55 protein-coding genes (1 of these 55 running past the window's edge) are annotated in these 55,964 nt (G+C 64.4%); 25 read left to right on the top strand and 30 right to left on the bottom strand.

Annotated elements, in window-relative coordinates; all coding sequences use genetic code 11:
- Window positions 1-643, bottom strand: partial view of an Hsp70 family protein gene (locus CAF70_RS23740; RefSeq protein WP_085625801.1) — the 5' portion only. 629 nt of this gene lie to the left of the window's left edge; only the first 643 of its 1,272 coding nucleotides appear in the window; its start codon is at window positions 641-643; the stop codon falls past the left edge of the window.
- 164 nt (window positions 644-807) lie between these two features.
- On the opposite strand from CAF70_RS23740, the gene cbpA reads away from it, so the two are divergent.
- Window positions 808-1,761 (top strand): curved DNA-binding protein, encoded by a 954-nt coding sequence (gene cbpA, locus CAF70_RS23735; protein ID WP_085625800.1) that lies wholly within the window; start codon window positions 808-810, stop codon window positions 1,759-1,761.
- Window positions 1,762-1,763: 2 nt separating this feature from the next.
- On the top strand, window positions 1,764-2,069 hold the full coding sequence (locus CAF70_RS23730) for a chaperone modulator CbpM (RefSeq protein WP_063911891.1): 306 nt from the start codon (window positions 1,764-1,766) through the stop codon (window positions 2,067-2,069).
- A 117-nt stretch (window positions 2,070-2,186) separates the two neighbouring features.
- On the opposite strand, the gene CAF70_RS23725 is transcribed toward CAF70_RS23730, so the two are convergent.
- The 17 genes from CAF70_RS23725 to cbiE all read right to left on the bottom strand — a co-directional run bounded on the left by CAF70_RS23725 (window position 2,187) and on the right by cbiE (window position 19,866).
- Complete coding sequence (locus tag CAF70_RS23725; protein ID WP_085625799.1) at window positions 2,187-2,702, bottom strand: GNAT family N-acetyltransferase; 516 nt, start codon at window positions 2,700-2,702, stop codon at window positions 2,187-2,189.
- A 31-nt stretch (window positions 2,703-2,733) separates the two neighbouring features.
- Window positions 2,734-3,432: an urea ABC transporter ATP-binding subunit UrtE gene (gene urtE, locus CAF70_RS23720; protein ID WP_085625798.1), complete on the bottom strand. Its 699-nt coding sequence runs from the start codon at window positions 3,430-3,432 to the stop codon at window positions 2,734-2,736.
- A gap of 158 nt (window positions 3,433-3,590) precedes the next feature.
- On the bottom strand, window positions 3,591-4,448 hold the full coding sequence (gene urtD, locus CAF70_RS23715) for an urea ABC transporter ATP-binding protein UrtD (RefSeq protein WP_178076425.1): 858 nt from the start codon (window positions 4,446-4,448) through the stop codon (window positions 3,591-3,593).
- Window positions 4,445-5,524 (bottom strand): urea ABC transporter permease subunit UrtC, encoded by a 1,080-nt coding sequence (gene urtC / locus CAF70_RS23710; RefSeq protein ID WP_085625797.1) that lies wholly within the window; start codon window positions 5,522-5,524, stop codon window positions 4,445-4,447. Before urtC ends, urtD begins: the two co-directional genes overlap by 4 nt.
- Complete coding sequence (urtB, locus tag CAF70_RS23705; RefSeq protein WP_085625796.1) at window positions 5,524-7,011, bottom strand: urea ABC transporter permease subunit UrtB; 1,488 nt, start codon at window positions 7,009-7,011, stop codon at window positions 5,524-5,526. Before urtB ends, urtC begins: the two co-directional genes overlap by 1 nt.
- 77 nt (window positions 7,012-7,088) lie before the next feature.
- Window positions 7,089-8,354, bottom strand: coding sequence for an urea ABC transporter substrate-binding protein (gene urtA, locus CAF70_RS23700; RefSeq protein ID WP_085625795.1), 1,266 nt, complete (start codon window positions 8,352-8,354; stop codon window positions 7,089-7,091).
- A 186-nt stretch (window positions 8,355-8,540) separates the two neighbouring features.
- Window positions 8,541-9,947, bottom strand: a complete 1,407-nt coding sequence (cycA, locus tag CAF70_RS23695; RefSeq protein WP_085625794.1) for a D-serine/D-alanine/glycine transporter — start codon at window positions 9,945-9,947, stop codon at window positions 8,541-8,543.
- 236 nt (window positions 9,948-10,183) lie between these two features.
- Entirely contained in the window at window positions 10,184-11,551 is a 1,368-nt protein-coding gene (locus CAF70_RS23690) for a PepSY domain-containing protein (RefSeq protein ID WP_085625793.1), read from the bottom strand.
- Between the two features lie 58 nt (window positions 11,552-11,609).
- Complete coding sequence (locus CAF70_RS23685; RefSeq protein ID WP_085625792.1) at window positions 11,610-13,661, bottom strand: TonB-dependent copper receptor; 2,052 nt, start codon at window positions 13,659-13,661, stop codon at window positions 11,610-11,612.
- 66 nt (window positions 13,662-13,727) lie between these two features.
- Window positions 13,728-14,159 (bottom strand): DUF2946 domain-containing protein, encoded by a 432-nt coding sequence (locus CAF70_RS23680; protein ID WP_025340795.1) that lies wholly within the window; start codon window positions 14,157-14,159, stop codon window positions 13,728-13,730.
- Window positions 14,160-14,181: 22 nt separating this feature from the next.
- Window positions 14,182-14,667 (bottom strand): copper chaperone PCu(A)C, encoded by a 486-nt coding sequence (locus CAF70_RS23675; protein ID WP_085625791.1) that lies wholly within the window; start codon window positions 14,665-14,667, stop codon window positions 14,182-14,184.
- Between the two features lie 47 nt (window positions 14,668-14,714).
- The gene (locus tag CAF70_RS23670; protein WP_085625790.1) at window positions 14,715-15,104 is read right to left on the bottom strand and encodes a DUF2946 domain-containing protein; all 390 of its coding nucleotides are present in this window, start codon (window positions 15,102-15,104) and stop codon (window positions 14,715-14,717) included.
- Between the two features lie 207 nt (window positions 15,105-15,311).
- Window positions 15,312-16,166 (bottom strand): SPFH domain-containing protein, encoded by an 855-nt coding sequence (locus CAF70_RS23665; RefSeq protein ID WP_085625789.1) that lies wholly within the window; start codon window positions 16,164-16,166, stop codon window positions 15,312-15,314.
- Window positions 16,167-16,192: 26 nt separating this feature from the next.
- Window positions 16,193-16,630 (bottom strand): NfeD family protein, encoded by a 438-nt coding sequence (locus tag CAF70_RS23660; RefSeq protein WP_085625788.1) that lies wholly within the window; start codon window positions 16,628-16,630, stop codon window positions 16,193-16,195.
- 218 nt (window positions 16,631-16,848) lie between these two features.
- Window positions 16,849-17,571 (bottom strand): cobalt-precorrin-6A reductase, encoded by a 723-nt coding sequence (locus CAF70_RS23650; protein ID WP_085625786.1) that lies wholly within the window; start codon window positions 17,569-17,571, stop codon window positions 16,849-16,851.
- On the bottom strand, window positions 17,568-18,662 hold the full coding sequence (locus CAF70_RS23645) for a cobalt-precorrin-5B (C(1))-methyltransferase (RefSeq protein ID WP_085625785.1): 1,095 nt from the start codon (window positions 18,660-18,662) through the stop codon (window positions 17,568-17,570). The genes CAF70_RS23650 and CAF70_RS23645 overlap by 4 nt, the downstream gene beginning before the upstream one ends.
- Window positions 18,655-19,866 (bottom strand): precorrin-6y C5,15-methyltransferase (decarboxylating) subunit CbiE, encoded by a 1,212-nt coding sequence (gene cbiE / locus CAF70_RS23640; RefSeq protein WP_085625784.1) that lies wholly within the window; start codon window positions 19,864-19,866, stop codon window positions 18,655-18,657. The genes CAF70_RS23645 and cbiE overlap by 8 nt, the downstream gene beginning before the upstream one ends.
- Before the next feature lie 242 nt (window positions 19,867-20,108).
- On the opposite strand from cbiE, the gene cobG reads away from it, so the two are divergent.
- The 7 genes from cobG (at window position 20,109) to CAF70_RS23605 (ending at window position 26,620) form a co-directional block, all read left to right on the top strand.
- Window positions 20,109-21,440 carry a precorrin-3B synthase gene (cobG, locus tag CAF70_RS23635; RefSeq protein ID WP_178076424.1) on the top strand — a complete coding sequence of 444 codons (1,332 nt, stop codon included), beginning with the start codon at window positions 20,109-20,111 and terminating at the stop codon, window positions 21,438-21,440.
- Window positions 21,433-22,059, top strand: a complete 627-nt coding sequence (locus CAF70_RS23630) for a precorrin-8X methylmutase (RefSeq protein ID WP_039613543.1) — start codon at window positions 21,433-21,435, stop codon at window positions 22,057-22,059. The genes cobG and CAF70_RS23630 overlap by 8 nt, the downstream gene beginning before the upstream one ends.
- Entirely contained in the window at window positions 22,056-22,790 is a 735-nt protein-coding gene (locus tag CAF70_RS23625) for a precorrin-2 C(20)-methyltransferase (protein ID WP_178076423.1), read from the top strand. Before CAF70_RS23630 ends, CAF70_RS23625 begins: the two co-directional genes overlap by 4 nt.
- A complete protein-coding gene (gene cobJ / locus CAF70_RS23620) occupies window positions 22,778-24,475 on the top strand; it encodes a precorrin-3B C(17)-methyltransferase (protein WP_085625781.1) in 1,698 nt (565 codons plus the stop codon). The genes CAF70_RS23625 and cobJ overlap by 13 nt, the downstream gene beginning before the upstream one ends.
- 93 nt (window positions 24,476-24,568) lie before the next feature.
- On the top strand, window positions 24,569-25,252 hold the full coding sequence (locus CAF70_RS23615; protein WP_085625780.1) for a hypothetical protein: 684 nt from the start codon (window positions 24,569-24,571) through the stop codon (window positions 25,250-25,252).
- 59 nt (window positions 25,253-25,311) lie between these two features.
- Window positions 25,312-26,004, top strand: coding sequence for a hypothetical protein (locus CAF70_RS23610; RefSeq protein ID WP_178076422.1), 693 nt, complete (start codon window positions 25,312-25,314; stop codon window positions 26,002-26,004).
- Entirely contained in the window at window positions 25,997-26,620 is a 624-nt protein-coding gene (locus CAF70_RS23605) for a hypothetical protein (protein ID WP_085625778.1), read from the top strand. Before CAF70_RS23610 ends, CAF70_RS23605 begins: the two co-directional genes overlap by 8 nt.
- Here the strand turns inward: CAF70_RS23605 and CAF70_RS23600 are convergent.
- The 9 genes from CAF70_RS23600 to CAF70_RS23560 all read right to left on the bottom strand — a co-directional run bounded on the left by CAF70_RS23600 (window position 26,617) and on the right by CAF70_RS23560 (window position 37,964).
- The gene (locus CAF70_RS23600; RefSeq protein WP_085625777.1) at window positions 26,617-27,213 is read right to left on the bottom strand and encodes a MarC family protein; all 597 of its coding nucleotides are present in this window, start codon (window positions 27,211-27,213) and stop codon (window positions 26,617-26,619) included. The genes CAF70_RS23605 and CAF70_RS23600 overlap by 4 nt on opposite strands.
- Before the next feature lie 206 nt (window positions 27,214-27,419).
- Entirely contained in the window at window positions 27,420-30,191 is a 2,772-nt protein-coding gene (locus CAF70_RS23595; RefSeq protein ID WP_085625776.1) for a hybrid sensor histidine kinase/response regulator, read from the bottom strand.
- Window positions 30,192-30,335: 144 nt separating this feature from the next.
- On the bottom strand, window positions 30,336-31,631 hold the full coding sequence (gene purD, locus CAF70_RS23590; protein ID WP_085625775.1) for a phosphoribosylamine--glycine ligase: 1,296 nt from the start codon (window positions 31,629-31,631) through the stop codon (window positions 30,336-30,338).
- A gap of 135 nt (window positions 31,632-31,766) precedes the next feature.
- Window positions 31,767-33,374, bottom strand: coding sequence for a bifunctional phosphoribosylaminoimidazolecarboxamide formyltransferase/IMP cyclohydrolase (purH, locus tag CAF70_RS23585; protein ID WP_085625774.1), 1,608 nt, complete (start codon window positions 33,372-33,374; stop codon window positions 31,767-31,769).
- Window positions 33,375-33,455: 81 nt separating this feature from the next.
- On the bottom strand, window positions 33,456-33,776 hold the full coding sequence (gene fis, locus CAF70_RS23580) for a DNA-binding transcriptional regulator Fis (protein ID WP_012274390.1): 321 nt from the start codon (window positions 33,774-33,776) through the stop codon (window positions 33,456-33,458).
- The gene (dusB, locus tag CAF70_RS23575; RefSeq protein WP_085625773.1) at window positions 33,773-34,786 is read right to left on the bottom strand and encodes a tRNA dihydrouridine synthase DusB; all 1,014 of its coding nucleotides are present in this window, start codon (window positions 34,784-34,786) and stop codon (window positions 33,773-33,775) included. The genes fis and dusB overlap by 4 nt, the downstream gene beginning before the upstream one ends.
- 260 nt (window positions 34,787-35,046) lie before the next feature.
- Window positions 35,047-36,405, bottom strand: coding sequence for a DUF3426 domain-containing protein (locus CAF70_RS23570; RefSeq protein ID WP_085625772.1), 1,359 nt, complete (start codon window positions 36,403-36,405; stop codon window positions 35,047-35,049).
- 42 nt (window positions 36,406-36,447) lie between these two features.
- Window positions 36,448-37,326 (bottom strand): 50S ribosomal protein L11 methyltransferase, encoded by an 879-nt coding sequence (prmA, locus tag CAF70_RS23565; protein ID WP_085625771.1) that lies wholly within the window; start codon window positions 37,324-37,326, stop codon window positions 36,448-36,450.
- Window positions 37,327-37,508: 182 nt separating this feature from the next.
- Window positions 37,509-37,964 (bottom strand): MaoC family dehydratase, encoded by a 456-nt coding sequence (locus tag CAF70_RS23560; RefSeq protein ID WP_085625770.1) that lies wholly within the window; start codon window positions 37,962-37,964, stop codon window positions 37,509-37,511.
- A gap of 143 nt (window positions 37,965-38,107) precedes the next feature.
- Between CAF70_RS23560 and CAF70_RS23555 the strand changes: the two genes are divergently transcribed.
- The 3 genes from CAF70_RS23555 to CAF70_RS23545 are packed head-to-tail and all read left to right on the top strand — an operon-like array spanning window position 38,108 to window position 39,783.
- Complete coding sequence (locus CAF70_RS23555) at window positions 38,108-38,470, top strand: CidA/LrgA family protein (RefSeq protein ID WP_085625769.1); 363 nt, start codon at window positions 38,108-38,110, stop codon at window positions 38,468-38,470.
- Window positions 38,467-39,183, top strand: a complete 717-nt coding sequence (locus CAF70_RS23550; RefSeq protein ID WP_085625768.1) for an LrgB family protein — start codon at window positions 38,467-38,469, stop codon at window positions 39,181-39,183. Before CAF70_RS23555 ends, CAF70_RS23550 begins: the two co-directional genes overlap by 4 nt.
- A 9-nt stretch (window positions 39,184-39,192) precedes the next feature.
- Entirely contained in the window at window positions 39,193-39,783 is a 591-nt protein-coding gene (locus CAF70_RS23545) for an LON peptidase substrate-binding domain-containing protein (protein ID WP_085625767.1), read from the top strand.
- A 128-nt stretch (window positions 39,784-39,911) separates the two neighbouring features.
- On the opposite strand, the gene CAF70_RS23540 is transcribed toward CAF70_RS23545, so the two are convergent.
- Window positions 39,912-41,228 carry a bifunctional DedA family/phosphatase PAP2 family protein gene (locus CAF70_RS23540; RefSeq protein WP_085625766.1) on the bottom strand — a complete coding sequence of 439 codons (1,317 nt, stop codon included), beginning with the start codon at window positions 41,226-41,228 and terminating at the stop codon, window positions 39,912-39,914.
- A gap of 3 nt (window positions 41,229-41,231) precedes the next feature.
- Complete coding sequence (locus CAF70_RS23535; protein WP_085625765.1) at window positions 41,232-41,900, bottom strand: DNA-3-methyladenine glycosylase; 669 nt, start codon at window positions 41,898-41,900, stop codon at window positions 41,232-41,234.
- Window positions 41,901-42,229: 329 nt separating this feature from the next.
- On the opposite strand from CAF70_RS23535, the gene CAF70_RS23530 reads away from it, so the two are divergent.
- From CAF70_RS23530 to CAF70_RS23470, 13 genes are all read left to right on the top strand, one after another.
- Window positions 42,230-43,501, top strand: a complete 1,272-nt coding sequence (locus CAF70_RS23530; protein ID WP_085625764.1) for a glutamate-5-semialdehyde dehydrogenase — start codon at window positions 42,230-42,232, stop codon at window positions 43,499-43,501.
- Between the two features lies 1 nt (window position 43,502).
- Complete coding sequence (nadD, locus tag CAF70_RS23525) at window positions 43,503-44,162, top strand: nicotinate-nucleotide adenylyltransferase (protein ID WP_085625763.1); 660 nt, start codon at window positions 43,503-43,505, stop codon at window positions 44,160-44,162.
- Between the two features lie 43 nt (window positions 44,163-44,205).
- The gene (gene rsfS, locus CAF70_RS23520) at window positions 44,206-44,625 is read left to right on the top strand and encodes a ribosome silencing factor (RefSeq protein WP_013974359.1); all 420 of its coding nucleotides are present in this window, start codon (window positions 44,206-44,208) and stop codon (window positions 44,623-44,625) included.
- A gap of 10 nt (window positions 44,626-44,635) precedes the next feature.
- Complete coding sequence (rlmH, locus tag CAF70_RS23515; RefSeq protein WP_085625762.1) at window positions 44,636-45,103, top strand: 23S rRNA (pseudouridine(1915)-N(3))-methyltransferase RlmH; 468 nt, start codon at window positions 44,636-44,638, stop codon at window positions 45,101-45,103.
- Between the two features lie 16 nt (window positions 45,104-45,119).
- Window positions 45,120-47,009 (top strand): penicillin-binding protein 2, encoded by a 1,890-nt coding sequence (gene mrdA / locus CAF70_RS23510; RefSeq protein ID WP_085625761.1) that lies wholly within the window; start codon window positions 45,120-45,122, stop codon window positions 47,007-47,009.
- Window positions 47,010-47,047: 38 nt separating this feature from the next.
- Window positions 47,048-48,151: a rod shape-determining protein RodA gene (gene rodA, locus CAF70_RS23505; protein WP_015271941.1), complete on the top strand. Its 1,104-nt coding sequence runs from the start codon at window positions 47,048-47,050 to the stop codon at window positions 48,149-48,151.
- Window positions 48,152-48,168: 17 nt separating this feature from the next.
- The gene (mltB, locus tag CAF70_RS23500; RefSeq protein ID WP_085625816.1) at window positions 48,169-49,179 is read left to right on the top strand and encodes a lytic murein transglycosylase B; all 1,011 of its coding nucleotides are present in this window, start codon (window positions 48,169-48,171) and stop codon (window positions 49,177-49,179) included.
- Window positions 49,179-50,180, top strand: coding sequence for a septal ring lytic transglycosylase RlpA family protein (locus CAF70_RS23495; protein ID WP_085625760.1), 1,002 nt, complete (start codon window positions 49,179-49,181; stop codon window positions 50,178-50,180). The genes mltB and CAF70_RS23495 overlap by 1 nt, the downstream gene beginning before the upstream one ends.
- Before the next feature lie 269 nt (window positions 50,181-50,449).
- On the top strand, window positions 50,450-51,610 hold the full coding sequence (locus CAF70_RS23490; protein WP_085625759.1) for a D-alanyl-D-alanine carboxypeptidase family protein: 1,161 nt from the start codon (window positions 50,450-50,452) through the stop codon (window positions 51,608-51,610).
- Between the two features lie 73 nt (window positions 51,611-51,683).
- A complete protein-coding gene (locus CAF70_RS23485) occupies window positions 51,684-51,959 on the top strand; it encodes a DUF493 domain-containing protein (protein WP_085625758.1) in 276 nt (91 codons plus the stop codon).
- A complete protein-coding gene (gene lipB, locus CAF70_RS23480; protein ID WP_085625757.1) occupies window positions 51,959-52,606 on the top strand; it encodes a lipoyl(octanoyl) transferase LipB in 648 nt (215 codons plus the stop codon). Before CAF70_RS23485 ends, lipB begins: the two co-directional genes overlap by 1 nt.
- A 2-nt stretch (window positions 52,607-52,608) precedes the next feature.
- Window positions 52,609-53,625, top strand: coding sequence for a lipoyl synthase (gene lipA / locus CAF70_RS23475; RefSeq protein ID WP_085625756.1), 1,017 nt, complete (start codon window positions 52,609-52,611; stop codon window positions 53,623-53,625).
- Between the two features lie 87 nt (window positions 53,626-53,712).
- Window positions 53,713-54,651 (top strand): LD-carboxypeptidase, encoded by a 939-nt coding sequence (locus CAF70_RS23470; protein WP_085625755.1) that lies wholly within the window; start codon window positions 53,713-53,715, stop codon window positions 54,649-54,651.
- Window positions 54,652-54,765: 114 nt separating this feature from the next.
- Here the strand turns inward: CAF70_RS23470 and CAF70_RS23465 are convergent.
- Window positions 54,766-55,964, bottom strand: a 1,199-nt coding sequence (locus CAF70_RS23465; protein ID WP_085701485.1) for a lytic murein transglycosylase, incomplete at its 5' end; no start/stop codon positions are given.

Here is a 55,964-nt window from a genome sequence, read left to right as displayed (position 1 = left end):
CGAGGATGTCGCTCTGGCGCTCGGCGACCAGATGGCGCTCGGGTGACAGACGGATCAGGGTGAAGTCCGAGGTACCACCGCCGATGTCGACGATCAGCACCAGTTCTTCGCCGCTGATGCTCGACTCGTAGTCGAAGGCTGCGGCAATCGGCTCGTACTGGAACGACACATCCTTGAAGCCGATCTTGCGCGCCACTTCGGCCAGAGTGTCCTCGGCCTCCTGGTCGGCGGCCGGGTCTTCGTCGACGAAGAACACCGGGCGGCCCAGCACCACTTGCTCGAACTCACGTCCGGCAGCCGCTTCGGCACGCTTTTTCAGCTCGCCGATGAACATGCCCAACAGGTCCTTGAACGGCAGGGCGCTGCCCAGCACGCTGGTGTCGTGCTTGATCAGCTTTGAACCCAGCAGACTTTTCAGCGAGCGCATCAGGCGGCCTTCGTAGCCTTCCAGGTACTCGTGCAGCGCCAGGCGGCCATATACCGGGCGACGCTCCTCGATGTTGAAGAACACCACCGAGGGCAAGGTGATCTTGCCGTCTTCCAGGGCAATCAGCGACTCCACGCCGGGGCGGTGCCAGCCGACCGTGGAATTTGAGGTGCCAAAGTCGATGCCCAGGGCGCGGGCCGGGGATACGTCAGACATGGGAAATGAGCTTCCGGAGGCAAAACGGCCGCGCAGTGTATGCCAGTTGGCTACAGAATCAAGACCGGTCGTCTGCCATGGCGCAAACCCAAGGCGGTCTTGAAAGGCTATGCTTGAGCCCTATCTTCTATTGCAACACGCACATTCACATTGGTGATCCATAGATGGACTTCAAAGACTATTACAAGATACTCGGCGTAGAGCCCACGGCGGACGACAAGGCAATCAAGGCCGCGTACCGCAAGCTGGCGCGCAAGTATCACCCCGACGTCAGCAAGGAGCGCGACGCCGAGGAAAAATTCAAGGAGGCCAACGAGGCCTACGAAGTGCTGGGCGACGCGCAGAAACGTGCCGAGTTCGACGAAATCCGCAAGTACGGCGGCCAACATGGCCGGCCGTTCCAGGCACCTCCGGGTTGGGAAAGCCGCGGCGGTGGCGGTGGCTTCGAAGGCGGTGATTTTTCCGACTTCTTCAGCTCGATCTTTGGTAGCCGCGGTGGCAACCCGTTCGGTGGTGCCCGGCAGCAGCAACGCAGCGCCGGCAGGCGGGGGCAGGACGTGGAGCTAGAACTGGCGGTATTCCTTGAAGAGACCCTGAGCAAGGAGTCCAAGCAGATCAGCTTCCAGGTGCCACAGACCAATGCCATGGGCCAGCGCACCGGCTTCACTACAAAGACCTTGAACGTGAAGATCCCGGCCGGGGTGACCGACGGCGAGCGCATCCGCCTCAAGGGCCAGGGCGCGCCGGGCAGTGGTGGCGGGGCCAATGGCGACCTGTTCCTGACCATTCGCATGGCACCGCACCCGCTGTTCGATGTCGAAGGTCATGACCTGATCATCACCGTGCCGCTGGCACCGTGGGAGGCCGCACTGGGCGCCAAGGTGGCCGTGCCGACCCTGGACGGCAAGATCAACCTCACCATCCGCCCCGACAGCCAGAGTGGCCAGCGCCTGCGCGTACCGGGCAAGGGCCTGGCCAACAAGCGTGGCGAGCGCGGCAACCTTTACGCGCAACTGAAAGTGGTCATGCCACCCGCATCCGACGAGTCTGCCCGCGAACTGTGGACCCAGCTTTCCGAGAAGGCTGCGTTCAACCCGAGGACACAATGGAGTAAGTGATCATGAGCAGCACCCTGATCGTTCAACTGGACATGCGTACCCTGTGTCAGGAGGCCGATATCACGGCTGACTGCGTGATCGAAATCGTCGAGCACGGCATTGTCGAACCTTCCGGGCGAACGCCGGAGGACTGGTTGTTCGACGATCAGGCGCCGTTGCTGGCCAAACGCGCGGCGAAGCTGCATCAGGAGCTGGAACTGGAGTGGGAAGGGGTGGCGCTGGCGCTGGAGCTGTTGCAGGAAGTGCAGCAGTTGCGCAGTGAGAACAGCATGCTGAGACAGCGGTTGGGCAGGTTTATCCAGATGTGAGGTTTGCAGGCCCGGCCTATTCGCGGGCTTGCCCGCTCCCACAGGTACTGCACAGGTCTGGGGAAATGTGCGATCCCTGTGGGAGCGGGCAAGCCCGCGAAGAATTTCACACAAAACCTAGCTTGGCTCCGCTCCCGGATCCAACACCAGCTGCATGAAGGTCAGATCCAGCCACCGGCCAAACTTCACCCCCACCTGCGGCATCTGCCCGGTCACCACGAAGCCCAGCCGCTCATGCAGGCGCACCGACGCTGCATTGCCGCTCTCGATGGCCGCCACCATCACATGCTTGCCACACGCGCGCGCCCGCTCGACCAGTGCCGCCATCAGCACCGGGCCCAATCCCCTGCCGCGCTGATCGCCACGGATATACACCGAATGTTCCACGGTGTTGCGAAAGCCCTCGAACGGCCGCCAGTCGCCAAACGATGCATAGCCCAGCACACCGCTCCCATCCACCGCCACCAGGATCGGGTAGCCCTGCTGTGCCCTTGCATCGAACCAGGCCAGGCGGTTAGCCAGGTCCACCGGGGTTTCGTTCCAGATCGCCGTGGTGTTGCGCACCGCGTCGTTGTAGATGTCGAGGATGCCCGGCACATCGTCAGGCAGGGCGTCGCGGATTTCATGACTCATGACAGCGTCTCGCAGGGTCGTTGCACGCAGATTAAATGGTTACCAGCCCACGCACACCCTCGGCTTGCATGTTTTCGCCACGGCCCCGCTGGATGATCTCGCCACGGGCCATCACCAGGTACTGGTCGGCCAGCTCCTCGGCGAAGTCGTAGAACTGTTCCACCAGCAGGATTGCCATGTCGCCGCGCTCGGCCAGGCGACGGATGACTGCGCCGATCTCCTTGATCACCGAAGGCTGGATACCCTCGGTGGGCTCGTCGAGGATCAGCAGGCGCGGGCGGCTGGCCAGTGCGCGGCCGATGGCCAGCTGTTGCTGCTGGCCGCCGGACAAGTCACCGCCACGGCGTTGTTTCATCTGTTCCAGCACAGGGAACAGTTCGTAGATGGAGGCCGGCACCTCCCGAGCTTCACGGGCGGGGAAGCGTGAAAGCCCCATCAGCAGGTTTTCCTCGACAGTGAGGCGCGGGAAAATCTCACGACCCTGGGGTACGTAGGCGATGCCGGCGTGGACCCGTTGCTGGGGCTTGAGGCTTGTGATCGGCTTGCCCTCCCATTCGATGTTGCCGTCGCGCGCCGGGACCAGGCCCATCAGGCAGCGCAGCAGGGTGGTCTTGCCCACGCCGTTGCGGCCCAGCAGGCAGGTGACTTCGCCGACTTTGGCTTCGAAGGACAGGCCCCGGAGGATGTGGCTGCCGCCGTAGTACTGGTGCAGGGTGTCGATCTTGAGCATGTGTGTGTTCCTGAAATTGATGCAGTGCCTGTGCCGGCCCTTTCGCGGGCTCGCCCGCTCCCACAGGTACTACACAAGGCTCGACAACCGAGGGTTTCCTGTGGGAGCGGGCAAGCCCGCGAAGAGGCCGGTACAGGCTTCAAAAATTCAAATGTCGGTCACCGGCCCAGATAGACCTCGACCACCCGCTCATCCGCCTGCACCTGCTCCAGCGAGCCTTCCGCCAGCACGCTGCCCTGGTGCAGCACGGTCACATGGTCGGCAATGCTGCCGACAAAACCCATGTCATGCTCCACCACCATCAGTGAATGCTTGCCAGCCAGCCCCTTGAACAGCTCGGCGGTGAACTCGGTCTCGGCATCGGTCATGCCCGCCACCGGCTCGTCCAGCAACAGCAATTGCGGCTCCTGCACCAGCAGCATGCCGATCTCCAGAAACTGCTTCTGCCCATGCGACAGCAAACCCGCCTGGCGTTGGGCCAGCGGCAACAGGCGCAAGGTGCCCAGCACTTCCTCGATACGCTGGCGCTGCTCACCGCCAAGGCGCGCTGCCAGGCTGGCCCACACCGACTTGTCGGTCTTCAGCGCCAGCTCAAGGTTTTCGAACACCGTCAGCGCCTCGAACACCGTGGGCTTCTGGAACTTGCGGCCTATGCCAGCCTGGGCGATCTGGTATTCGTTCATGCGGGTCAGGTCGAGAGTGTCACCGAACCAGGCCGTACCGCTGTCGGGCCGGGTCTTGCCGGTGATCACATCCATCATCGTGGTCTTGCCGGCACCGTTGGGACCGATGATGCAACGCAACTCGCCCACGCCGATGTAAAGGTTCAGCGCGTTCAGCGCCTTGAAGCCATCGAAGCTGACACTGATGTCTTCCAGGCTCAGTACCGTGCCGTGGCGGGTATCGAGGCCGGCCTTGCGGCTTTGGCCCAGGCCGATGGCGTCGCGGCCGGCGCCGAGGTTGTCGAACACCGGTTCGAGCATGAATTCCGGGTGTACCGGGGGCACGCCTCTCATGGTTGGCTCCTTTTCTTCAACAGGCCGACCACCCCCTTGGGCAGGTACAGGGTGACGAGGATGAACAACGCGCCTAGGAAGAACAGCCAGAACTCCGGGAAGGCCACGGTGAACCAGCTTTTCATGCCATTGACCAGGCCGGCGCCGAGCAGCGGGCCGATCAGCGTGCCGCGCCCGCCCAGGGCCACCCACACGGCGGCTTCGATGGAGTTGGTCGGCGACATCTCGCCAGGGTTGATGATGCCCACCTGCGGCACGTACAGCGCACCTGCCAGGCCGCACAGTACAGCGCTGAGCACCCATACCAGCAACTTGAAGCCGCGCGGGTCGTAACCACAGAACATCAGGCGGTTCTCGGCGTCGCGCACGGCGGTGAGCAAACGGCCGAACTTGCTGCGGGTAAGGCATCTGCACAGGTACAGGCTGGCCAGCAGCAGGCCGACGGTGAGCAGGAACAGCACCGCGCGGGTGCCTTGGGCGGCAATGTCGAAGCCAAGGATGGTGCGGAAGCTGGTGAAGCCGTTGTTGCCGCCAAAACCGGTTTCGTTGCGGAAGAACAGCAGCATGCCAGCGAAGGTCAGAGCCTGGGTCATGATCGAGAAGTACACGCCCTTGATCCGCGAGCGGAAGGCGAACCAGCCGAACACCAGCGCCAGCAGCCCGGGCGCCAGCACCACCAGGCACAGGGCCCAGGCGAAATGCTGGGTGCCGGCCCAGTACCACGGCAGTTCGCTCCACGACAGGAAGGTCATGAACCCCGGCAGGCCGTCACCGGCAGCCTGGCGCATCAGGTACATGCCCATGGCGTAGCCACCCAGGGCGAAGAACAGCCCGTGGCCCAGCGACAGCAGCCCGGCGTATCCCCAGACCAGGTCCAGGGCCAGGGCGACGATGGCGTAGCAGAGAATCTTGCCGACCAGGGTCAGGGTGTAGGCCGATACTTGCAGGGCGTGGTCCGCCGGCAGCAGCGACAGCAGCGGCAGGGCCACCAGCAGCAGGACGGCGATGGCGCCGATAGCCAGGGTCAGGTGTGGCCCGGCCTTTTGCGTAGCGGTGACAAGCAGTGGCTGGTTCATCAGTCGATTACCCGTCCCTTGAGGGCAAACAGGCCTTGCGGGCGTTTCTGGATGAACAGAATGATCAACGCAAGGATGAGGATCTTGCCGAGCACGGCGCCGATCTGCGGCTCCAGCAACTTGTTGGCGATGCCAAGGCCGAACGCGGCCCACAGGCTGCCGGCCAGCTGGCCGACGCCGCCGAGCACCACCACCAGGAACGAGTCGATGATGTAGCTCTGGCCGAGGTCCGGGCCGACGTTGCCGACCTGGCTCAGGGCCACGCCGCCGAGCCCGGCGATGCCCGAGCCGAGGCCGAAGGCGAGCATGTCGACGCGCCCGGTGGACACGCCGCAGCAGGCGGCCATGTTGCGGTTCTGGGTGACCGCGCGCACGTTCAGGCCCAGCCGTGTGCGGTTGAGCAGCAGCCAGGTGAGCAGTACCACGGCCAGGGCGAAGCCAATGATCACCAGACGGTTGTAAGGCAGCACCAGGTTGGGCAGCAGCTGGATGCCCCCCGACAGCCAGGCGGGGTTGCTGACTTCGACGTTCTGCGCGCCGAACAGCAAGCGGATGGCCTGGATCAGGATCAGGCTGATGCCCCAGGTCGCCAGCAAGGTTTCCAGCGGACGGCCGTACAGGTGGCGGATCACCGTGCGCTCCAGTGCCATGCCGACCCCGGCACTGACGGTGAAGGCCACGGGCAGGGCGATCAACGGGTAGAACTCTATGGCGCCGGGGGCGTAACGCTGCAGCAGTACCTGGACCATGTAGGTGCTGTAGGCGCCGAGCATCAGCATTTCACCGTGGGCCATGTTGATCACCCCGAGCAGGCCGAAGGTGATGGCCAGGCCAAGGGCCGCCAGCAGCAGGATCGACCCCAGCGACAAGCCGCTGAAGGCCTGGCCGAGCAGTTCGCCGACCAGCAGTTTGCGCTTGACCTGGGCCAGGCTGGTTTCGGCGGCGGTACGCACGCCCGGATCGCTTTCTGCGCCGGGCTGCAGCAGGGCTTCGAGGCGGGTGCGGGCCAGCGGGTCGCCGGTTTCGCCGAGCAGGCGCACTGCAGCCAGGCGCACGGCCGGCTCGCTGGCGCCCAGTTGCAGGTTGGCCAGGGCCAGGCCGAGGGCGGCGTGCACGGCGGCATCCGATTCGCTGGCGAAGCGCCGGTCGAGGAAGGCCATTTGCGCCGGTTGCGCGCTTTTCTGTAGTTGTTGGGCAGCGGCCAGGCGGATGTCGCTGTTGTCGCTGAGCAACTGGTGGCTGGCCAGGGCGTTGTCGATCAGGCCGCGCAGACGGTTGTTCAGGCGCACCTTGCGCGTGTCATCGGCGGCGATGCGGCCTTGGCGCAGGTTGTCCAGCAGCGGCAGGCGTGCCGCATCGGGTTGTGCCGCCCAGCCTTCGAGTAGTCGGGCTTGCTCGGCGGGCTTGGCGGTGAGGAAGAATTCGCCCTCGCTGGCCTGGGTTGCCAGGGGCAAGAGCAGGAGCAGGGTCAGCAGCAGTCTGAGCATGCGAGCAATCCTGGAAATCGGCGGTGGATTCTTCGCGGGCGTGCCCGCGAATGGGCTGCAAGGCAGCCCCAGTGCACTCAGTTGCCTTTCACTGCATAGTCCGGGCGTTTGTCATTACCCGGAATGAACGGGCTCCAAGGCTGTGCCCGCAGCGGTTGCTCGGTTTCCCACACCACGCTGAACTGCCCGTCATCCTGGATCTCGCCGATCATTACCGGCTTGTGCAGGTGGTGGTTGGTCTTGTCCATGGTCAGGGTAAAGCCCGACGGCGCTTCGAAGCTCTGCCCGGCCAGTGCCTCGCGAACCTTGTCGACGTCGGTAGACTTCGCCTTCTCGGCGGCCTGGGCCCACATGTGGATGCCCACGTAGGTGGCCTCCATCGGGTCGTTGGTCACCGCCTTGTCGGCGCCCGGCAGGCCCTTGGCCTTGGCGTACGCCTTCCAGTCGGCGACGAATTTCTGGTTGACCGGGTTATCCACCGACTCGAAGTAGTTCCACGCCGCCAGGTGCCCCACCAACGGCTTGGTGTCGATGCCGCGCAGCTCTTCTTCGCCCACCGAGAACGCCACCACCGGCACATCGGTGGCCCTCAGGCCCTGGTTGGCCAGCTCCTTGTAGAACGGCACGTTGGAGTCGCCATTGACTGTGGAGATGACCGCGGTCTTGCCACCGGCAGAGAACTTCTTGATGTTGGCGACGATGGTCTGGTAGTCGCTGTGGCCGAACGGTGTGTATACCTCTTCGATGTCCTTGTCAGCCACGCCCTTGCTGTGCAGGAAGGCGCGCAGGATCTTGTTGGTGGTGCGCGGGTAGACATAGTCGGTGCCCAGCAGGAAGAAGCGCTTGGCGCTGCCGCCGTCCTCGCTCATCAGGTACTCCACGGCCGGGATGGCCTGCTGGTTGGGGGCGGCGCCGGTGTAGAACACGTTCGGCGACATTTCTTCACCCTCGTACTGAACCGGGTAGAACAGCAGGCCGTTGAGCTCTTCGAACACCGGCAGCACCGACTTGCGCGACACCGAAGTCCAGCAGCCGAATACCACCGCGACCTTGTCCTGGGTCAGCAGCTGGCGGCTCTTTTCGGCGAAGAGCGGCCAGTTGGAGGCCGGATCGACCACCACCGGTTCGAGCAGCTTGCCGTTCACACCGCCCTTGGCGTTGATCTCATCGATAGTCATCAGTGCCATGTCCTTGAGCGAAGTCTCGGAAATGGCCATGGTCCCCGACAGCGAATGCAGGATGCCGACCTTGATGGTCTCGGCGGCCTGGATGCTCCAGCTCAGGCCCATTGCGGCAATCGATGCGCTGAGGGTAAGGGCCTTGATCAGACTGCGACGCTTCATGTGCTCTCTCCGCTGAGTTTTTATGTGTTGGGCAAGCGGGGAGGGGTGTTGCAAGGGGTGTGCCTAACGGCGAAAGGTGCGCAATAGAGGGGTTGTGCGAGGTGTTGGGGCGTTGGCTGGATCCAGGTTGGTGCCTGATGGATTTGTGTGCACAGGATTGGGGCTGCAAAGCAGCCCCCGAGGCCATCAGCCGTTGCGCACAGCCGTGCGCGGATGACGCTTGCTGCGCACCCCCTGGTAGGTCACCGCCAGCAGCACAAACCAGATCGGCGTCACCATCAACGCTGCGCGGGTATCGTCCTCCAGGCTCAGCAACACCAGGATGAAGGCAAAGAACACCAGGCACACGTAGCACATGAAGCGCCCGCCCGGCATCTTGTACTTCGAGGCCTGGTGCAGCGCCGCGCGGTGTTTGCGGTACTTCAGGTACGACAGCAGTATCAGCGTCCAGACGAACATGAACAGCACCGCCGAAACGGTGGTGACCAGGGTGAATGCCTCGACCACGTTCGGCACCAGGTAGATCAGCACTGCGCCCAGCAGCAGGCAGGTGCAGGAGAAGTACAGGCCGTTGGCCGGCACCGAGCGGCTCGACAGCTTCTCGAACGCCTTGGGTGCGTCACCCTCCTGGCTCAGGCCGTAGAGCATGCGGCTGGTGGAGAACACGCCGCTGTTGGCCGACGAGGCCGCCGAAGTCAGCACCACGAAGTTGATGATGCTCGCTGCCGCCGGCAGGCCGGCCAGCACGAACAGCTCCACGAACGGGCTCTTGCCCGGCACCACGTCGCGCCATGGGGTCACGGCCATGATCGCGATCAGCGCCAGTACGTAGAACACGATGATCCGCACCGGGATCGAGTTGATCGCCCGTGGCAGGGTGCGTTCCGGGTTCTTCGCTTCGGCGGCGGTGGTGCCCACCAGTTCGATGCCGACGAAGGCGAACACGGCGATCTGGAAGCCGGCGAAGAAGCCCATCAGGCCATTGGGGAACATGCCGCCGTCATTCCACAGGTTGGCCAGTTGCGCGGTGCGCCCGCTGGGCGAGGTGAAGCCGCTGATGACCATGTACAGACCGGTCGCGACCAGGCCCAGGATGGCGACGATCTTGATCAGGGCGAACCAGAACTCCATTTCACCGAACATCTTCACCGTCACCAGGTTCAGTGACAGCAGCAACCCTACGCAGGTCAGCGCCGGTATCCACTGTGGCAGTTCGGGGAACCAGAACTGCGTGTATGCTGCGATGGCGACCACGTCGGCGATGCCGGTGACCACCCAGCAGAACCAGTAGGTCCAGCCGGTGAAGTAACCCGCCCAGGGGCCGAGCAGGTCGGCGGAAAAATCGATGAACGACTTGTAGTTGAGGTTCGACAGCAGCAGTTCGCCCATGGCGCGCATGACGAAGAACAGCATGAAGCCGATGATCATGTAGACGAAGATGATCGACGGCCCGGCCAGGCTGATGGTCTTGCCCGAGCCCATGAACAGGCCGGTACCGATTGCGCCGCCGATGGCGATCAGCTGGATGTGGCGGTTGGTCAGGTTACGTTGCAGATGCTGTTCATCTGGGGCTGTGGGTGAGGTTTGCGTCATAGGCTGCATTCCCTTGGAAGGTCGGTCGTCTTGTCAGAGGTAGCCGGGTAGGCTAACACGCGCGTTCCAGGTTGGGGCGCGACAGATCGACTCGACTTTTGGGTAGCAGTGTTTGCCTGTGCCGGCCTCTTCGCGGGTGAACCCGCTCCCACAGGGACCGCTCTGCCCTCAGGCTTGGCGCAAAAACTGTGGGAGCGGGTTTACCCGCGAAAGGGCCGGCACTGACGAAGCAAGGCTCAAGCGCTGGCCAGCACCCGGCCGCGCCTGACCACCAGGCTATCCACCAGCCACATCACCACCATCGACACCCCCACCAGCGGGAACATCAACCCCAGCACCAGCATTACCCCCACCGCCGCCTTCCAGCGCGGCAGGTCATGGCGCAGCGGCGGCACACCCAGCCCGCCGGCCGGCCTGCGCTTCCACCACATCACCAGCCCGCTCACCGAACCCAGCAAGATCATCAGGCACACCAGCAGGATGATGATCTGGTTGAACACTCCGAACATCTTGCCTTCATGCAGCATCACGCCCAACTCGGTGGCGCGGGCGACCGGGCTGTAATCCTGCCAGCGCACATCGGCGAGAACCTTGCCGGTGTACTGGTCGACATGCAGGGTGGCATCGTTGCGTGGGTCGTCGGCGAACACGGCAATGGTGAACACGCCATCGGCCGTGGTCGGCAAGGTGATGCTGTAGCCTGGTTCCACCTGGCGCGCGGTAGCGATGTCTTCGACCTGCTGCAGGCTTATCTGTGGCGCTGCCGGCGCGCTCGACATCATATGATGCCCGGCATGTTCGGCATGTGCCCCGGACTGCGGCATCGGCGTGTTCTCCAACGCCCAGGGCACGGTCTGGCGGTGCGCGCTGTTCAGTTCACCCGCCTGCTGGTCGGACTTGGGCACGTCGTTCCACATGGCCGCCGGAAAGCGGTTCCACAAGTCGGCGTACTGCTTGCCCCACAGGCCGGTCCAGGTCATGCCGCTGACCAGCATCAGCAGCAACAAGGCCGAACCCCAGAAACCGGTCACCGCATGCAGGTCGCGCCAGAACAGTCGGCCGCTTGCCGACAGCCGTGGCCACAGCACGCCAGCGCCATTGCGCCCGCGTGGCCACCACAAGTACAGGCCCGACACCACCAGCACGATGCCCCAGCCTGCGGCAAGCTCCACCAGGCGGTCGCCGACCGTGCCAACCATCAGTTCGCCATGCAGGGCGCGAGCGATGGCCTGCAGGTTCTGCTTGCCGTCCTGTTCGCCAAGGACCTTGCCGCTGTAGGGATCGACGAACAAGTTCAGTTCGCGCCCTGCGTCATGCACCACGAATTGCGCGCTGCGTTCGGCGTTCAGCGGCGGCAGGTACTGGCCAACGTGGCCCTTGGGGTACGCCTTGCGCACCTCTGCCAGCAGCGTGTCTGCGCCCTGCCGGTGGTGGCCGGCTTCGACCACCATCAGCTCGCGGTACAGCAGCGGGTCGAGTTGCGGCTTGAACAGGTAGATGATCCCGGTGATCGCCAGCAGGATCATGAACGGGGCCACGAACAGCCCCGCATAGAAGTGCCAACGCCAGGCCAGGTTGTAGAAGTTGATGCGTGTTCCTCTCATGGGAACCTCCTGTTTGACCAGCAGATGGGCGCGACCTGCGCCGCGCCCGTTGTTGTTGTCAGAAGCTGAAGTCGACCTTGGTCCAGAAGGTCCTGCCTGGCTCGTTGACCGGCTGTGGATCGTTGGCCGGGTAGCCGAACCCGGCGTTCCCGGCCAGGTTCAAGTGCTCGGCGTAGGTCTTGTCGAACAGGTTGTCGACCCCCGCGCTGAGCTTGAGGTGGTTGCTCACCTTGTAGGCGCCATTGAGCGAGAACACGCCGAAGCCGGCGCTGTTGTCGTAGTCCTTGCCGACCACATTGCCCTGGTTCTCGGCTATGCGGTTCTGCGCCGCCACCAGCCGCCACAGTGCGCCGACGCTCCATGCATCGCGGCTGTAGGTCAGTCCCAGGCGGCTTTCCAGGGGCGGCATTTGCGGTAGTGCTGTGCCGTCACTGCTGTTCTTGCCCCAGGCGTAGGCCAGCGTGGCGTCGGCCTTCCAGTTTTGCGTCAGCTGGTAGGCCGCGCCCAGTTCGCCGCCCATGACGCGGGCGTCGATGTTGCGAGCCCGGGAGCTCATCCCCAGGTAGTCGAACAGGATGTAGTCGCGGATCTGCCCCACGTAGCCGGAAGCCCAGGCTTCCATGCGCTCGTCGCGGTACTGGACACCAAAGTCGAGCTGGGTGGTCTTCTCTGGCTTGATACCGTCGAAAGCATTGGCCGCACCGGGTGGTGCCAGCTTGGGCGAGAACAGCTCCCAGTAGTCGGGGAAACGCTGGGCATGACCAAGGCCGATGTACGTGGTGGCCGGGATGGCTGCCAGGTCGTGCTCGTAGCGGACAAAACCGCTGGGCAGGGTGTCGGCGCGGGTATCGCCGTTGGTGGCGCTGGTCGCACGGAAGTCGCGGGCCGAGGCGCGGTCCAGGCGGGCACCGGTAATCATGCGGTCCTCACCGCTGACGTACCAGGTCAGCTCGCCGAAGGCACCGTAGTTGTGAAAGTCGGCGTCCTTGGTCCAGGCCTGGCCCTTGTGCGCGTCCACGCCCATGCCGCCGCGCTTGCGATGTTCGTTGGTCTGCGCGTCGATGCCGCCGATCAGTTGCACGTCGGCCCAGCGCCAGGTGGCCTTGATGCGTGCCCCCATGGTGCGGCGGTCAACGTTGCTGACCATTGGCATGCCCATCATGCCGCTGCCCGAAGGCGTGCGCAGGCTGTAGTTGTCCATCACGTGGTCGGCGTAGTTGTAGTAGACCTGCGCCTCGACCTTGTCGAGCACCTCGCCGAGGTTGGACTTTTCGAAACGCAGGCCCAGGCTTTCGCGCTTGAACTGCGAGCCATCCATGCCGCGCCCGGCATAGCGGGCCTCGCCATCGCCCTTGCCGGCGGTGAGTTCCAGCAGGGTGTCCTGGTCGGGCGTCCAGCCGAGGGCGACATCGCCGTTCCATTTGTCCCAGCGTGACGGCACGGTGTTGTCATCGCCGTCGTGGTAGTCATCCGAGCGCGACTGGTTGCCGACGAAGCGGGCGTAGGCCTTGTCGTTGCCGGCGGCGGTGTCCAGCACCTTGTCGAAGCGGCCGTTGGAGCCGGCCAACAGGCTGGCATTGACGCGGCTGCCGAGGGTGCCGAACTTTTCCGGTTCACGCTCGAAGAGGATGGTGCCTGCCGAGCCGCCCGGGCCCCAGATCACGCTTTGCGGGCCTTTGATCACGGTCAGGCGGTCGTAGGTTTCCGGTGAAATGTACGAGGTGGGGGCGTCCATGCGGTTAGGGCAGGCGCCCAGCATCAGGCCACCATTGGTGAGGATGTTCAGGCGCGAGCCGAACATGCCGCGCAGTACCGGGTCGCCGTTGGTGCCGCCGGCGCGAATGGCCGAGAAGCCGGGGATGGTCTTCAGGTAGTCGGCGCCGTCGCTGGCCGGCACCGGCTGGCGTGGGTCTTTCGGGTTGGTGACCACGGTCAGCGGCGAGCTCGGGGCCACGGCGGTGATCACCGTCGGGCTCAGCTCGGGAGCTTCGTGTGCATGGCCTTCATGGCCAGGGTCGGCGGCCAGGGCCACAGGCGCTAGCAGCGAGCCGCACACGGCGGCAATGGTCCCACGCAGGGACAAGGCAAAAACAGGGGTGCAGCCGGACATAATGATTCCAGTCGATCAGTCATGAGTCAGCGCGAAGCCTCCTGGCTCCGTGCGCAAAATGTGGGTTCAGACGTTGATCGAGGAAGGCGGGGCGCGGCTGCGCGCGCCGGGGAATACAGCCTGCCGGGCATGGCCCTGGCGCGTGGGGGCGAACAGGTGGGTGGTGGGGACGACGCTGCCGGCGCTGAGTGGGCTGAGGGCCTGGGGCAGGGCCGGGCAGTTGAACAACAGGCTGCAGTAACCGCACTTTTCCCACATCACATGCAGTTGACCATCGCCAGCCTGGCCGTGATGGGTGTCGCCGCCATGCTGATGGGCAGTTGCCATCGGCATGTCCATCGGCATGCTCATGCCGGCGTGGTGGTCCATCGGCATCGACTGGGAAATCAGCGGGCCGATGAAGATCATCCACATGGCGAACAGGCTCAGCCATCCGCCACCGGCGCGCCTGCGGTCAGGGCGGGTGGTACGGCTGATGCTGTTGCGCGGCAGGCTCATGACGAGTGCCTTTCAGCGGGGATCAGTGCGCGTGTTGGTGGGCTTGCGCCTGGTCCGTCGGTGCCTGCTTCTGCACGGCCACCTCGACGGTGATATTGCCGGCCTTTTCGAAGTGCAGGGTCAACGGGAAGCGCTTGCCATCGCTGAGCAGGCTGCGGTCCTTGGGCTGCATCAGCATCACATGGTAGGCGCTGGGGGCGAAGATCAGGTCCTTGCCGGCCGGTACCACCACGCTGGGCACCTGCTGCATCTTCATGGCACCGCTGGCGCTCATGGCATGCTCGTGCAGTTGCGCGTCATCGCTGATGGGGCTGTCGACGCTGAGCAGGCGGTCGTCGGCCTGACCGTTGTTGTGCACCACGAAATACGCCGCGACGTTGGGTGCGTTGGGGGGCAGCTGCAGTGACCAGGGGTGGGCGATGTGCAGGTCACCCACGCTGTATTCGTGGGCATTGGCAAAGGCGCCGGGCAGCAGCAGGGCGGCCATGACGAGGGCGTGCTTGAGCATGGTGAATCTCCGTTTCTGTTCAGGTTCAGGCAGACAGCGTGATGAACTCAGGCCAGCGGAGAGGCACGGGGGTTGAGCGCCGGCCAGAGTTGGCGCGGCGTGGCGTGGTAGTCGGCGGGTGGCGGCAGCAGCCCGGCCAGCAGTATTGGCGGGTTGTGCAGCTGCGGCGGGTAGCCGGGCAAGGCCAGCAGTGGCGCGGCACCGGAACAGCACCAGCAATTCATCATGCTGGCGCTGTCGTCGCTTTGCGGGCCGAGGTCGATCTTGGCCAAGGCCTGGACGTCAGCCTTGGCCTTGTTGGCCATGCTGGAACAGAAGGCCCCCCACAGCAGCTGCTCGGCCGGGCCCTTGGGCGTGGCAGAGGACAGCGGCATGGCCAGCAGGTTGAACAGCACTGCAAGGCAGGCTATCCAGGCGATGTGCCGACGTGGGGGCATGGAGAGATCCGGTCAGGAATCGTGGTGGGTATTGTAAGGCCGAGTATAGGTAAAAATGGCGGGGTGCGGTGAAGTGACGCAGGTGGGTAGTTGAAGCGGTGTCGCCTGCTTCGCGGGCTCGCCCGCTCCCACAGGATTACCTACAGCCTTGAGAGCGGTGGTGTACCTGTGGGAGCGGGCAAGCCCGCGAAGAAGGCCAAACCAATCTCAAGCCTTGCTACGCCCCATCAACCCCCGCACGGTCTCCTGCAGGTCTGCCGGCAACACCACCACCTTGGCGTTGCTGCTGCCCGCCAGGTTCTCCATCGCCCCTACATAGCGCTCGCCCAGCAGGTACATTGCCGGCACGGTCTCGTTGCCGACCGCGTCCTTGACCAGCGAAATCGCCCGCGCCGAGGCTTCGGCCAGGCTGATCTGCGCTTCGGCATCCAGCCTGGCAGCCTGCAAGCGGGCTTCTGCTTCCAGGATCGCCGCCTGCTTGGCCCCTTCGGCACGGGTCACGTCGGCCTTGCGCTCGCGCTCGGCAGCCGCCTGGCGCTCCATGGCCAGTTGCATGTTCTCCGAAGGCTTGATGTCCTGGATTTCCACCGAGCGCACGGTCACGCCCCAGTCTTCGGTCTGCTCGGACATCGCCTCGCGCAGGCGCGCCTTGATCTGCTCGCGGCTGGACAGCGCTTCGTCCAGGTCCATGGCACCGACGATGGCGCGCAGCGAGGTCATGGTCAGGCTGGTGACGGCGAACGAGAAGTCCTGCACGCCATAGGAGGCCTTCTGCGGGTCGACCACCTTGGCGAAGCACAGGGCGTTGGCAACGATCACCGCGTTGTCCCGGGTGATGATTTCCTGCTGCTGGACATCGAGGATGATGTCCTTGGTCGGCAGGCGGTAGGCGACCACGTCCATGTACGGGATGACGATGTTCAGGCCGGGCTTGAGGGTGCTCTGGTAGCGACCCAGGCGCTCGACGACCCATTCCTCGCCCTGGGGCACGATGCGTACCCCCTTGAACACGGTGATCAGGACGAACAGGGCGATGGCGATGACGACGATGAGGCTGGTCATGATGCGAAATTCCTTTTAGTGCGGATTCAGGCCCGAATGACCCGGGCGGTGTTCCCTTCGATGGCGGTCAGGCGTACCCGCTCGCCGGCCGCGATCTCGCTGTTGGCGATGCAGGTCCATTCCTCGTTGCCGAGGATCGGCTTCTGGAAGCGCACGCGGCCTTTCTGGAACTCCGAAACGCCAGCGGTCAGCAGCCCCACTTCACCGATCACGCTTTCGGCGGTCCAGCGCACGTCGGGCTGCTTGCGCCGGAACAGCTTGAACCACAGTGCAGTGGTGACTGACGACATCAGCACCCATAGCAGTACCTGCATATCCAGTTGCAGGCTGGGGGCGGCCAGCGAAATGAGTGACACCAGCACGGCGCCGATGCCGAACCAGAGGATGAAGAACGTCGGCAGGACCAGTTCGAGCAGCATCAGCGCGATGCCGAACACCAGCCAGATCCACCATTGCATTTCCATATGGGTAGCGCCTTCCGGGGGGGAGTGCCGAGTTTAAGGTAGCAGGGCGGCACAGGGCCACTTCATGGTTTGAAAGAAAAGTCCGAAATCACTGTAGGCGACCCCTGTGGGAGCGGGCGTGCCCGCGAAAAATACGACTCGGTGCATGGCACCGGCTTCGCCGGTGTTCGCGGGCGTGCCCGCTCCCACAGGGGGGCGGCGGCGTGCTTGCGACATTGCTATTGCAGGTCGAGTGCCGCAGCCAGGTCGGCTGGCGAGTCGAATGCCCGGTCCACATCCGGCAAAGCCGGCCGCTTCAGAACCAGCACAGGTATCCCCAGCTCCCGCGCCACCTCCAGCTTTGGCTCGGTTGCCACGCTGCCGCTGTTCTTGCTGATCAGCACATCGATCTTGCGGCGCAGGAACAACGCCCGCTCATCCTCGATCTGGAACGGCCCCCGCGCACCAATCACTTCGCAGCGATCATTGCCAGGGCATGCCTCCAGCGCACGCAAGGTCCAGAATTGCTCCGGTGGTATCTCGTCCAGATGTTGCAGCGGCTCACGCCCCAGCGTGAACAAAGGCCTGCGGAACGGTTTGAGTGCCTCGATCAACCCGGCCCAGTCCTCGACCTCGCGCCAGTCGTCCCCGGCTTGGGCCTGCCAGGCCGGGCGGCGCAAGGCCCAGCACGGGATACCGGCCATGCGTGCGGCGTTGGCAGCATTGCTACTGATTTGCGCGGCATAGGGATGGGTGGCATCGATCAGCAACGTGATGCCTGCCTCGTGAAGGTAGTTGGCCAACCCCTCGGCGCCGCCAAAGCCGCCGACCCGAACCTGGCATTGCAGGTCCTGCGGCACCCGGCCGACGCCCGCCAGGCTGTAGACGTGCTGCGGGCCCAAACGGCGAGCGAGGGCCAGGGCTTCAGTGACGCCGCCCAGCAGCAGGATACGCCCGTTCATTGCACACCCGCCCGGCCGACGATGCCACCCTGGCGGTCGATGGCGAACACCTCAACCTGCACCTGCGCCGGCACCACACTGCAGGCGAAGGCCAGGGCGTGGGCGCACACCGCGTCACCCAACGGTATGCCGGCTGCATGGGCCAGTGCCAGGGCCTTCTGGCTGGTGTTGGCAGCTATGATCGATGCCTGCAGCGCCTCGTCGGCGCCGATGTCCGCTGCCCAGCCGGCCAGTTGCGGCAGGTCGATGCTGGAATGACGGCTGTGCAGGTCCATGTGCCCGGCGGCCAGCTTGCTGATCTTGCCAAAGCCGCCGCACAGGGTCAGGCGTGGCACCGGCACCTTGCGCAGGTGCTTGAGCACCGCACCGACGAAATCGCCCATTTCGATCAGGGCGATTTCCGGCAGGCCGTAGACCCGGCGCATGGTGTCCTCGCTGGCGTTGCCGGTACACGCGGCGATGTGCGTGTAACCATTGGTGTGGGCGACGTCGATGCCCTGGTGAATCGAGGCGATGTAGGCCGCGCAGGAAAACGGCCGGACGATGCCGCTGGTGCCGAGGATCGACAGCCCGCCGAGGATGCCCAGGCGCGGGTTCATGGTCTTCAGGGCCAGTTGCTCGCCGCCCTGCACATTGACCGTGACCTCGAAACCGCCTGAGTAGCCGTATTCGTCCGCCAGGCGTTGCAGATGTTCACTGATCATGCGCCTTGGTACCGGGTTGATAGCCGGCTCACCCACCGCCAGCACCAGCCCCGGTCGGGTCACGGTGCCGACGCCAGTGCCGGCGACAAAACGGATGCCCGGTTCGGCCAACAGGCGCACCTGGCTGTAGAGCAGGGCACCGTGGGTCACGTCCGGGTCGTCGCCGGCATCCTTGAGCGTGCCCGCTTCGGCACCTTGGTCGAAGAGGCGGCAGAACTCCAGGCGCATCTGCACCACCTTGCCCTTGGGCAGGGTGATGCTGACGGCGTCGCTGCTCTCGCCGCCCAGTAGCAGGCGTGCTGCCGCCAGGCTGGTGGCGGTCGCGCAACTGCCGGTTGTCAGGCCGCTGCGCAGGGGAGCGGGTTGTTCGCGGGTTTCTTCACGCATCGGCGGGTTTCACCACATCCAGCAAGGTGATCGGCAGCGCCTGGCGCCAAGTGTCGAACGCCCCCAATGGCTGCGCATGGGCGATGTGGATGCGGGTCAGCTCGCCACCGTGGCGTTCACGGAAATGCGCCAGGGCCAGTTCGCTTTGCAGGGTAACGGCGTTGGCTACCAGTCGGCCGCCGGGGCGCAGGCTTGCCCAGCACAGATCGAGCACACCTTCGCGGGTTACACCGCCACCTATGAAGATCGCATCGGGTTGCTCCAGGCCCTGCAGCGCCGCAGGCGCCTTGCCGCGGACCAGTTGCAGGCCGGGTACACCCAACGCATCGCGGTTGTGTTCGATGAAGCCCTGGCGGCCTTCGTCGGCCTCGATGGCCAAGGCGCGGCAGGCCGGGTGGGCACGCATCCATTCGATGCCGATCGAGCCGCAGCCGGCGCCCACGTCCCACAGCAGCTCGCCGGGCTGTGGTGCCAGGCGCGCCAGGGTAATGGCGCGGACATCGCGTTTGGTCAGCTGGCCGTCATGCCGGAAGGCGCTGTCCGGTAGCCCGGCCAGCCGGTGCAGGCGCGGGGCGTCGGCTGCGGCCTGGCACTGGATGGCTACCAGGTTGAGGGCGGCGACTTCTCGGTGTGGCCAATCCTGGGCGGTGCCGGCCAACTCGCGCTCCTGTTCGCCACCCAGGTGCTCGAATACCCGCAGGCGGCTTGGCCCGAAGCCACGCTCGCGCAGCAGCGCGGCAATCGCCGCCGGACTGTCGCCATCGTTGCTCAGCACCAGCAGGTGCATGCCGCTGTACAGGTGGGCATTGAGCGCTGCCAGGGGGCGAGCGACCAGAGACACCACCTGCAGGTCCTGCAGCGGCCAGCCCAGGCGGGCAGCGGCCAGGGCGCAGGAGGAGGGCATCGACAACACGCGCATTTCAGCGGCGGGCAGCTGGCGCGCCAGACTGGCACCGACGCCGTAGAACATCGGGTCGCCGCTGGCCAGCACGCACACCGGCTCGCCGCGCAGGGCCAGCACCGGGGCCAGGGAGAACGGGCTTGGCCAATCCAGCCGTTCGCCAGCCACGCAGCGTGGCAGCAAAGCCAGCTGGCGCGGGCTGCCGAAGATCCGCGCAGCGCCCAGCAGCGCGCGCCGGGCCTGCTTGCCCAGGCCGCTGAAGCCGTCTTCGCCGATACCTACTATTGTCAGCCAGGGTGCCATACATTCGTTCCGTCTTTTTTGGGGCCGCTGCACGCCCCTTCGCGGGCTCGCCCGCTCCCACAGGTACAGCGCAGCCGTTGAGTGGCGCGGTGATTCTGTGGGAGCGGGCGAGCCCGCGAAGAAGGCGGCGCGGTCCTGAATTTCTACTCGATCACCGAGGATGCTCGACCACCGGCTTTTCATGCCGCCGGACAAAGCAGGCATAATACCGCGCCTTCTACACTCAAGCGCATTTTCACAGATTGCCGGACACCCCTTTGACCCAGGCCCATGCCTCCCATGTATCGCCCCGTCCCTCGGCTTGCCCGGGGTTGTGGCGTATCGTCAGTGCCCGTGATGGCGGTATATGCCGCATCAAGCTGCCGGGCGGCCTGCTGCTGGCCGAGCAGGCCGACGCGGTGGCGGCGGCTGCCGAGCGTTTCGCCGGTGGCGTAATCGAGGCCACCAACCGCAGTAACCTGCAGATTCGCGGCATTGGTGGCGAGCACCGCAGCCTGGTCGAGACACTGCTCGCTGCCGGCCTGGGTCCACGTGATGCCGCCGGTGACGATGTGCGCAACCTGATGCTCAGCCCGCTGGCCGGGCATGACCCGGCGATGCTGCTGGACGCTCGGCCACTGGCCGGGCAGATCCTCGATCTGCTGGAAGCCAACCCGCGTTTTCATCAGCTGTCGGCCAAGTTCGCCGTGCAGCTGGATGCCGGCGAAAACCTGGCCATGCTCGAGCACCCCCATGACCTGTGGCTGTCGGCCATGCGCCTGGAGCAGCGGACCTGGCTGGCGTTTGGCCTGGCGGGTTGCCCGGCAGATGGGCAGGTGCTCGGCGCGGTGCCGGCGGACCAAGGCCTGGCCCTGGTGCGTGCTGTGCTGGAGCGCTTCCTCGACCTGGCGACCCCGGCACAGTCGCGCATGCGCCAGTTGCTCGAGGTGTGTTCGGCAACCGATTTCATCGACGGGCTCGGCCTGGCCATCCGCCGCGATGCCGCCGTGCTCGCGTGGCGGCGTGAACCGCGCAGCGTCTCGTGGCTGGGCGTTCTGCCCCAGGCCCAGGGCGTTGCCTTGGGCGTTACCCCGCCGCAGGGGCGCCTGACCCCGGCCATGTTGCGTGGCGCCGCGCGTATTGCCCGTGAACGGGGCGATGGCAGCCTGCGCCTGAGCCCTTGGCAAAGCCTGGTGCTGACCAACCTGCAAGCGCAACACATCGACCACGCCCAGGCCGAGTTGTCCGCCTTGGGCCTGCTGTGCCACGACCGTGAACCGCTGGCGCGCATCAGTGCCTGCACCGGTGCCAGCGGCTGTGCCAAGGCCCTGGGCGAGACCAAGGCCGATGCCGTCACTCTGGCCGCACTGCTCGGGCCTGGCATACCCGGCAGCGTGCACTTGTCTGGTTGCCCCCGATCCTGCGCGGTGGCCCATGTTGCCCCGGCCACCCTGCTGGCCCGCGCGCCGGGCCGTTACGACCTGTACCTGCGTGATGCGCGCCAGCCGGGCTTTGGTGCCCTGCGCGCCACCGACCTTACCTTGAATGAAGCAGGCGCCATGCTCGACCTGCCGACGGAGCACCTTGATGATTGACTACATCCGCGATGGTCAGGAGATCTATCGCAACTCCTTCCGGATCATCCGCGAGGAAGCCCGACTCGAGCGGATCCCCGCAGACCTCGAGAAGCTCGCCGTGCGCGTGATCCACGCCTGTGGCATGGTCGACGCCATCGATGGCCTGCAGTTCTCCGAAGGCGCCGGCCGGGCCGGGCGCGAGGCCCTGCTGAATGGCGCGCCTATCCTGTGCGATGCGCACATGGTCGCCGAAGGCATCACCCGCGCCCGCCTGCCCGCCGACAACAAGGTCATCTGCACCCTGCGCGACCCGAGCGTGCCGGGCCTGGCGAAAGACGCCGGCAACACCCGCTCCGCCGTAGCCCTGGAGCTTTGGCGGCCGTATCTGGAAGGCAGTGTGGTGGTGATCGGCAACGCCCCTACCGCGCTGTTCTACCTGCTGGAAATGCTCGACGCCGGCGCGCCAAAGCCGGCGCTGATCCTCGGTTTCCCGGTCGGTTTCGTCGGTGCCGCCGAGTCCAAGGCCATGCTCGCCGCCGACAGCCGTGGCGTGCCGTTCGTGATCATGCAGGGCCGCCTGGGCGGCAGCGCGATGGCCGCCGCCGCGGTCAACGCCCTGGCCACGGAGGTGGAATGATGACGCCGCGTGGACGACTGCTAGGCCTGGGCGTGGGCCCTGGCGACCCTGAACTGATTACCCTCAAGGCCCTGCGCCTGCTGCGTGAAGCGCCGGTGGTCGGCTATTTCGTGGCCAAGGGCAAGCGCGGCAATGCCTTCGGCATCATCGAGGCGCACCTGCAGCCCGAGCAGACCTTGCTGCCGCTGGTTTACCCGGTCACCACCGAAGCGCTGCCAGCACCGTTGTCCTACGAACAGGTGATCAGCGACTTCTACGACGAGGCCAGCGTGCAGGTAGCCGAGCACCTGGATGCCGGCCGCGACGTAGCGGTGATCTGTGAAGGCGACCCGTTCTTTTACGGTTCCTATATGTACCTGCACGACCGCCTGGCGCAGCGCTACGAGGCCGAAGTGATCCCCGGCGTCTGCTCGATGCTCGGTGGCGCCTCGGTCCTGGGCGCCCCGCTGGTGTACCGCAACCAGAGCCTGTCGGTGCTGTCTGGCGTGTTGCCGGCCGAGGAGCTCAAGCGTCGCCTGGCCGACGCCGACGCGGCGGTGATCATGAAACTTGGCCGCAACTTCCCCAAGGTGCGTGAAGTGCTGACCGAACTGGGCCTGGACGGGCGCGCGCTGTATGTGGAGCGGGCAACCATGGCCAACCAGAAGATCGTGCCGCTGGATCAGGTCGACCCACAGTCGTCACCGTACTTTTCACTGATCATCGTGCCGGGTGAAAAATGGCAGGGCTGAACATGCACCAGGCACCGGCGATCGTCATCCTTGGCCAGGGCAGCCTGGCCACGGCGCAGCGTATCCAGCAGTGTTATCCACAAGCATCGATCCATGGCCTGGAAGGCCGGGTCGAGGGGGCCGACCTTCGCTACACCGCGTTCGGCGATACCCTGCGTGGGCTGTACCTGCAGAACACGCCGATCATCGCCCTGTGCGCGGCGGGTATCGTCATCCGCAGCCTGGCCAGCCTGCTCAGCGAGAAGGGTGTCGAGCCACCGGTACTGGCCGTGGCCGAAGACGGCAGTGCCGTAGTGCCGTTGCTGGGTGGCCTTGGCGGTGTGAACGTGATGGCGCGCGAAATCGCCGAGGCATTGGGCGTTGCCGCTGCCATCACCACCAGTGGCGAGCTGCGTTTCGGCACCTGCCTGCTGAACCCGCCGCAAGGCTATGCGCTGGCGGATATCGAGCAAGGCAAGCGCTTTGTCTCCGACCTGCTGGCTGGCGAGACGGTGCGCATCGAAGGGGACGCGCCGTGGCTGCAGCAGGCGCAGTTGCCTGCCAGTGAGGCGGCCCGGCGTATCATCCATGTGGGGCACCAGGCGCGCCCGGCCAGCCGCGATGAGTTGCTGATCCACCCGCGTTCGGTGGTAGTGGGTGTTGCCGGCGGCAGCCTGGCCAGTATCCGTGCGGCATTGCAGCAGGCCGGCATCGCCGAGCCGGCAGTGGCCTGCCTGCTGGCCGACGAGCAAGCCATGGCCGATAGTGCACTGCACGAGGCGGCACAGGCTTTGGGTGTTGCCTTGCGCTTTGCTGCGCGACCGCGTGATCTGGCCGGCATGGTTGCTGCGGCATTGCCCGCAGCGCAACTGATCGAGGTGGCTGAGGTGGTCATCGCAGTGGCGCCTGCCCCGGTCGAGGTGGCGCAGGTTGGCCGTCGTCGCGGTCGCCTGGCAGTCATCGGCCTGGGGCCGGGGGCAGCGGAGCTGATGGTGCCGGCGGTCAAGGCCGAACTCGCACGGGCCGAGGATGTGCTCGGTTACGAAACCTACGTGCGCATGGCTGGCCCGTTCCGTGACGACCAGGTGCTGCATTGCACCGACAACCGTGAAGAAATGCAGCGTGCCCGGCATGCCTTCGAACTGGCGGCCCAGGGGCGCTCGGTGGTGGTGGTCTCGTCGGGCGACCCGGGTGTGTTCGCCATGGCGGCTGCGGTACTTGAAGCGCTGCACGCGTCCGATGACCCGGTCTGGCACCGGGTGGATCTCGAGATCCTGCCGGGGGTGTCGGCCTCGCTGGCAACGGCCGCCCAGGCGGGCGCGCCGCTGGGGCATGACTTCTGCGTAATGTCGCTGTCGGACAACCTCAAACCGTGGTCGATCATTGAAAAGCGCCTGGACCTGGCGGCCCAGGCCGACCTGGTGCTGGCGTTCTACAACCCGATTTCCAAGGCCAGGCCGCACCAGCTTGGGGCAGCACTGGAGGTCGTGCGTCGGCATCGCGAGGGGAACACGCCTGTAGTCCTTGGCCGTGATATCGGTAGGCCGGGGCAGACGCTAAAGGTAGTTACCTTGGCCGAACTGCTGCCGGAAATGGTCGACATGCGCACCATGGTGTTGGTGGGCTCCTCGACAACCTGCGTATTTCCTCGCCTGGCGGGCGGGGTGTGGGCCTACACCCCACGTTGGTATCCCTCGGCTTCCTGAATACTCCGGAAAGGCTTCAGCGCTTTGCGTATCGGTCGCGCTGGCTAAGGTGGCTGCCCCTGAATCACGGGGCAACCATCGAGGAGTTTCCAGATGTCCGAAATAGCACAAGGCACCACCACCAACGATTCCGCCATCCTGGTCGAAGGCAACCTGCTGGCCTGCGGCGCTGGCATGTCTGCGCAAAGCCGTCACGATGTGAAAAATGCCTTCCACTTCGCCACGTTGGTGGCCGACAAAGCCTTCGATGCCGAAAAGCAGAGCAGGGAGTGGTACGACAAATTCGTCGATGTCATGCGTGATCTCGGCTTTACCATCCCCCGTCGCAGCTTCGAGCTGGAAACTTCGGCCGAGCTGTCTGTCACCGTAGGCGCTGTCGCTATCCGCGCGATAGGGGCTGCTGGCAATGCCATGCTGGGCGGCACGGTGCTGGGTGACCTGGCGAAGACCGCTTTCGACAAACTGACCACCGTCGAGAATGACGCCAAGGTGCTTGACCACAAGCGCAAGAACAAGGCCAGGGGCATGGTCGGCCTGGCCGCCTGTATCGAAACCGAAAACAACGATGTGGTGATGGTGGTGAGCTGCATCCAGGCCAGTGCGCCGCAACTGGACGACGACGTGCTGGGCATCCAGTGGAAGCTGGACAAGACCCACTACTACGCCGGCACCGCAGTGCTCACGCTCAATACCTTCGTCTACGACAAAATCCGCGAAACCGTGGAAAACAAACTCGGCGTGCGCAGTGTCGAGAACGTTCTCCAGTACGACATCTGATTGCAGGGCGGCGTTGTTGCAACGCCGCCTTGTTCGTTTCTTCGTGACGAGGCAACGCAATGGATAGAACAGTTGAACAACTGATGTTGATTGGCGGAACGGCATTACTGTATCCCGCGGGTACCGGCCAGATTCAACGTCAGGCCGCCTTTGACTCGATACTTTACGCACAGTTGTTGGCCAACAAGAACGCTGGGTCTCGCTTTGAAAACTACGAAGGCTGGTACGCAGCCTACCGAGATGCATACCGCCAACTGGGCTGGATCAAGCTGGCCAGTACGCATGACCTCAAACAGCTGGGGCAACCCGTGCGCAGCGCGCAGATTCAGCCACTTGAGGCATGGCTGAAAATACGCTCGATTCACCACGAGGCCGTACTGGGGGCTGTAAAGGCGGGCCTGAACCGGTCAGTTGCAGGTTTTCACCACTTGCTGAAGTTCAGCGCGCAGGACCAGGCGCAGCGTTCGCAATTGGTGGTCGAGCTTGGCCTGCTCAAGCCGGGGCCGGCGCTCGACCTTTGCAGCATCACGCTGCAGACAGACAAGCCGATCTCGGGCATCTCGCTGGACATATTGCTGCGCGAACAGCTTCTTCAGGGTGAAGCCGAGTTCAATGGGCTTTCTCTGGTGCTGGATAACGGGCGCTTCCAGCACCAGCGTGAGGAACTGCAGGCGTTGATGAAAACCAAGGATGCCCAAGGGGAATACCGGTTCGACCCCCACGCACTGTCAACAGGAGCTGATCATGAGTGAAGCCACATCTGCCGTGATCGGCGCGGGAATCGTTTCGTTCCTGCCGGGTATTTCTGCGGGGCACAGGGACAAGGTGAAACTGGCCCTGGCGATGGCCGAGCGTTCCACCGAGGCGGCGTACAGGGAAGGGCTGATCAAGGACTGGTTTGCCTACTACCGCAACCAGCTCAGGTACATGGGCTGGGACGCTGTTTCTGCCGAACAGGTGCATTGGCCAGACGAGCAGCGTGCCAGGCAAGCCGACCAGGTGCTGGAGACCATTGCCGCAACCGCTGGTGAGCACTTTGCTTCGGTAATCAGTATTTCAATGCACAAACTGCTAGCCAACCCGGCGCCTTTGCGAGAGCTGGAGCGGCGTGCCTACGAACGCCAGCACTTCCAGTTACTGCCCTGTGCGCCGGCCGGCGCCAACCGGGTTGATATGGTGCTTTATCATGAAATGGACGCGCGCTCGGCATTCAGTGCGGGCTTTATCAGCCACAAGCGCAGCCACCGGAACGTGCGTGCGGAGTTGGTACGCTTCAACCTCCTGGCATTCGAACACAGCTTTTTGCCCAAGGTGCAGGATCGCGTCGTGCAGGTTTCCTTGCAGCGCATTCTGGACTACGGCCTCTAGGGTGCCAGGTAGCCTTTGATACCGGTAAAGATGATTTGCGCAGCCAGGGCGCAGACGAACAGCCCCATCAGCCGGCTGACGATTTGCAGGCCCTGGTCGCCGAGAATGCGCTCGATACGGTGAGAGAGGTACAGCACCAGGCCCACGCTGAAGCTGGCCAGGGCGATGCTGATGATGGCCAGCAGCTTGTCATCCCAGTGTGGATGGCCCACGCCCATCACCAGCAGAGCGCCGATGGTACCCGGGCCGACGGTAAGCGGGATGGTCAGTGGCACGATGGTGACGTCTTGTTGCACGTTGTCGGCCTGTACCGCGGACTTGCCCTGGGCCATGCCCAATGCCGAGATGAACAGCACGCTACCTGCGCCGATGCGGAAGGCGTCGGCGGTGATGCCGAAGATGCCGAAGATCGCCCGCCCGAACAGGTACAGCAGGACACTGGCGACGAGCGCGGCGATGGCCACCTTCCAGGCCAGCTGCTTGCGCTCTTTGCTGGAGTGGCCGCGGGTCAGGCTGATGAAGCACGACAGCACGAAGAACGGGCTGTAGAGCACGAGCATTTTCAGGTAGACACTGAACAACTCATGGAGCATGGGGTAGCCCTGCCAGGGAAGGTGAGGGCAAGTGTAACAGCAGCATCGTGATTGTCGTCACGGGCCTCAAAACCTACGCATTAGCTGTGGGAGCGGGCAAGCCCGCGAAGCAGGCGACACGGTGGATGGCACGGGCTTCGCCCGTGTTCGCGGGCAAGCCCGCTCCCACAGGTAGTGCACAGGCCTTGAGGGGAATGCTACCCAGATCAGGAAGTATGCGCGGGATCCACCTTGGCTTCCCGATGATTGGCCCAATACTGGATCAGCTCTCGCAGCTGCGACAATTCCACCGGCTTGGCCATGTGCCCGTCCATGCCCGCCAGGCGGGCGCGTTCCTTGTGTTCGGCAAGAATGTGCGCGGTCAGCGCCACCACCGGGGTGCGCTGGCACTGATTGGCGGCTTCCCAGGCGCGCAGCTGCTGGGTGGCCGAGAAACCGTCCAGGATCGGCATCTCGCAGTCCATCAGCACCAGGTCATAGTGCTGCGCCTTCATCGCCTGCAAGGCTTCTTCGCCGTTGCTGGCGGTGTCGGGCTCAAGGTTGAGCTTGCCGAGCATACCGCGGATCACCTTGGTCGAGATGCTGTTGTCCTCGGCGACCAGCACGCGGAAGTCGCCGGGCAGGTCCAGCGCCTGAGGAACGCCGGCCAAGCTGGCCGGTACGGCTTGCTCGCGGCCGCGCTGGGCCAGTTCTTCGGCGAGTGTGGTTTTCAGCGTGTAGCCGGCCACCGGCTTGGCGAGGATCCGTTTGACCCCGGCGTTGCGGGCAATGACCTTGCTCGGCGCGTTGCTGATGCCGGTGAGCATCACCACCAGGATGTCGTGGTTCAGGCTCGGGTCTTCCTTGATCTTGGCGGCCAGCTGCATACCGGTCATGCCGGGCATGTTCTGGTCCAGCAGCACGGCATCGAAGTAGTCGCGCAGGTGGGCCTTGGTGCGCAGCAGGGCCAGGGCTTCCTTGCCCGACGGTACCGCACTGACGTTCATGCCCCAGGCACTGCACTGCTGTACCAGCACCTTGCGGCAGGTGTCGTTGTCGTCCACCACCAGTACGCGGGCATCGCGCAGCGGGCTGTCGAGGTCGGCCGGCGGCTGCTCCAGGCGCGAAGGGTCCAGCGGCAGGGTCAGCCACAGGGTGTTGCCCATGCCGGTGCTGCTCTTGATGCCGAATTCGCCCTGCATCAGGCCGATCAGTTGCTTGGCGATGACCAGCCCCAGGTGGCCGCCCAGCTTGTTGCTGGACAGGAAGTGGTGGCTGTGCAGCTCGGCCTGCAGCAAGGCTTCGCGCTCGGCGGCAGGCAACGGTTCGCCGCTGTCCTGCACGGCGATGCGCAGGCGCGGTGCCTCGCCGCGCTGGTCCAGCGCCACCACCAGCAGGATTTCGCCCTGGTCGGTGTTTTTCAGGGCATTTTCCAGCAGGCTCGACAAGGCCTGGCGCAGGCGTGTCGGATCGCCGCTGATCACCCGTGGCACTTGCGGCTGAGTGAAACTGATCAGTTCGATGTTCTGCTGTTCGGCCTTGGCGCGGAAGATGTTCAGGCAATCCTCGATCAGCGCGTTGAGGTCGAACTGCACGTCATCCAGTTCGATTTGCCGGGATTCCAGTTTGGAAATGTCGAGAATTTCGTTGATCAGCGTGAGCAGTTCATTGCCGGCGCTGTGAATGGTCTGCACGTAGTCGCGCTGTTTGACCGACAGCGGCGTGCCCAGCAACAGCTCGGTCATGCCCAGCACACCGTTCATGGGGGTGCGAATTTCGTGGCTGATCTTGGCCAGGAACTCGGCCTTGGCGTTGATCTCGGCATCGCTGGCGGCCAGGGCGCGGCTGGCGCTGAAGCGCTCCTCGCTCATGCGCCGCAGGCGTTCGCTGACCGCCAGGTTGAGCAGCAGGCCGCTGGCCACGGTCAGGCCCAGCAGGATGCATAGCAGCCAGGGTGTCGGGGTGCGGGTCAGGCCCAGTAGCGCTGGCAGCAGCACCAGGCCACCGAGGTTGAACACCGCCATGGCCAGGCTGAACAGGCGTGCGGGTGCATAGCCCTTGTACCAGTGGTAGCTGCTGACCAGCAGCATGCTCACGCTGCCCAGGGCCATCAAGGCGTAGGTCATCAGGTTGAGGGGCAGGGTATCGACGAACAGCAGCACCAGCCCGCTGACCCCGACCACCAGCATTTCGCCCTGCAGCAGGCGGTTAAGCCGTGGCGAATTGCATGGCGAGAAGAAATGCTGGGTGAAGTACAGCCCGGCCAGGCCGGCCAGGACCAGTGTCAGGTAAGCGGCGGGTGTTTGCGCGCTGTGCCACACGTGCCACCAGGGGCCGCTGAGGTTGAGCAGGATCAGGCCGCTGAGCAGCATCAGGCCGTGGTACAGCGCCAGGATAAGGGCGGTGCTGGAGCGGCTGTAGAGGAAGCGGATCAGGTTGTGCAGGATAAGCATCACCAGGCCACCGAACAGCATGCCGAACAGCAGCGGCTGGCGTTGGTCGGAGGCGGCCACGGCCGCAGGCTCCAGGCTGATGGCCGGGCGCAGCTGGTGCTCGGAAACCAGGCGCAGGTAGATATCCAGGGGTTGCCTGCTGTTGGGCAGGGCCAGTACGTGGTCGCTGCCACGCAGGGTCGGGCTGGCATTGCCGGCCTGGCGCCCGTGGTGCAGCTGGCGCAGAAGTCGGTCGCCCTCGAGGGCGTAAAGGTCCAGGCCAGACAGGTCTGGGGCGAAAACCCGCAGCAGTTGCTCCTGGTCGCCGGGTTCCAGGCGGTAGTGCAGCCACAGGGCCTGTTCCGCAGGGGCGGCATCCAGGTCGGCGAGAACCAGCGGGCTGAACTGGTTGCGGTAACGCTCGGAGCGCACGTCGCTCAGTTGCAGATTGGCCTGTTCGTCAAGCAGAACGGCCCAGCCTCCGTCAGTTTCGGCCGCAGCCGGAAACATGCAGAGCAAGGTCAGCAAGCTGACGATCAGAGCTGAGGCGATCCGAAGCCGACGCACTACGAAATCCCTTCTTAGCCAAAGTGCCGGGTATTAACTATGCGCGGCGCGCCAAGTCGAAGGCAAGGCCCCTTGGGGCCCTGTCGACGAGCCGGATGCCGCAGGCGCAAAGTGCCGGGGCGCGCTGCGGCAAGCCGGTACAACTTACTGCTGGTGCTCACCGCGCTCGCGGGCAATGGCCCGGTAGCCGATGTCGGTGCGGTAGAAGCTGCCGTTCCAGCTTACTTCCTTGGCCAGGCGGTAAGCCTGCTGCTGTGCGTCGGCAACAGTGCTGCCCATGGCGGTGGCACACAGGACGCGACCGCCGTTGGTGACCACTTGGCCATCCTTGAGCGCGGTACCGGCATGGAATACCTTGCCTTCGATCTTCGCGGCAGCGTCCAGGCCCTTGATCGCATCGCCCTTGGCGTAGTCGCCCGGGTAACCGCCGGCAGCCAGCACCACGCCCAGGCTCGGGCGCGGGTCCCACTGCGCTTCGACTTTGTCCAGCGCCTTGGCGAACGCGGCCTCGACCAGCAGTACCAGGCTCGACTCCAGGCGCAGCATGACCGGCTGGGTCTCTGGGTCGCCGAAGCGGCAGTTGAACTCGATGACTTTGGGGTTGCCCGCCTTGTCGATCATCAGGCCGGCGTAAAGGAAGCCGGTGTAGACGTTGCCTTCCTCGGCCATGCCGCGCACGGTCGGCCAGATCACCTGGTCCATCACGCGCTGGTGCACTTCGGCGGTGACCACCGGGGCAGGCGAGTAGGCACCCATGCCGCCGGTGTTCGGGCCGGTGTCCTGGTCGCCGACGCGCTTGTGGTCCTGGCTGGTGGCCATGGGCAGCACGTTCTGGCCGTCGACCATGACGATGAAGCTGGCTTCCTCGCCGTCGAGGAACTCTTCGATGACCACGCGGGAACCCGCATCGCCGAAGGCGTTGCCGGCCAGCATGTCACGCACGGCGGCTTCGGCTTCTTCCAGGGTCATGGCGACGATCACGCCCTTGCCCGCGGCCAGGCCGTCGGCCTTGATCACGATCGGCGCACCTTTTTCCTGCAGGTAGGCCAGCGCCGGCTCGATTTCGGTGAAATTCTGGTAGTCGGCGGTGGGGATCTTGTGACGCGCCAGGAAGTCTTTGGTGAAGGCCTTGGAGCCTTCCAGCTGCGCCGCGCCCTTGGTCGGGCCGAAGCAGTCCAGGCCGCGGCTGCGGAACAGGTCGACCACGCCGATGACCAGCGGCGCTTCAGGGCCGACGATGGTCAGGTCGACGTGCTTCTCGGCGAAGTCAGCCAGTTGCTCCAGGGCGCACACGTCGATGGCAACGTTCTCGCACTTGGGCTCGATGGCGGTGCCGGCGTTGCCCGGGGCAACGAAGACTTTCTCGACGCGTGGGTCCTGGGCGACTTTCCAGGCCAGGGCGTGCTCACGGCCGCCGCTGCCGATGATCAAAACTTTCATGTCAATACCTCTGTTTGGCGGCAGATCTCGTACCCTGTGGGAGCGGGTTCACCCGCGAATACGGCGGTGAACCCAGCATCGCATTCGCGGGTGAACCCGCTCCCACAGGGGCCGAGGGTCGGCCGGCCATCTTGATTAGTGGCGGAAGTGGCGCATGCCGGTGAACACCATGGCGATGCCGGCTTCGTCAGCGGCAGCAATCACCTCGGCATCACGCATCGAACCACCCGGCTGGATCACGGCGCTGATACCCACTTTAGCCGCGTTGTCGATGCCATCACGGAACGGGAAGAACGCATCCGACGCCATGACGGCGCCCTGCACTTGCAGGCCGGCATGCTCGGCCTTGATTGCTGCAATGCGCGCGGAGTTGACGCGGCTCATCTGGCCGGCGCCGACGCCGATGGTCTGGCGCTGCTTGGCGTAGACAATGGCGTTGGACTTGACGAACTTGGCCACTTTCCAGGCAAACACCAGGTCGTGGATCTCTTGCTCGGTCGGCGCACGCTTGGTGACGATCTTCAGGTCATCGGCAGTGATCATGCCGATATCGCGGCTCTGCACCAGCAGGCCACCGTTGACGCGCTTGAAGTCCCAACCGGCAGCGCGCTCGGCTGGCCACTCGCCGCATTCCAGCAGGCGTACGTTCTGCTTGGCGGCAACCACGTCGCGGGCGGCCTGGGAGATTTTCGGGGCGATGATCACTTCGACGAACTGGCGGTCGACGATGGCCTTGGCGGTTTCGCCGTCCAGTTCGCGGTTGAAGGCGATGATGCCGCCGAACGCCGACTCGGTGTCGGTGGCGTAGGCCAGGTCGTAGGCCTTGCGGATGCCGCCTTCGTCTTCTGGCACCACGGCCACGCCGCACGGGTTGGCATGCTTGACGATCACGCAGGCCGGCTTGACGAAGCTCTTCACGCACTCCAGTGCGGCGTCGGTGTCGGCCACGTTGTTGAACGACAGTTCCTTGCCCTGCAACTGGATGGCAGTGGAAACGCTCGCTTCGCCTTTCTTCGCTTCTACGTAGAACGCCGCGCTCTGGTGCGGGTTCTCGCCATAACGCATTTCCTGGGCCTTGACGAACTGGCTGTTGAAGGTGCGCGGGAACTCGCTGCGGCCTTCAGTGCTCAAGGTCTCTTTGGCCTGGTCGATGGTGCCCATGTAGTTGGCGATCATGCCGTCGTAGGCAGCGGTGTGTTCGAACGCCTTGAGCATCAGGTCGAAGCGCTGGGCATAGGTCAGGCCGCCGGCCTTGAGGCCTTCGACGATGCCGGCGTAGTCGCTGGCGTTGACCACGATGGCCACGTCCTTGTGGTTCTTGGCAGCCGAACGGACCATGGTCGGGCCGCCGATGTCGATGTTCTCGATGGCGGTCGGCAGGTCACAGCCAGGCTTGGCAATGGTCGCTTCGAACGGGTACAAGTTTACCGCTACCAGGTCGATCGGCTTGATGCCGTGCTCGTTCATGATGGCGTCGTCGGTGCCGCGACGGCCGAGGATGCCGCCGTGGATTTTCGGGTGCAGGGTCTTGACCCGGCCATCCATCATTTCGGCGAAGCCGGTGTAGTCGGCCACTTCCACCGCGTTGACGCCGTTGTCCTTGAGCAGCTTGTAGGTGCCGCCGGTGGACAGGATCTCGACACCGAGCTGCTGCAGCTCACGGGCGAATTCGAGGATACCGGTCTTGTCGGAGACGCTGATCAGGGCGCGGCGGACTGGCAGGCGGGTAGTCTGGTCGGTCATTTCGGGTTCCAATAACGCGGTGGAGTCAGCAAAAAAGGCGCCTCTGTTCAGGGAGCCGCCTTTTCTGGTTGGGATTCTGGCTTACAACAAGTCGTACTGCTTGAGCTTCTTGCGCAGGGTGCCTCGGTTCAGCCCGAGCATCTCGCTGGCCTTGGTCTGGTTGCCCTTTACGTAGTTCATCACGCTTTCGAGCAGGGGCGCCTCGACTTCGGAGAGCACCAGGTTGTACACGTCCGTCACGGTCGCGCCTTCCAGGTGGGCGAAGTAGTTGTGCAGCGCCTTCTCGACGCTGTCGCGAAGGGTCTGGCCCTCTTCGCTCGGCGTGTTGAGGTGCTGTTTCAGGTTGGCGTTGTCGCTCACGGGCGTTGTTCCACTCACAAATGTCTCGGTCATCATCGTCATGCGGCCACCCCTTGTCCGTCCTCTGTCTCAAGGCTCTGTCGACGTTCGCTGAAAAACGCGCGAACGTTGGCGCACTGCGCTTGTGTGTCTTCCAAAGCGTTGAACCGGGAGCGAAACTCCTTGCCGCCGGGTCGTGTTGCCAGGTACCAGCCAACGTGCTTGCGGGCGATACGTACGCCCATCACATCGCCATAGAAGGCATGCAGCGCGGCCAGGTGCTCCAGCAGGATGCGTTCCACTTCGTCCAGCTGCGGCGCTGGCAGGTGTTCGCCAGTGCGCAGGTAATGCTCGATCTCGCGAAAGATCCATGGCCGCCCCTGGGCGGCCCTGCCGATCAACAAGCCATCGACCCCGGTGGCATCCAGCACCGCCCGGGCCTTTTCTGGCGAGGTGATATCGCCGTTGGCAAAAACCGGGATCGACACCGCCTGCTTGATGGCAGCGATGGTGTCGTATTCGGCTTCGCCGGTGTAAAGGTCGGCGCGTGTGCGGCCATGTACCGCCAGCGCCTGGATGCCGGACTGCTCGGCGATCCTCGCCACGTTCAGACCGTTCTTGTTCGCCCGGTCCCAACCGGTGCGGATCTTCAGGGTCACCGGAACGTCCACGGCGCCTACCACGGCGTGGAGGATCTCGCTGACCAAGGCTTCATCTCTCAATAAAGCAGAGCCTGCGGCTTTGTTGCAGACTTTTTTTGCCGGGCAGCCCATGTTGATATCAATGATCTGGGCGCCCGCTTCGACGTTGGCCTTTGCCGCCGCTGCCATCATCTGCGCATCACCACCGGCGATCTGTACCGAGCGTGGCTCGGGATCACCTTCATGGATGCGGCGCAGGCTCGACTTGCGGCTGTTCCACAGGCTCATGTCGCTGGAAACCATTTCCGACACCACCATGCCGGCGCCCAGGCGCTGGCAAAGCGTACGGAAAGGCTGGTCCGTGACCCCGGCCATGGGCGCGAGGATCAGGTTGTTACGTAGTGTGTATGGGCCGATGCGTACCGCCGACATAGGTGATCCCTGTTGTGGGGCCGAATCTTGGAGTTCGAAAAAGGGTTGGCATGATACCCGCTCTCGATGACCGGATAAAGATGGATTTGGATAAAATCTGAACAGCTGTCGGCTTATGACATTTGGTATGGGAAGGCTTGGGGGTTGCTCGGCACCCTATGGGAACGGGCGAGCCCGCGAACACGGGCGGAGCCCGTGCCATCCACCGCGGCGCCTGGTTCGCGGGCTTGCTCGCTCCCACAAAGGGGCGAGACTGGTGGTTATTCCGGCGAGCGGAAGCTCAAGCTGTAGTTCACGGCCTTCGGCCCCGGGTCGAGGATGTCCAGGGCGATATGGATCGGGGTCTGGCTGGGCATTTCGCCACGTCCGGCCAGTTCGCCCGACAGGTACTCGCTGGGCTTGAAGCGCCGGCTGGCGATCAGCTGGCCATTGAGGTCGGCAAAGCGCAGCTCCAGCAGCGGGAACGGCTGGGCGAATGGTGCGCGGTTGTAGATGATCGCGTCGACGATCAGCGCGCCCTTGAAGTCCGGGTGGCTGCGTACCACCAGGTTGCTGCTCTTGATTCGGCCGATATCGACGCGGGTCGGTACCTCGCAGCCGATCGACGGGCAGATTTGCTGGAACAGCGGCCGGTACTGGTCCTGGCGGGCCATTTCGTCGAAGTGGAACCACACATACTGGAACGCCAGCAGGCCAGCGGCCAGCAGGGTCAGAAAGCCCCACAGCAGGCGTTTGCCCCAGTTGGGCGCGGGCTTTTCCCAGTCCAGTTGCAGCGGGTCGTCGACCACATCGACCAGCGGCTCCTTGCGCGCCGGGCGCTCGGCTTTGCCGGCAAGGCCAGGTTCCAGGCGTTCGCCGGGTAGCGGCTCGGCAGGGTCGTCATCGCGCGCCGACAGGTGCAGTGCCAGCGGCTCGTCATCGCGGGCGCTCAGACCCGGCTCCGGGACGTCGTCATCACTGGCGCGCAGCGGTTCGTCGAATTCAGGGTGGTCGGCGATTTCGGCGGCGCGGCGTACCGGCGGCTCGTCATCGATGTCCAGGTCCAGGTTGCCGCCCAGGGTCGGCTCGGTGCGCTCGCCGGGGGCGGGCTCCAGGTCCAGCTCAAGGTTCGGCTCCCGCAGCAGCACGGGGGCGGGTTCGGCTGCCTTCGGAGTCTCGAAAGGCTCGTCGGTCGCCGTGCCGAACAAGTCATCGCCATGCTCGTCCGGCTGCAGCTCGTCGCGCCGCGCCTGCAGCCCGTCATCCTGGTTGGCCTGGCTTGCCGGTGCTGGTTGGCTGCGACGCTCCAGGCGCTCCAGCTCCTTGTCGAGGTCAAGGGCGTCCAGCGCCTGGGCCGTGAGCGCCCAGTCCTCGGCAGAGGTATTGCGCTCGCTGCTGGCAGGCTCAGGGGCGGCGGCGGGCTCTACCGTCGGCTCGGCAGGCGCCGCAGGTGCCGGGGCTGGCGCGACCGCTGTGTCGGCCGCCCCGGGACGGCTCTGTTCCAGCAATTGCCTGGCGGCGTTGAACACCTGCAGGCAGTGGCCACAGCGCACTACGCCGCGGGCCACGCTCAACTGGTGGTGGGTGACGCGAAAGCTGGTCTGGCAATGCGGGCACTGGGTGACGAAACTGTCGGTCATGCGGCGATCCGGGAGCTGTGCAGAAAAGTATTCTAGGCCTGCTTAACGGCGGCGACCACTGATGCGTACCCAGCCGTCGCGCACGACGATCGGGTCCAGCTCGAAGTCGGCGGCATACGCGGCGGCCACTTCCTCACCTTGTTCGGCGAGGATACCCGACAGCGCCAGCAGGCCACCTGGGCGGACCAGGCCGGACAGTTGCGGTGCCAGCGACACCAGCGGGCCGGCGAGGATGTTGGCGACCAGTACATCGGCCTGCATGGCCGGCATGTGCTCGGGCAGGTACAGCGCCAGCTTGTCGTCGGCGATGCCGTTGCGCTGGGCGTTGTCGCGCGAAGCCTCGATGGCCTGCACATCGATGTCGGTACCGACCGCCTCGCGGGCGCCCAGCAGCAGCGCGGCAATCGCCAGGATGCCCGAGCCGCAGCCGAAGTCCAGCACCTGGGTGCCTTCGAGCTGCTGGCCGTCGAGCCATTCCAGGCACAAGGCTGTGGTCGGGTGGGTGCCGGTGCCGAACGCCAGGCCCGGGTCAAGCAGCAGGTTTACCGCGTCCTGTTCCGGGGCCTCGTGCCAGCTGGGCACGATCCACAGGCGGCGGCCGAAGCGCATTGGCTGGAAGTTGTCCATCCAGCTGCGTTCCCAGTCCTGATCCTCGATCACCTCGGCCTGGTGCTCGGGCAGTTCGGCGCCGGTCAGCAGGCGCAGGTGGGAGAACACCTGCTCGGGCTCGGCATCGGCCTCGAACAGGGCCAGCAGGTGGGTATGCGACCACAGCGGAGTGGTGTTGAGGTCTGGCTCGAAGATCGGTTGATCCTCGGCATCCATGAACGTGACCGAGACAGCACCCACTTCAAGCAGGGCGTCTTCGTAGGTTTCGGCTTGTTCCGGGCTGATGGCCAGGCGTACTTGCAGCCAGGGCATGGCGGGCACCTTTGGTAAATCGACAGGGGCAGCCCTAGGCTGCGCGAAGGCTGGCAGTTTACGCGAGTGCGGTGGGTTTGTAGAGGAGGCCGGAACACCGTGCCGGCTTCTTCGCGGGCACGCCCGCTCCCACAGGCATTGCGCGAACTCTGTGGGAGCGGGCGTGCCCGCGAATGGCTCAATCAGACAAAGCAGAGGGAAAGCGACTCAGCTATATAAGCAGGCTTCTCTTCACCGTCGATCTCCAGCGTGGCAATCGCCTTGAGCAACCACTGCCCCGGTCTCTTCTCTGTCACCTCGGCCAGGTCTACCTTGAGCCGTACCTGGCTGTCGACCTTGACCGGCTGGATGAACCGCACGCTGTCCAGGCCGTAGTTCACTACCATCTTCAGCCCTTGCGGCAGTATCAGGATGTCCTCGATCAGCTTGGGAATCAGCGACAACGTCAGGAAACCGTGGGCTATCGTGCTGCCAAACGGGGTTTTCGCCGCCTTTTCCGGGTCGACATGGATGAACTGGAAATCACCCGTCGCCTCGGCGAACAGATTGATGCGCTGCTGGTCGATCTTCAGCCAGGCCGAGCGGCCCAGTTCCTTACCAACGTACTGCGAAAGCTCTGTAACCGGTACATAGGGCATCGCGGACTCTCCGGGTTGTCAGTTGGTACGAAAGTGCAAGATCAGCACGGCGAACCGTTTCAGTCAAGTTGCGCGCTTTTCGACGAATATCGGTATATGGCGGCACGTGCTTATAATGGCGGCCATGCCCTAGGGAGATGCTTATGCTGTTGCGTGGTTTGACCTGGCTGGTGCTGTTCCAACTGCTGGGGACGGCAATCAACCACCTGTTGGTGCCGTTTCTGCCGGGGCCGATCATCGGCCTGTTGCTGCTGTTATGCTTCCTCATGGCCCGTGGTGAGGTGGGCAAACCGCTGAATGAAGCCGCCAGCAGCCTGCTGCGTTACCTGCCGCTGTTGCTGGTACCGCCGGCAGTGGGGGTGATGGTGTATGCCAGGGACATCGCCGCCGACTTCTGGGCCATAGCCGGTGCCTTGCTGATCTCCTGCCTGGTGACCCTGGTGTTCGTCGGCGTGTTGATGCAAAAGCTTATCCACCGCCAGGGCCGGCGTGAGGAGCAGCCATGATGCTCGACTGGCAAGGCGCGCTGGATGCGGTCGTTCATCATCCCTTGTTCGGTATCGGCATCACGCTTGGGGCCTATCAGCTGGTGCTGGCGGCCTACGAGAAGACCCGCTGGATTTTCCTGCAGCCGGTACTGGTGTCGATGTTGCTGGTGATCGGCGTGCTGCTGGTGTGTGGCATCGACTACAGCGAATACCGCAAAAGCACCGAAATCCTGAACATCCTGCTGGGGCCGGCCACCGTGGCCCTGGCCGTGCCGCTTTACCTCAATCTGCGGCGTATCCGGCAGCTGTTCTGGCCCACATTTACTACGCTGGTAGTCGGAGGTCTGTTCGCCACGCTGTGCTGCCTGTTGCTGGGCTGGTGGTTCGGAGCCGAGCACATGATCCTGATGACCATGGCGCCGAAGTCGGTGACCTCGCCGATTGCCATGCTGGTGGCCGAACAGATTGGCGGCGTGGCGGCCCTGGCGGCGGTATTCGTGCTGATTACCGGGGTGATCGGGGCCATCTTCGGCCCGGCGCTGCTGAGCCGCTTTGGCGTGCACAGCCCCGAGGCGCGCGGCATGTCCCTGGGCGTGACCGCGCACGCGGTGGGCACTTCGGTGGCCCTGCAGGAAAGTGACGAATGCGGCGCCTTTGCCGCGCTGGCGATGAGCCTGATGGGGGTGGCCACGGCGGTGTTCCTGCCGCTGGCGGTCAGCCTGGTGGCTTGAGGACTTGTAATGACGCTACCGCTGTTTCCCCTCAATACCGTGCTGTTTCCCGGTTGTTTCCTGGATTTGCAGATTTTCGAGGCGCGCTACCTGGACATGATCGGGCGCTGCATGAAGCGGGGCGAAGGTTTTGGTGTGGTGTGCATCCTGGAAGGTGAGCAGGTCGGCAAGGCGCCGCCGGTGGTCGCCTCGATCGGCTGTGAGGCGCTGATCCGCGATTTCGTGCAGCAGGATAACGGCTTGCTGGGTATCCGGGTGGAAGGTGTGCGGCGCTTTAACCTGGAAAGCACCGAGGTGCAGAGGGACCAGTTGCTGGTGGGGCAGGTGCAATGGTTGCCGGAGCAGGCGGACAGCCCGTTGCTCGAAGCGGACGAAGACCTCCTGGCGTTGTTGGTGGCCCTGGGCGAGCACCCGATGGTCGAAGCCCTGGACATGCCGCGCCCGGTGGACGGGCGCCAGGCGTTGTCCAACCAGCTGGCGTACCTGCTGCCGTTCATGGAAGAGGACAAGCTGGATTTGCTCAGCCTCGACTCGCCACAGGAGCGGTTGGGCGAGATCCAGAAGCTGCTGGAGCGGATTCAGGGAGAGCTGTTTGCCTGATCAGCCTTCACTGCCTGTGCCGGCCTCTTCGCGGGCTTGCCCGCTCCCACAGGTACTGCATAAGGCTTGAGAGCGACGCTATCTCTGTGGGAGCGGGCAGGCCCGCGAAGAGGCCAGTACAGGCAATATCAATACTGATACCGCAGCAAAGCCTGCGGCAGCGCATGCATGGCAAAGAACGCCAGCAGCGCGACACAGGCCGGCAACACCAGCCACCACACCCGCAGCGGCAAGGCAGGCAGCGTCTGGTGACGCTGCACCAGGGTCAGGCTGAGCGCACACACGCAGCACGCCAGCAGGGCCCCGGCGAGAATGTCGGTTGGCCAGTGCGCCCCCAGATACACCCGTGACAGGGCAATCGCCAGTGCCGGAATGCAACCCAGCATCACCCAGGTGAGGCGCATCCGCGGCGGCTGCCCGCGCCCGGCCAGCACCGCCATCACCAGGAAGAACGCAAATGCCGCCGAGCTGTGCCCGCTGGGCATGCTGTAGCTGGTCAACGGATCGCTCAGCACTTCCGGCCGGGCACGGGCGAACAGCCATTTCAGCGTACCGTTTGCAAGCGCCGTCCCCATCAGTGCCCCCGAAGCGAACATGGCATGTCGCCACTGTCGGGCAAGCAGCAGCAGGCCGGTCAGCAGGCCGCCGAGGAACAGCTGGGTGCGGAAATCGCCCAGGCGGGTCACCAGCACCACGGCGCCATCGATGGCCTGACTGCGGTGCTCCTGAACCAGTGTCATCACGCCCTGATCGAATTCATGCAGGTAGGGCCAGCCGAGGAATACCGCGGCCAAGGCAAGGAAGCTCATGCCGGCGATCAGCCGGGTGCCGTGGCGTTGATCGCGAAGGCTGGTGTTCAGGCTCAGCCCGATGATGACGGCCAGGGTGCCGGCGATAATCCCGGCATCCAGCCAGAAGCCTTCCGGCAAGGGCAGACGCATGGCTGCACCGGTAGCCCAGCCGGGCAGCAGGTAGGCCACCGCCCAGCCGGCCCCGGCCACCAGGCTGACGGCGATAAAGCGCGGCAGCGGCATGTCGAACATGCCGGCAACCATCGGCAGCATCGGCCGCAGCGGCCCGATGAAGCGCCCTACCAGCAGACTGGCGATGCCATAGCGCTGGAAATAGGCCTCGGCGCTGCCGATCCATTCCGGATGGTGGCGCAGCAGGGGCAAGCGGCGAATGTTCTGGTGGAAATACTTGCCCACCGTGTACGACACGGCATCGCCCACCAGGCCACCGAGAAAGCCCAGCAGTAACGTTTCGCCCAGGCTGAAGGCGCCATTACCGGCCAGTACCGCGACGGCGAACAGCAGCACGGTGCCTGGCACGATGATGCCGGCAATGGCCAGGCACTCGATGCAGGCCACCAGGAAAATCGCCAGGCCAAGCCACTGCGGGTTGGCGCTGAGCCAGCCGGTCAGGCTGTCGAGCCATTGGCCCATGGTTCAGCTTCCTTGTTCGAGAATGAAGAAATCGCGGCCTTCGACCTGGCCGCGACGTAACGGGTTTCGTGTGCAGAAACGGGCATATTCGGCATCGACGAACCGGTAGGGCAGGTGCTCGTCGCGTCCCTGCGGGATGCCCAGGCGGGCGGCCTGGATAATCCGTGGCACGGCATTGCCGCAATCCTCCACGTACAGGCGCTCGGCGTCGAAACGCTGGGCGTCCCAGTGCGGCACCTTCAGGCCCAGGGCCCGGCACAGCAAGGTCTGGCCGGCGCACAGGCGCTCGGCCGGGCGGAGGTTGCCGCTGGCATCGGGGTTGTTCAGTTGCATCTGTGCCAGGCTGTTCGGCCCCGAGCGGGCGTCCAGCCAAGGATAGGCGGACTTGATCAGCACCGCGTTACCCGGCCCGTGGGCGCTGAAGTTCAATGAGTCGCCGCCGCGCGCGTAGTACATATAGATGTGCCCGCCATCGAGGAACAGCGCCTTGCGTTTTTCGGTGTAGCCGAGCGAGGCGTGGCTGCCTTTGTCGGTGAGGTAGTAGGCCTCGGTCTCGATGATGCGCGCAGCCAGCCACAGGTTGCCTTGGCGATGGCGGATGACTTTGCCCAGCAGGGCCTTGGCCAGGGTCTGGGCGTCGCGGTCGAAAAAACTGTCGGGCAAGGCTGGCATGCGGGCGGTTCGCGGTTGAGGAGGCGGGGATGATAACAATGAATGGCTTAATCGAGGCTGAATCGAGTGGAATGTTGGTTGTGCAGGTCCTTTCGCGGGCATGCCCGCTCCCACAGGTACTCCACAGGGCTCAGGGCCTTGTGCAATCACTGTGGGAGCGGGCGCGCCCGCGAAAGGGCCGCAACAGGAGAAGAATTTTCGATAACCCCGGTTACATCTTTCCTACACAATGCCCCAGCCAATTTCTACCATCCGCCACCCGCCGCTGGGCGTACACCTGCGCGGCAGTTATAATCAGCCGATTTCCCCTTCGCCAAGACACCGAACCCATGACTGAGTCCGTTCTTGACTATATGACCCGCCTGGGTCGCGCTGCCCGTGAAGCTTCCCGGGTGATCGGCCGTGCCAGCACCGCGCAGAAGAACCGCGCCCTGCAGGCTGCCGCCGACGCACTGGACGCCGCGCGTGCCGAGCTGACCGCTGCCAACGAGCTGGACTTGGCCGCCGGCCGTGCCAACGGCCTGGAGCCGGCGCTGCTTGACCGTCTGGCGCTGACTCCGGCGCGTATCGACGGCATGATCACCGGCCTGCGCCAGGTGGCCAGCCTGCCGGACCCTGTCGGTGCCATCCGCGACATGAGCTACCGCCCATCGGGCATTCAGGTCGGCAAGATGCGCACGCCGCTGGGGGTGATCGGGATCATCTACGAATCACGCCCGAACGTGACCATTGATGCCGCCAGCCTGTGCCTGAAGTCGGGTAACGCGACCATCCTGCGTGGCGGCTCCGAAGCCATCCACTCCAACCGCGCCATCGCCACCTGCATCCAGCGTGGGCTGGCCGCCGCCGGCCTGCCGGCAGCCGTGGTGCAGGTGGTCGAGACCACCGACCGCGAAGCCGTGGGCGCGCTGATCAGCATGCCGGAGTTCGTCGACGTCATCGTGCCGCGTGGTGGCCGTGGCCTGATCGAACGCATCAGCCGCGATGCCCGCGTGCCGGTAATCAAGCACCTGGACGGTATCTGCCACGTCTACGTCAGCCGGCATGCCGACCTGGACAAGGCCTGGCGCGTGGCGTTCAACGCCAAGACGTACCGCTACGGCATCTGTGGCGCCATGGAAACCCTGCTGGTCGACCAGCAGGTGGCCGAGCGCTTCCTGCCGGAAATGGCCCGCCGCTTCCTGGAGAAGGGCGTCGAGCTGCGTGGCTGCGAGCGCACCCGGTCGATCATCGACGCCAAGCCGGCCACCGAGGCCGACTGGCACACCGAGTACCTGGACGCGATCCTGGCGATCCGCGTGGTTGAAGGCCTGGACCAGGCCATCGAGCACATCAACCACTACGGCTCGCATCACACCGATTCGATTATCAGCGAACACCAGGGTGAAGCCCGCCAGTTCATGGCCGAAGTCGACTCGGCGTCGGTCATGCTCAATACCCCGACTTGCTTCGCCGACGGCTTCGAGTACGGCCTGGGCGCGGAAATCGGCATTTCCACCGACAAGCTGCATGCCCGTGGCCCGGTCGGCCTGGAAGGCCTGACCTGCGAGAAGTACGTCGTGATCGGCGACGGCCAGCTGCGCGGCCAGGAGTCCTGCTGAGTTGAGCAAGGCACAGGCAGTCCGGCGCATCGGCATTCTGGGCGGCACCTTTGACCCCGTGCATATCGGCCACCTGCGCAGCGCGCTGGAAGTTGCCGAATTCATGGGGCTGGACGAGCTGCGCCTGTTGCCCAATGCCCGGCCGCCGCACCGTGATACCCCGCAGGTGGCCGCACAGGACCGCTTGGCGATGGTGCAACATGCCGTGCAGGGCGTGCCGTGCCTGAGTGTGGATGCCCGCGAACTGGCGCGCGACAAGCCGTCGTACACCCTCGATACGCTGGAATCGATCCGCGCCGAACTGGCCGCCAACGACCAGCTGTTCCTGGTGCTGGGCTGGGATGCCTTCTGTGGCCTGCCCAGCTGGCACCGCTGGGAAGAATTGCTGCAACACTGTCACATCCTGGTGCTGCAACGCCCGGATGCCGACGTAGAACCCCCTGACGAGCTGCGCAACCTGCTGGCTGCGCGCTCGGAGAGCGATCCCACCGCCATGTCCGGCCCGGCGGGAAACATTTCGTTCGTCTGGCAGACACCGCTTGCGGTGTCGGCTACACAGATCCGACAGCTGCTGGCCAGCGGCAAATCGGTGAGGTTCCTGGTGCCGGACGCCGTACTGGCCTACATCGAGGCGCACGAACTGTATCGTGCGCCTAACTGACGGTGCCCCTGGCGCCTCATCCAACGAGTTGAACGAGTTTTATATGACCAAGCAGAAAATCCACGGCGAAGAACTGGTCGCCCTGACCAAGGCAGCGCTGGAAGACGTCAAGGCCCAGGACATCCAGGTCATCGACGTGCGCGAAAAGCACAGCCTGACCGACTACATGATCATTGCCACTGGTACCTCCAACCGCCAGATCAACGCGATGCTGGAAAAGGTGCGCGAGGCGGTCAAGGCCAAGGGTGCCCAACCACTGGGTGAAGAAGGCAAGGGTGACAGCGACTGGGTGTTGCTGGACCTGAACGACGTCATCGTGCACATGATGACCGCCGCTGCCCGTCAGTTCTACGACCTGGAGCGCCTGTGGCAGGGTGCCGAGCAAAGCCGTGCTGCCGATGGCAAGCACCACAGCCCGGACCATGCCCACGAGTACTCCGACAAGCTCAAGGACCGGGAATAAGGAAAGCGCTGTGCGTCTGCGCCTGATCGCGGTCGGCTCGCGCATGCCGAAGTGGGTCGAGGAAGGCTGGCATGAATATGCCAAGCGCCTGCCTGCCGAGCTGTCGCTGGAGCTGGTGGAAGTTCCGCTGAATACCCGTGGCAAGAATGCCGACGTCGCCCGCCTGATTCGTCAGGAGGGCGAGGCCATGCTGAGCAAGGTTCAGCCAGGGGAACGCATCGTTACCCTCGAGGTCCATGGCAAGCCCTGGAGTACCGAGCAGCTGGCGACCGAACTGGACCGCTGGCGCCTGGATGCGCGCACGGTGAATTTGATGGTGGGTGGCCCGGAAGGCCTGGCGCCAGAGGTCTGTGCACGCGCCGAGCAACGCTGGTCGCTGTCGCCGCTGACCCTGCCGCACCCATTGGTAAGGATACTCATCGGCGAGCAGATCTACCGCGCCTGGACCGTGTTGTCCGGGCATCCTTACCATAAATGAGCCTGTAAGCAGTCCGATGTCGCAGCCGATCCGTCTCAAGGACCACGAGAAAGACGCCCGCCTGGTGCGCAACCGCGTCGTGGTCGGCGCAGCGGCGGTCATGCTGCTTGTTTGCGTGCTGATCGCGCGGCTGTACTACTTGCAGGTCATCCAGCACGACTATCACTCGACGCTGTCGGAGAACAACCGGGTGCATGTGCAGCCGATCCCGCCGACCCGCGGGCTGATCTTCGACCGCAACGGGGTGATCGTCGCCGATAACCGGCCCAGCTTCAGCCTGTCGATGACCCGCGAACGTGCGGGTAACTGGCAGGAAGTGCTGGATACCATCGTCGAAGTGCTGGAGCTGACAGCCGACGACCGCGCCCTGTTCGAGAAGCGCATGCGCCAGGGCCGTCGGCCGTTCGAGCCGGTGCCGATCCTGTTCGAGCTCAACGAAGAGCAGATCGCTCGCGTGGCAGTGAACCAGTTCCGCCTGCCTGGCGTGGAAGTGGTGGCGCAGTTGGTGCGCCATTACCCGCAGGGCGCGCACTTCGCCCATTCGGTGGGGTATGTAGGGCGGATCAACGAGAAAGAGCTGAAAACCCTCGACCCGGTGAATTACAGCGGCACCCACCACATCGGCAAGACCGGCATCGAACGCTTCTACGAAGCCGACCTGCATGGCCAGGTGGGCTACGAGGAAGTCGAAACCAACGCCCGCGGCCGCGTACTGCGGGTGCTCAAGCGCACCGACCCGAAACCGGGCAAAGACATCGTGCTGAGCCTGGACATCAAGCTGCAGGAGGCTGCCGAGGCAGCCCTGGGTGGCCGGCGTGGTGCGGTGGTGGCGCTCGACCCGCGTACCGGCGAGGTGTTGGCGATGGTCAGTCAGCCCAGCTTCGACCCCAATCTGTTCGTCACCGGCATTGGCTTCAAGGCCTATGCCGAGCTGCGCGACTCGATCGACCGACCGCTGTTCAACCGCGTGCTGCGTGGCCTGTACCCGCCAGGCTCGACCATCAAGCCGGCGGTGGCCATCGCCGGCCTTGACAGTGGCGTGGTCAATGCCGGCAGCCGGGTATTCGACCCGGGCTACTATCAGCTGCCCAACTACGACCACAAATACCGTAACTGGAACCGCTCGGGCGATGGCTGGGTCGACCTGGACACCGCGATCATGCGCTCCAACGACACCTACTTCTACGACCTTGCGCACAAGATGGGCATCGATCGGTTGTCCAGCTACATGAACAAGTTCGGTATCGGCCAGCGGGTTGCCCTCGACATGTTCGAGGAATCCGCCGGGCTGATGCCGTCCCGCGAATGGAAGCGCGCTACCCGCCGCCAGGCCTGGTTCCCCGGCGAGACCCTGATCCTCGGCATCGGCCAGGGCTACATGCAGGCGACGCCGCTGCAACTGGCCCAAGCCACTGCGCTGATCGCCAACAAGGGTGTCTGGAACCGGCCGCACCTGGCCAAGACCATCGAAGGCCAGCCGCCGGTGGACGACAACCCGATGGAAAACATCGTGCTGCGTGACAAGTCCGACTGGGCCAAGGTCACCCATGGCATGGAGCAGGTGATGCACAACGCCCGCGGTACCGCACGCAAGGCGGCCATCGGCTCGCAGTACCGCATTGCCGGCAAGAGCGGTACCGCCCAGGTGGTGGCGATCAAGCAGGGCGAGAAGTACGACCGTAACAAGCTCCAGGAGCGCCACCGCGACCACGCCCTGTTCGTCGCCTTCGCCCCTGCCGAGAACCCGAAGATCGTGGTTTCGGTGATGGTCGAGAACGGCGAGTCCGGCTCGGGCGTCGCCGCCCCGGTGGTGCGCCAGGTGATGGACGCCTGGCTGCTCGACGAAAACGGCCGGCTCAAGCCCGAGTTCGCGCCTGCCACCGTTACCCAGGAATCAGCCCTGTGATGAACAATTTCGATCGCATGCTCTCCAGCGAGGATGTGATGCGCCGGCGCGCCAGCTTTCTGCAGCGCATCCACGTCGACGGCCCTTTGCTGATCATTCTGCTGACCCTCGCGGCCGGCAGCCTGTTCGTGCTGTATTCGGCCAGTGGCAAGAACTGGGACCTGCTGCTCAAGCAGGCCACCTCGTTCGGTATCGGCCTGGTATCGATGTTCATCATCGCCCAGCTGGAGCCACGCTTCATGGCCCGCTGGGTGCCGCTGGCCTACCTGGCCGGGGTGCTATTGCTGGTGGTGGTGGACGTGATGGGCCACAACGCCATGGGCGCCACGCGCTGGATCAACATCCCCGGGGTGATCCGCTTCCAGCCCTCGGAGTTCATGAAGATCATCATGCCGGCGACCATCGCCTGGTACCTGTCCAAGCGCACCTTGCCACCGCATCTGAAGCATGTGGCGATCAGCCTGGTGCTGATCGGCGTGCCGTTCATCCTGATCGTGCGCCAGCCCGACCTGGGCACGGCGCTGCTGATCCTCGCTTCCGGGGCTTTCGTACTGTTCATGGGCGGCCTGCGCTGGCGCTGGATCCTCAGCGTGCTGGCGGCTGCGGTGCCAGTGGCGGTGGCGATGTGGTTCTTCGTCATGCACGACTACCAGAAGCAGCGGGTACTGACCTTCCTCGACCCGGAAAGCGACCCGTTGGGCACTGGCTGGAACATCATCCAGTCAAAGGCGGCGATCGGCTCGGGCGGGGTGTTCGGCAAGGGCTGGCTGCTCGGCACCCAGTCGCACCTGGACTTCCTGCCGGAAAGCCACACCGACTTCATCATTGCCGTGCTCGGCGAGGAATTCGGCCTGGTCGGCATCTGCCTGCTGCTGATCGTCTACCTGCTGCTGATTGGCCGTGGCCTGATGATTACCGCCCAGGCGCAGACCCTGTTTGGCAAGCTGCTGGCGGGCAGCCTGACCATGACCTTCTTTGTATACGTGTTCGTCAATATCGGTATGGTCAGCGGCCTTCTGCCCGTAGTGGGCGTGCCGCTGCCCTTCATCAGCTATGGCGGAACTTCGTTGGTGACGCTGCTGTCAGCGTTTGGCGTTCTGATGTCGATCCATACGCATCGCAAATGGATCGCTCAGGTTTGAATAAGGTGAAGAATTTCATGCAAGCAGTGCGTAACTGGGCTGCCCGTTGTGCGCCGTGGATCGGTGCGGTGGGCCTGTTCGGCGCTGTACAGCTGGCCCATGCCGGCGATTACCAAGGCTCGCCCCAGGTGGCCCAGTTCGTTGGCGAGATGAGCCGCGACTATGGCTTTGCCCCTGAGCAGCTGATGGGGGTGTTCCGTGAAGTGCAGCGCAAACAGTCGATCCTCGACGCCATTTCGCGCCCGGCTGAACGGGTAAAGCCGTGGAAGGACTACCGGCCAATGTTCATCACCGACGCGCGCATCGCCCGCGGTGTGGACTTCTGGCGCCAGCACGAGGCGGTGCTGGCCCGCGCCGAGCAGGAATACGGCGTGCCGGCGCAGTACATCGTCGCCATCATCGGCGTGGAAACCTTCTTTGGTCGCAACACCGGTAACTACCGGGTGATCGATGCGTTGTCGACCCTGGGCTTCGACTACCCGCCACGCGCCGAATTCTTCCGCAAGGAGCTGCGCGAGTTCCTGCTGCTGGCCCGCGACGAGCAGCTTGACCCGTTGACGCTCAAGGGCTCCTACGCCGGTGCCATGGGCTTGCCGCAGTTCATGCCGAGCAGCTTCCGCAACTTTGCGGTGGACTTCGACGGTGACGGCCACATCAATATCTGGAACAACCCGGACGATGCCATCGGCAGCGTGGCCAGCTACTTCAAGCGCCACGGCTGGGTGGCCGGCGAAGGTGTGGTCAGCCGCGCCTGGGTGGACGGTGACCGCGCCGACGAAGGCCTGACCACCGGCATCGAACCGGTAAAAACCGTTGGGGAGTTGCGCACGCTTGGCTGGTCGGTCCATGATTCGCTGCGCGATGATCTGCCGGTTACCGCCTTCCGTCTCGAGGGTGACAATGGCCCTGAATACTGGATGGGCCTGAAGAACTTCTACGCGATCACTCGCTACAACCGCAGCGTGATGTATGCCATGGCGGTGCATCAGCTTTCGGAACAGCTGGTTCAAGCACGGGGCGTCAAGTAATGCGCGCAATCATCTCTGGCAACACCTTCAAGCTGCTCACCTGTCTCGCCGTCGGCGTGGTGCTGGCCAGCTGTTCGTCCAGCCGCCCGCCCCAGCAGAGCGGTGGCAATGTGGTGCGCGCCCAGCCGGGCCTGGACATCAACCGGGCACACAAGGACGGCGCGCCGTGGTGGGACGTGGATGTGAACAAGATCCCTGACGCCACGCCGACGGTGCACACCGGCAACTACAAGGCCAACCCGTACACGGTGCTGGGCAAGACCTACTACCCGATGCAGGACTCGCGCAACTACCGCGCCGAGGGCACCGCGTCGTGGTACGGCACCAAGTTCCACGGCCAGAACACCGCCAATGGCGAGCTTTACGACCTGTACGGCATGAGTGCGGCGCACAAGACCCTGCCGCTACCGGCCTACGTGCGGGTGACCAACCTGGCCAACGGCCGCAGTGTGATCCTGCGGGTCAACGACCGTGGGCCGTTCTATTCGGACCGCATCATCGACCTGTCCTATGCCGCGGCGAAAAAGCTTGGTTATGCCGAGATCGGTACCGCGCACGTGCGTGTCGAAGGCATCGACCCGCAGCAATGGTGGGCTCAGCGTGGCCAGACGCCACCGATGGTGCTGAAAGAGCCGCAGGTAGCCCAGACCCAGGCGATCCCGGCCAGTACCGGGCGCGTCGAGCAATGGACCCCGCCGCCCCAACAGCACGCAGCGCCAGTGGTGCCGGTGCAGGTGGCTGGCAACAACGTGCCGGCCGGCAGTGGCGGCAGCTTCCTGCAGGTGGGCGCCTTCGCCAACCCGGACGCCGCCGAACTGCTGCGCTCCAAGCTCAGCAGCATGGTCAGCGCGCCTGTGTTCATCAGTTCGATCGTGCGTAACCAGCAGACCCTGCACCGCGTGCGCCTGGGGCCGATCAGCAGCCAGGGCGAGATCCAGCAGGCGCAGGACAGCATTCGCCTGGCGAACCTTGGGCAGGCCAAGCTGGTCACAGCTGACTGACCGCGTTGCCTTCTTCGCGGGCACGCCCGCTCCCACAGGGTTTCGCATACCCCTGTGGGAGCGGGCGTGCCCGCGAAGAAAGCAACGCCAAACTGTCGGTTTTGTCATGAATTGCCGGGCACGGCCATGTACAATGTCGGCTTTTGCCCGCAGCGACACTACGCCGCACTTTGCGGGCCAGGCCTACGGCCACAAAACTAGACTGACTGGCGCTGGGCACATGATCTTGCCCAGGGAACATCAGACCATTAGCGATTTTCGAGAGACGGATGAACATCACCAACCTTGCCAAACGACTTTGCCTGCCCGTACTGCTGATGATCACGCCTGCCGCCTTCGCGGCTGAGCAGATGACGCCGGCGCCACCGCAACTGGCAGCCAAGTCCTACGTACTCATGGACGCGTCCAGCGGCAACGTGCTGGTCGAGAACAACGGTGACGAGCGCCTGCCGCCGGCCAGCCTGACCAAGCTGATGACCGCCTACATCGCTACCCTGGACATCCGCCGCGGCCAGATCGGTGAAAACGACCCGGTCACCGTCAGCGAAAACGCCTGGCGTACCGGTGGTTCGCGCATGTTCATCAAGGTGGGTAGCCAGGTGACCGTCAGCGACCTGCTGCACGGCATCATCATCCAGTCCGGCAACGACGCTTCGGTCGCCCTGGCCGAGCACATCGCCGGCAGCGAAGACGCCTTCGCCGACATGATGAACAAGACCGCTGCCGACCTGGGCATGGCCAACAGCCACTTCATGAACCCGACCGGTCTGCCGCACCCGGACCATTACTCGTCGGCCCACGACATGGCCACCCTGGCCCGTGCGATCATCAACGTCGACCCGGCCCACTACGCCATCTATTCGCAGAAGGAATTCTTCTGGAACAACATCAAGCAGCCCAACCGCAACCTGCTGCTGTGGCGTGACAAGACCGTCGATGGCCTGAAGACCGGCCACACCGACGAAGCCGGCTACTGCATGGTGGCTTCGGCCGTTCGCGATGGCCAGCGCCTGATCGCCGTGGTGTTCGGCACCAACAGCGAGCAGTCGCGTGCTGCCGAGACCCAGAAGCTGCTGACCTATGGCTTCCGCTTCTTCGAAACCCAGACCTTCTACCAGAAGGGCACCGAGCTGACCAAGTCGCCGGTCTGGAAGGGCGTCACCGGCGAAGTGAAAGCGGGCCTGGCCAACGACCTGACCCTGACTATGCCTAAAGGCCAATTGAAGCGCCTGCAAGCTTCGATGACCATGAACCCGCAGCTCACCGCGCCAATCGCCAAAGGTGACGTGATCGGCAAAGTGGAAGTCAAACTGGACGAGAAAGTGGTTCACAGCGCCGACCTGATCGCCCTTGATGGCGTCGAGGAAGGTGGTTTCTTCCGCCGTATGTGGGATAGCATCCGTCTATTCTTCTACGGGTTGTTCAACTGATACGTGACCTGCATGCCCCCGCGTATCCTGTGGGGGCGTTGTTGTTGCCACGGCTTACGAGGCCGTTTCCGCCATGAGCGAACCAGACGTCAAGTCGCACAAGATCGAGTTCCCCTGCGACGATTACCCGATCAAGGTCATCGGTGACACCGTTGTCGGCTTCAGGGACACGGTGATCGAGATCCTGAGCAAGCACGCCAAGGTCGACCTTTCCACCCTGGCCGAGCGCCAGAGCAAGGAAGGCAAGTACACTACCGTGCAACTGCACATCGTTGCCGAAAGCGAGAACCAGCTGCACGATATCAACAGCGCCCTGCGCGCGACCGGCATCGTGAAAATGGTGCTCTGATGTCCGCCTGCCTCGGTTTTCGCGCGCTTGGCCTGCAGCCCTACGAACCGGTGCTGGAGGCCATGCGTCGCTTCACCGAGCAGCGCAGCCCGGACAGCCAGGATGAAGTCTGGCTGGTCGAGCACCCCGCGGTCTTCACCCAGGGCCAGGCCGGCAAGGCCGAGCACCTGCTGGTACCGGGTGACATCCCGGTGGTGCAGACCGATCGCGGTGGCCAGGTAACCTACCATGGCCCCGGGCAGCTGGTGGCCTACCTGCTGCTGGATGTGCGTCGGCTGGGCTTTGGCGTGCGTGAGCTGGTCAGCCGTATCGAGCTAGCGCTCATCGACCTGCTCGCCAGTTACGATGTCCAGGCCGCGGCCAAGCCCGATGCCCCGGGCGTCTATGTCGACGGAGCGAAAATCGCCTCCCTCGGCCTGCGAATCCGCAACGGCCGTTCGTTCCACGGCCTTGCCCTGAACGTGGACATGGACCTTGCGCCATTCCGCCGAATCAACCCCTGCGGCTATGCGGGGCTGGCGATGACCCAGCTGCGCGACCTGGCAGGTCCGATCGAACTCGACGAGGTCAGGACAAGGCTGCGCGGACAGCTGGTCAAGCACCTCGACTACGCTGAGCAGACGACCCTCACGGGCGGAATCGACTGAATATGACAACTGTGCAAGAAGCCGTGCCGAACCTGATACCTACCCAGGATGCCACCCCGCGCCCAGCGCCGAAAAAGGTGGAAGCCGGGGTCAAGCTGCGTGGTGCCGAAAAGGTGGCGCGCATCCCGGTAAAGATCATCCCTACCGACGAGCTGCCGAAAAAGCCCGACTGGATTCGCGTGCGTATCCCGGTGTCGCCCGAGGTAGACCGCATCAAGCAGCTGCTGCGCAAGCACAAGCTGCACAGCGTGTGCGAAGAGGCATCCTGCCCGAACCTGGGCGAGTGCTTCTCCGGCGGTACTGCCACCTTCATGATCATGGGTGATATCTGTACCCGTCGTTGCCCGTTCTGCGACGTTGGCCATGGCCGGCCGAAACCGCTGGACCTCGATGAGCCGAAGAACCTGGCCATCGCCATTGCCGACCTGCGCCTGAAGTACGTGGTGATCACCTCGGTGGACCGTGACGACCTGCGTGACGGTGGTGCCCAGCATTTTGCCGACTGCATTCGCGAAATCCGCGCGCTGTCGCCGGGCGTGCAGCTGGAAACCCTGGTGCCTGACTACCGTGGGCGCATGGACATTGCCCTTGAGATCACCGCGCAAGAGCCGCCGGATGTGTTCAACCACAACCTCGAGACCGTACCGCGCCTGTACAAGGCCGCGCGCCCGGGTTCGGACTACGACTGGTCGCTGGACCTGCTGCAGAAGTTCAAGCAGCTGGTGCCGCACGTACCGACCAAATCGGGCCTGATGCTCGGCCTGGGCGAGACCGATGAGGAAGTGATCGAAGTGATGCACCGCATGCGCGAGCATGACATCGACATGCTCACCCTCGGGCAGTACCTGCAACCTTCGCGCAGCCACCTGCCGGTGCAGCGTTTCGTCCACCCGGACACCTTCGCCTGGTTCGCCGAGGAAGGTTACAAGATGGGCTTCAAGAACGTCGCGTCCGGGCCGCTGGTGCGTTCTTCGTACCACGCAGACCAGCAGGCTCACGAAGCCAAGATCAAGCTCTGAGCCAAGCACAGAGCCACGCATGCCGATGCGCGCCGAAGGGCGGCATCGGCATTTTTGTTTGTGCCGTACACGCTGCAAGGAGCCGCGATGAATTGCGCCGAAACCTTCCAACCCAGCCTGCCCGCCGCGCTGCCGCGTGATGCCTGTTTTGCCATCGTCGCGCCGGCGGGCGCGGCGCGGCTGGATACGCACAAGGTCAACCAGTGGTTCGTTGATCGAGGCTACAGTTGCCGCATCTACCCAGGTGCTCTTCAGGCCCAGGGCTACCTGGCGGGGCCGGACCGGCAGCGCTTGCAGGACCTGCATGATGCTTTCGCCGACCCGGCCATCGACGCCATTTTGTGCATGCGTGGGGGGTACGGCAGCATGCGCCTGCTCGACCAGCTCGATTTCGAACTGATCCGGCGCAACCCCAAGCCGCTGATCGGCTACAGCGACATTACCGCGCTGCACACGGCGATCTACCGGCATACCGGGCAGGTCACCTTCCATGGCGGGATGCTAAATGCCGACCTGTTGGGGGCCAAGTTGGCGCCCACCGAGGCTTCGTTGCTGGCGCAGCTGGGTGGGCATGTGCGGGCAGGTGAGCAGATCGTGCATCCCGCTGCGTTCGCCTTGAGCAGCGTGCTGCATGGGGTGGCCAGCGGGCCGCTGCTGGGCGGCAACCTGTCGATGCTGGGTGCAACCCTGGGGACGCTTGCCGAGTTGGATACCCAGGGTTGCATTCTGTTCATCGAGGACGTCAACGAGCCGCTGTACCGGGTGGACCGCTTGCTGACCCAGCTGCGCCTGGCGGGCAAGCTGGAGGGGGTGAGGGGTGTGCTGGTGGGGGACTTTGCCGGGATTACCACTGCGGCGTTGACGCCGTTGCTGGAGGACATTTTCGCGCCGCTGGGTGTGCCGGTGCTGGCCGGGTGGCGCAGTGGGCATTGTGACCCGAATGTGTGCTTGCCGCTGGGGGCTCGGGTCAGGCTGGACAGTGGTCGGCAGAGTTTGGTGTTGGAGCAGGATCTGTTCAAGGCTTGAGATTTTTGGGGCTGCTTTGCAGCCCTTCGCGGGCACGCCCGCTCCCACTGGGTTTGGCGCGATACCTGTGGGAGCGGGCGTACCCGCGAAGGGGCGCAACGCGCCCCCGCAATCTCACTGGCTACGCAGGCTCTCAAGCAGCTTATGGGTGGGATACCCGTCCGCCGGCCACCCCAGCCCCTGCTGCGCATTACGAATAGCCTTGCGGGTATTGGCACCGATAATGCCATCAGCATTGCCCGCCTCATGCCCACGGCTGTTCAACAGGTTCTGCAACTCCATACGCTCGCTGCGGCTGAGCGGCAAATCTTCTTTCGGCCAGCTGCCGGCAATGAAGCCCCAGCCCGTGAAGCGATCACCAAGCAGGCTGACCGCCAGCGCATAGGACGACGAATTGTTGTACTTGAGGATGGCGCGGAAGTTGTCCAGCACCAGGAACGCCGGGCCACGCGCGCCGGCTGGCAGCAGCAGGGCGGCAGACAGCTGGTTGCTACCTGCGGGCAGCTGGGTACCGGCAGGCAGTTTCACGCCCATTGCCAGCCACTCGCTCACCGGCTTGCGCAGCGCGCCATCGGCCTGCCAGTAATCGAAGCCAGGTGGCACCTGCACCTCGAAGCCCCACGGCTGGCCACGTTTCCAGCCCGAGCTCTGCAGGTAGTGCGCGGTCGAGGCCAGGGCGTCTGCCGTGCTGTTCCAGATGTCGCGGCGGCCATCGCCGTCGAAATCCACGGCATGGGTGTTGTAGGTGGTCGGGATGAACTGGGTCTGGCCCATGGCGCCGGCCCACGAGCCACGCATGGCTTCAGGCTGGATATCGCCATGCTGGATGATCTGCAGCGCGGCGATCAGCTGGTCCTGGGCAAACTGCGGACGACGGCCTTCATAGGCCAGGGTGGCCAGCGAGCGGATCACCGACTTGTTGCCCTGGTACTGGCCGAAGTTGCTTTCCATGCCCCATACCGCGACCAGCACCTGACGATCGACACCATAGCGCTGCTCGATACGGGTCAGCAGTTCGGCGTTCTGCTCCAGCAGTTTCTTGCCGTTGCGTACACGCAGGGGCGACAGGGCGCCTTCGAGGTATTCCCATACCGGGCGGGTGAACTCCGGCTGGCTGCGATCGGCCTTGATCACGTCCATGTCAGGGGTGACGCCGAGGAAGGCGCGGTCGAAGGTGTCCGGCGAAATGCCGGCTTGCACGGCTTGCTGGCGGAAGCCCGCCTGCCATTGCGCGAAGGTTTGCAGAGGCTGGATTTCAGTGCTGGTGTCGGGCGTCGTGCCGGGCAGGTTCACTACCGGGGCGGGCTGGGCGG

The organism is Pseudomonas sp. B19(2017) (genome assembly GCF_002113165.1).
Taxonomy (GTDB): Bacteria; Pseudomonadota; Gammaproteobacteria; order Pseudomonadales; family Pseudomonadaceae; genus Aquipseudomonas.
Note: the sequence above shows the minus strand (reverse complement) of the source record. Positions and strands in the feature narration are given on the sequence as shown.

What these genes read in the sequence shown, in the direction of transcription:
- urtC (WP_085625797.1), bottom strand. Translation starts at nt 5,524, where the DNA reads ATGAACCAGCCACTGCTTGTCACCGCTACGCAAAAGGCCGGGCCACAC.
- CAF70_RS23555 (WP_085625769.1), top strand. Translation starts at nt 38,108, where the DNA reads ATGCTGTTGCGTGGTTTGACCTGGCTGGTGCTGTTCCAACTGCTGGGG.
- CAF70_RS23600 (WP_085625777.1), bottom strand. Translation starts at nt 27,213, where the DNA reads ATGCTCCATGAGTTGTTCAGTGTCTACCTGAAAATGCTCGTGCTCTAC.
- CAF70_RS23615 (WP_085625780.1), top strand. Translation starts at nt 24,569, where the DNA reads ATGTCCGAAATAGCACAAGGCACCACCACCAACGATTCCGCCATCCTG.
- CAF70_RS23570 (WP_085625772.1), bottom strand. Translation starts at nt 36,405, where the DNA reads ATGACCGACAGTTTCGTCACCCAGTGCCCGCATTGCCAGACCAGCTTT.
- CAF70_RS23560 (WP_085625770.1), bottom strand. Translation starts at nt 37,964, where the DNA reads ATGCCCTATGTACCGGTTACAGAGCTTTCGCAGTACGTTGGTAAGGAA.
- CAF70_RS23645 (WP_085625785.1), bottom strand. Translation starts at nt 18,662, where the DNA reads ATGCGTGAAGAAACCCGCGAACAACCCGCTCCCCTGCGCAGCGGCCTG.
- CAF70_RS23485 (WP_085625758.1), top strand. Translation starts at nt 51,684, where the DNA reads ATGAGCGAACCAGACGTCAAGTCGCACAAGATCGAGTTCCCCTGCGAC.
- mrdA (WP_085625761.1), top strand. Translation starts at nt 45,120, where the DNA reads ATGTCGCAGCCGATCCGTCTCAAGGACCACGAGAAAGACGCCCGCCTG.
- cobJ (WP_085625781.1), top strand. Translation starts at nt 22,778, where the DNA reads ATGGCAGGGCTGAACATGCACCAGGCACCGGCGATCGTCATCCTTGGC.
- urtD (WP_178076425.1), bottom strand. Translation starts at nt 4,448, where the DNA reads ATGAGAGGCGTGCCCCCGGTACACCCGGAATTCATGCTCGAACCGGTG.
- CAF70_RS23685 (WP_085625792.1), bottom strand. Translation starts at nt 13,661, where the DNA reads ATGTCCGGCTGCACCCCTGTTTTTGCCTTGTCCCTGCGTGGGACCATT.
- CAF70_RS23725 (WP_085625799.1), bottom strand. Translation starts at nt 2,702, where the DNA reads ATGAGTCATGAAATCCGCGACGCCCTGCCTGACGATGTGCCGGGCATC.
- CAF70_RS23610 (WP_178076422.1), top strand. Translation starts at nt 25,312, where the DNA reads ATGGATAGAACAGTTGAACAACTGATGTTGATTGGCGGAACGGCATTA.
- CAF70_RS23550 (WP_085625768.1), top strand. Translation starts at nt 38,467, where the DNA reads ATGATGCTCGACTGGCAAGGCGCGCTGGATGCGGTCGTTCATCATCCC.
- cycA (WP_085625794.1), bottom strand. Translation starts at nt 9,947, where the DNA reads ATGACGCAAACCTCACCCACAGCCCCAGATGAACAGCATCTGCAACGT.
- CAF70_RS23650 (WP_085625786.1), bottom strand. Translation starts at nt 17,571, where the DNA reads ATGAACGGGCGTATCCTGCTGCTGGGCGGCGTCACTGAAGCCCTGGCC.
- CAF70_RS23495 (WP_085625760.1), top strand. Translation starts at nt 49,179, where the DNA reads ATGCGCGCAATCATCTCTGGCAACACCTTCAAGCTGCTCACCTGTCTC.
- CAF70_RS23670 (WP_085625790.1), bottom strand. Translation starts at nt 15,104, where the DNA reads ATGCCCCCACGTCGGCACATCGCCTGGATAGCCTGCCTTGCAGTGCTG.
- cbiE (WP_085625784.1), bottom strand. Translation starts at nt 19,866, where the DNA reads ATGGCACCCTGGCTGACAATAGTAGGTATCGGCGAAGACGGCTTCAGC.
- rodA (WP_015271941.1), top strand. Translation starts at nt 47,048, where the DNA reads ATGCGCCGGCGCGCCAGCTTTCTGCAGCGCATCCACGTCGACGGCCCT.
- cbpA (WP_085625800.1), top strand. Translation starts at nt 808, where the DNA reads ATGGACTTCAAAGACTATTACAAGATACTCGGCGTAGAGCCCACGGCG.
- purD (WP_085625775.1), bottom strand. Translation starts at nt 31,631, where the DNA reads ATGAAAGTTTTGATCATCGGCAGCGGCGGCCGTGAGCACGCCCTGGCC.
- CAF70_RS23630 (WP_039613543.1), top strand. Translation starts at nt 21,433, where the DNA reads ATGATTGACTACATCCGCGATGGTCAGGAGATCTATCGCAACTCCTTC.
- CAF70_RS23680 (WP_025340795.1), bottom strand. Translation starts at nt 14,159, where the DNA reads ATGAGCCTGCCGCGCAACAGCATCAGCCGTACCACCCGCCCTGACCGC.
- CAF70_RS23470 (WP_085625755.1), top strand. Translation starts at nt 53,713, where the DNA reads ATGAATTGCGCCGAAACCTTCCAACCCAGCCTGCCCGCCGCGCTGCCG.
- purH (WP_085625774.1), bottom strand. Translation starts at nt 33,374, where the DNA reads ATGACCGACCAGACTACCCGCCTGCCAGTCCGCCGCGCCCTGATCAGC.
- prmA (WP_085625771.1), bottom strand. Translation starts at nt 37,326, where the DNA reads ATGCCCTGGCTGCAAGTACGCCTGGCCATCAGCCCGGAACAAGCCGAA.
- lipA (WP_085625756.1), top strand. Translation starts at nt 52,609, where the DNA reads ATGACAACTGTGCAAGAAGCCGTGCCGAACCTGATACCTACCCAGGAT.
- CAF70_RS23605 (WP_085625778.1), top strand. Translation starts at nt 25,997, where the DNA reads ATGAGTGAAGCCACATCTGCCGTGATCGGCGCGGGAATCGTTTCGTTC.
- mltB (WP_085625816.1), top strand. Translation starts at nt 48,169, where the DNA reads ATGCAAGCAGTGCGTAACTGGGCTGCCCGTTGTGCGCCGTGGATCGGT.
- CAF70_RS23665 (WP_085625789.1), bottom strand. Translation starts at nt 16,166, where the DNA reads ATGACCAGCCTCATCGTCGTCATCGCCATCGCCCTGTTCGTCCTGATC.
- CAF70_RS23490 (WP_085625759.1), top strand. Translation starts at nt 50,450, where the DNA reads ATGAACATCACCAACCTTGCCAAACGACTTTGCCTGCCCGTACTGCTG.
- CAF70_RS23530 (WP_085625764.1), top strand. Translation starts at nt 42,230, where the DNA reads ATGACTGAGTCCGTTCTTGACTATATGACCCGCCTGGGTCGCGCTGCC.
- CAF70_RS23660 (WP_085625788.1), bottom strand. Translation starts at nt 16,630, where the DNA reads ATGGAAATGCAATGGTGGATCTGGCTGGTGTTCGGCATCGCGCTGATG.
- lipB (WP_085625757.1), top strand. Translation starts at nt 51,959, where the DNA reads ATGTCCGCCTGCCTCGGTTTTCGCGCGCTTGGCCTGCAGCCCTACGAA.
- fis (WP_012274390.1), bottom strand. Translation starts at nt 33,776, where the DNA reads ATGACGATGATGACCGAGACATTTGTGAGTGGAACAACGCCCGTGAGC.
- urtB (WP_085625796.1), bottom strand. Translation starts at nt 7,011, where the DNA reads ATGCTCAGACTGCTGCTGACCCTGCTCCTGCTCTTGCCCCTGGCAACC.
- CAF70_RS23730 (WP_063911891.1), top strand. Translation starts at nt 1,764, where the DNA reads ATGAGCAGCACCCTGATCGTTCAACTGGACATGCGTACCCTGTGTCAG.
- CAF70_RS23690 (WP_085625793.1), bottom strand. Translation starts at nt 11,551, where the DNA reads ATGAGAGGAACACGCATCAACTTCTACAACCTGGCCTGGCGTTGGCAC.
- urtE (WP_085625798.1), bottom strand. Translation starts at nt 3,432, where the DNA reads ATGCTCAAGATCGACACCCTGCACCAGTACTACGGCGGCAGCCACATC.
- CAF70_RS23675 (WP_085625791.1), bottom strand. Translation starts at nt 14,667, where the DNA reads ATGCTCAAGCACGCCCTCGTCATGGCCGCCCTGCTGCTGCCCGGCGCC.
- CAF70_RS23625 (WP_178076423.1), top strand. Translation starts at nt 22,056, where the DNA reads ATGATGACGCCGCGTGGACGACTGCTAGGCCTGGGCGTGGGCCCTGGC.
- CAF70_RS23535 (WP_085625765.1), bottom strand. Translation starts at nt 41,900, where the DNA reads ATGCCAGCCTTGCCCGACAGTTTTTTCGACCGCGACGCCCAGACCCTG.
- CAF70_RS23545 (WP_085625767.1), top strand. Translation starts at nt 39,193, where the DNA reads ATGACGCTACCGCTGTTTCCCCTCAATACCGTGCTGTTTCCCGGTTGT.
- dusB (WP_085625773.1), bottom strand. Translation starts at nt 34,786, where the DNA reads ATGTCGGCGGTACGCATCGGCCCATACACACTACGTAACAACCTGATC.
- CAF70_RS23540 (WP_085625766.1), bottom strand. Translation starts at nt 41,228, where the DNA reads ATGGGCCAATGGCTCGACAGCCTGACCGGCTGGCTCAGCGCCAACCCG.
- urtA (WP_085625795.1), bottom strand. Translation starts at nt 8,354, where the DNA reads ATGAAGCGTCGCAGTCTGATCAAGGCCCTTACCCTCAGCGCATCGATT.
- rsfS (WP_013974359.1), top strand. Translation starts at nt 44,206, where the DNA reads ATGACCAAGCAGAAAATCCACGGCGAAGAACTGGTCGCCCTGACCAAG.